Annotated in this window: 55 protein-coding genes, 1 other RNA gene and 4 pseudogenes; 24 read left to right on the top strand and 36 right to left on the bottom strand. The window is 61.0% G+C overall.

Translation table 11 applies throughout. The annotated features are described in order from the left end of the window. Positions 1 to 248 precede the first annotated feature (248 nt). A pseudogene (locus AC1D2R_RS00005) lies at positions 249 to 932 on the top strand (IS110 family RNA-guided transposase); the annotation flags it as partial. 132 nt (positions 933 to 1,064) lie between these two features. Here AC1D2R_RS00005 and AC1D2R_RS00010 read toward each other — a convergent pair. Continuing rightward, positions 1,065 to 1,187: a hypothetical protein gene (locus AC1D2R_RS00010; RefSeq protein ID WP_477963538.1), complete on the bottom strand. Its 123-nt coding sequence runs from the start codon at positions 1,185 to 1,187 to the stop codon at positions 1,065 to 1,067. Between the two features lie 59 nt (positions 1,188 to 1,246). On the opposite strand from AC1D2R_RS00010, the pseudogene AC1D2R_RS00015 reads away from it, so the two are divergent. The 3 genes and pseudogenes from AC1D2R_RS00015 to AC1D2R_RS00025 form a co-directional block, all read left to right on the top strand. Next, positions 1,247 to 2,130 (top strand): annotated as a pseudogene (locus AC1D2R_RS00015) (IS3 family transposase); the annotation flags it as partial. A gap of 226 nt (positions 2,131 to 2,356) precedes the next feature. Continuing rightward, entirely contained in the window at positions 2,357 to 2,923 is a 567-nt protein-coding gene (locus tag AC1D2R_RS00020) for a sigma-70 family RNA polymerase sigma factor (RefSeq protein ID WP_477964597.1), read from the top strand. Further along, on the top strand, positions 2,910 to 3,545 hold the full coding sequence (locus AC1D2R_RS00025) for an NrsF family protein (RefSeq protein WP_477963539.1): 636 nt from the start codon (positions 2,910 to 2,912) through the stop codon (positions 3,543 to 3,545). The genes AC1D2R_RS00020 and AC1D2R_RS00025 overlap by 14 nt, the downstream gene beginning before the upstream one ends. A 148-nt stretch (positions 3,546 to 3,693) precedes the next feature. On the opposite strand, the gene AC1D2R_RS00030 is transcribed toward AC1D2R_RS00025, so the two are convergent. Further along, positions 3,694 to 5,637 (bottom strand): mechanosensitive ion channel family protein, encoded by a 1,944-nt coding sequence (locus AC1D2R_RS00030; RefSeq protein ID WP_477963540.1) that lies wholly within the window; start codon positions 5,635 to 5,637, stop codon positions 3,694 to 3,696. A 302-nt stretch (positions 5,638 to 5,939) separates the two neighbouring features. Here AC1D2R_RS00030 and AC1D2R_RS00035 point away from each other — a divergent pair, with 302 nt between their 5' ends. Continuing rightward, complete coding sequence (locus AC1D2R_RS00035) at positions 5,940 to 6,227, top strand: hypothetical protein (RefSeq protein WP_477963542.1); 288 nt, start codon at positions 5,940 to 5,942, stop codon at positions 6,225 to 6,227. A 140-nt stretch (positions 6,228 to 6,367) separates the two neighbouring features. After that, on the top strand, positions 6,368 to 8,110 hold the full coding sequence (locus AC1D2R_RS00040; RefSeq protein WP_477963544.1) for a tetratricopeptide repeat protein: 1,743 nt from the start codon (positions 6,368 to 6,370) through the stop codon (positions 8,108 to 8,110). A 77-nt stretch (positions 8,111 to 8,187) separates the two neighbouring features. On the opposite strand, the gene AC1D2R_RS00045 is transcribed toward AC1D2R_RS00040, so the two are convergent. Beyond that, positions 8,188 to 8,697 carry a hypothetical protein gene (locus AC1D2R_RS00045; RefSeq protein WP_477963546.1) on the bottom strand — a complete coding sequence of 170 codons (510 nt, stop codon included), beginning with the start codon at positions 8,695 to 8,697 and terminating at the stop codon, positions 8,188 to 8,190. A 138-nt stretch (positions 8,698 to 8,835) separates the two neighbouring features. On the opposite strand from AC1D2R_RS00045, the gene AC1D2R_RS00050 reads away from it, so the two are divergent. Beyond that, complete coding sequence (locus AC1D2R_RS00050; protein ID WP_477963548.1) at positions 8,836 to 9,357, top strand: SH3 domain-containing protein; 522 nt, start codon at positions 8,836 to 8,838, stop codon at positions 9,355 to 9,357. A 121-nt stretch (positions 9,358 to 9,478) separates the two neighbouring features. Here AC1D2R_RS00050 and AC1D2R_RS00055 read toward each other — a convergent pair whose 3' ends face one another. The 15 genes from AC1D2R_RS00055 to AC1D2R_RS00125 form a co-directional block, all read right to left on the bottom strand. Further along, positions 9,479 to 10,492, bottom strand: a complete 1,014-nt coding sequence (locus tag AC1D2R_RS00055; RefSeq protein ID WP_477963550.1) for an HAD family hydrolase — start codon at positions 10,490 to 10,492, stop codon at positions 9,479 to 9,481. Positions 10,493 to 10,535: 43 nt separating this feature from the next. Further along, complete coding sequence (locus AC1D2R_RS00060; protein ID WP_477963552.1) at positions 10,536 to 11,501, bottom strand: formylglycine-generating enzyme family protein; 966 nt, start codon at positions 11,499 to 11,501, stop codon at positions 10,536 to 10,538. A 164-nt stretch (positions 11,502 to 11,665) separates the two neighbouring features. Continuing rightward, positions 11,666 to 12,979, bottom strand: a complete 1,314-nt coding sequence (locus tag AC1D2R_RS00065; RefSeq protein WP_477963554.1) for a BatD family protein — start codon at positions 12,977 to 12,979, stop codon at positions 11,666 to 11,668. Beyond that, a complete protein-coding gene (locus tag AC1D2R_RS00070; RefSeq protein ID WP_477963556.1) occupies positions 12,976 to 14,520 on the bottom strand; it encodes a vWA domain-containing protein in 1,545 nt (514 codons plus the stop codon). Before AC1D2R_RS00070 ends, AC1D2R_RS00065 begins: the two co-directional genes overlap by 4 nt. Then, positions 14,517 to 15,506: a vWA domain-containing protein gene (locus tag AC1D2R_RS00075; RefSeq protein WP_477963558.1), complete on the bottom strand. Its 990-nt coding sequence runs from the start codon at positions 15,504 to 15,506 to the stop codon at positions 14,517 to 14,519. The genes AC1D2R_RS00070 and AC1D2R_RS00075 overlap by 4 nt, the downstream gene beginning before the upstream one ends. Continuing rightward, positions 15,493 to 16,017: a DUF4381 domain-containing protein gene (locus AC1D2R_RS00080; protein WP_477963560.1), complete on the bottom strand. Its 525-nt coding sequence runs from the start codon at positions 16,015 to 16,017 to the stop codon at positions 15,493 to 15,495. Before AC1D2R_RS00080 ends, AC1D2R_RS00075 begins: the two co-directional genes overlap by 14 nt. Continuing rightward, positions 16,017 to 16,967 carry a DUF58 domain-containing protein gene (locus tag AC1D2R_RS00085; RefSeq protein ID WP_477963562.1) on the bottom strand — a complete coding sequence of 317 codons (951 nt, stop codon included), beginning with the start codon at positions 16,965 to 16,967 and terminating at the stop codon, positions 16,017 to 16,019. The genes AC1D2R_RS00080 and AC1D2R_RS00085 overlap by 1 nt, the downstream gene beginning before the upstream one ends. Positions 16,968 to 17,078: 111 nt before the next feature. Next, on the bottom strand, positions 17,079 to 18,056 hold the full coding sequence (locus tag AC1D2R_RS00090) for an AAA family ATPase (protein WP_477963564.1): 978 nt from the start codon (positions 18,054 to 18,056) through the stop codon (positions 17,079 to 17,081). 80 nt (positions 18,057 to 18,136) lie between these two features. Further along, entirely contained in the window at positions 18,137 to 19,741 is a 1,605-nt protein-coding gene (locus tag AC1D2R_RS00095; protein WP_477963567.1) for an arylsulfatase, read from the bottom strand. 191 nt (positions 19,742 to 19,932) lie between these two features. Beyond that, on the bottom strand, positions 19,933 to 21,147 hold the full coding sequence (locus tag AC1D2R_RS00100) for an alpha/beta hydrolase (RefSeq protein ID WP_477963569.1): 1,215 nt from the start codon (positions 21,145 to 21,147) through the stop codon (positions 19,933 to 19,935). Between the two features lie 202 nt (positions 21,148 to 21,349). After that, positions 21,350 to 22,333: an ABC transporter ATP-binding protein gene (locus tag AC1D2R_RS00105; protein WP_477963571.1), complete on the bottom strand. Its 984-nt coding sequence runs from the start codon at positions 22,331 to 22,333 to the stop codon at positions 21,350 to 21,352. After that, a complete protein-coding gene (locus AC1D2R_RS00110) occupies positions 22,326 to 23,333 on the bottom strand; it encodes an ABC transporter ATP-binding protein (RefSeq protein ID WP_477963573.1) in 1,008 nt (335 codons plus the stop codon). The genes AC1D2R_RS00105 and AC1D2R_RS00110 overlap by 8 nt, the downstream gene beginning before the upstream one ends. Before the next feature lies 1 nt (position 23,334). Next, positions 23,335 to 24,252: an ABC transporter permease gene (locus AC1D2R_RS00115; protein WP_477963575.1), complete on the bottom strand. Its 918-nt coding sequence runs from the start codon at positions 24,250 to 24,252 to the stop codon at positions 23,335 to 23,337. Next, positions 24,249 to 25,172 carry an ABC transporter permease subunit gene (locus tag AC1D2R_RS00120; RefSeq protein ID WP_037065386.1) on the bottom strand — a complete coding sequence of 308 codons (924 nt, stop codon included), beginning with the start codon at positions 25,170 to 25,172 and terminating at the stop codon, positions 24,249 to 24,251. The genes AC1D2R_RS00115 and AC1D2R_RS00120 overlap by 4 nt, the downstream gene beginning before the upstream one ends. A gap of 46 nt (positions 25,173 to 25,218) precedes the next feature. Next, the gene (locus AC1D2R_RS00125; RefSeq protein ID WP_477963577.1) at positions 25,219 to 26,799 is read right to left on the bottom strand and encodes a peptide ABC transporter substrate-binding protein; all 1,581 of its coding nucleotides are present in this window, start codon (positions 26,797 to 26,799) and stop codon (positions 25,219 to 25,221) included. 202 nt (positions 26,800 to 27,001) lie between these two features. Here AC1D2R_RS00125 and AC1D2R_RS00130 point away from each other — a divergent pair, with 202 nt between their 5' ends. Next, positions 27,002 to 27,460, top strand: coding sequence for a GFA family protein (locus AC1D2R_RS00130; RefSeq protein WP_477963579.1), 459 nt, complete (start codon positions 27,002 to 27,004; stop codon positions 27,458 to 27,460). On the opposite strand, the gene AC1D2R_RS00135 is transcribed toward AC1D2R_RS00130, so the two are convergent. From AC1D2R_RS00135 to lepA, 3 genes are read right to left on the bottom strand one after another with little or no spacing between them, the layout of a single operon-like run. Beyond that, the gene (locus AC1D2R_RS00135; RefSeq protein ID WP_477963581.1) at positions 27,457 to 27,756 is read right to left on the bottom strand and encodes a CcdB family protein; all 300 of its coding nucleotides are present in this window, start codon (positions 27,754 to 27,756) and stop codon (positions 27,457 to 27,459) included. The genes AC1D2R_RS00130 and AC1D2R_RS00135 overlap by 4 nt on opposite strands. Further along, positions 27,756 to 27,986, bottom strand: coding sequence for a type II toxin-antitoxin system CcdA family antitoxin (locus tag AC1D2R_RS00140; protein ID WP_477963583.1), 231 nt, complete (start codon positions 27,984 to 27,986; stop codon positions 27,756 to 27,758). The genes AC1D2R_RS00135 and AC1D2R_RS00140 overlap by 1 nt, the downstream gene beginning before the upstream one ends. A 57-nt stretch (positions 27,987 to 28,043) precedes the next feature. Then, positions 28,044 to 29,879 carry a translation elongation factor 4 gene (lepA, locus tag AC1D2R_RS00145; protein WP_477963585.1) on the bottom strand — a complete coding sequence of 612 codons (1,836 nt, stop codon included), beginning with the start codon at positions 29,877 to 29,879 and terminating at the stop codon, positions 28,044 to 28,046. A 143-nt stretch (positions 29,880 to 30,022) separates the two neighbouring features. Here lepA and AC1D2R_RS00150 point away from each other — a divergent pair, with 143 nt between their 5' ends. Continuing rightward, positions 30,023 to 30,589 (top strand): helix-turn-helix domain-containing protein, encoded by a 567-nt coding sequence (locus AC1D2R_RS00150; protein ID WP_477963587.1) that lies wholly within the window; start codon positions 30,023 to 30,025, stop codon positions 30,587 to 30,589. A gap of 19 nt (positions 30,590 to 30,608) precedes the next feature. Next, the gene (locus AC1D2R_RS00155; protein WP_477963589.1) at positions 30,609 to 31,127 is read left to right on the top strand and encodes a GNAT family N-acetyltransferase; all 519 of its coding nucleotides are present in this window, start codon (positions 30,609 to 30,611) and stop codon (positions 31,125 to 31,127) included. A 6-nt stretch (positions 31,128 to 31,133) separates the two neighbouring features. Here AC1D2R_RS00155 and AC1D2R_RS00160 read toward each other — a convergent pair whose 3' ends face one another. Further along, on the bottom strand, positions 31,134 to 31,601 hold the full coding sequence (locus AC1D2R_RS00160) for a group III truncated hemoglobin (protein ID WP_477963591.1): 468 nt from the start codon (positions 31,599 to 31,601) through the stop codon (positions 31,134 to 31,136). A gap of 768 nt (positions 31,602 to 32,369) precedes the next feature. Beyond that, entirely contained in the window at positions 32,370 to 33,080 is a 711-nt protein-coding gene (locus AC1D2R_RS00165; RefSeq protein WP_477963593.1) for an LssY C-terminal domain-containing protein, read from the bottom strand. A gap of 172 nt (positions 33,081 to 33,252) precedes the next feature. Between AC1D2R_RS00165 and recF the strand changes: the two genes are divergently transcribed. The 3 genes from recF to AC1D2R_RS00180 are packed head-to-tail and all read left to right on the top strand — an operon-like array spanning position 33,253 to position 35,668. Further along, positions 33,253 to 34,377, top strand: a complete 1,125-nt coding sequence (recF, locus tag AC1D2R_RS00170; protein WP_477963595.1) for a DNA replication/repair protein RecF — start codon at positions 33,253 to 33,255, stop codon at positions 34,375 to 34,377. After that, entirely contained in the window at positions 34,374 to 35,198 is an 825-nt protein-coding gene (locus AC1D2R_RS00175) for a molybdopterin-synthase adenylyltransferase MoeB (protein WP_477963598.1), read from the top strand. Before recF ends, AC1D2R_RS00175 begins: the two co-directional genes overlap by 4 nt. Beyond that, the gene (locus AC1D2R_RS00180) at positions 35,195 to 35,668 is read left to right on the top strand and encodes a GNAT family N-acetyltransferase (protein ID WP_477963600.1); all 474 of its coding nucleotides are present in this window, start codon (positions 35,195 to 35,197) and stop codon (positions 35,666 to 35,668) included. Before AC1D2R_RS00175 ends, AC1D2R_RS00180 begins: the two co-directional genes overlap by 4 nt. A 24-nt stretch (positions 35,669 to 35,692) precedes the next feature. Here AC1D2R_RS00180 and AC1D2R_RS00185 read toward each other — a convergent pair whose 3' ends face one another. Beyond that, positions 35,693 to 36,694, bottom strand: a complete 1,002-nt coding sequence (locus AC1D2R_RS00185) for a 2-hydroxyacid dehydrogenase (protein WP_477963602.1) — start codon at positions 36,692 to 36,694, stop codon at positions 35,693 to 35,695. Between the two features lie 180 nt (positions 36,695 to 36,874). Between AC1D2R_RS00185 and AC1D2R_RS00190 the strand changes: the two genes are divergently transcribed. Then, entirely contained in the window at positions 36,875 to 37,414 is a 540-nt protein-coding gene (locus AC1D2R_RS00190; protein ID WP_477963604.1) for an SH3 domain-containing protein, read from the top strand. Here the strand turns inward: AC1D2R_RS00190 and AC1D2R_RS00195 are convergent. Further along, complete coding sequence (locus tag AC1D2R_RS00195) at positions 37,407 to 38,399, bottom strand: adenosine kinase (RefSeq protein WP_477963606.1); 993 nt, start codon at positions 38,397 to 38,399, stop codon at positions 37,407 to 37,409. The two genes, AC1D2R_RS00190 and AC1D2R_RS00195, sit on opposite strands and share 8 nt — an antisense overlap. Before the next feature lie 417 nt (positions 38,400 to 38,816). Between AC1D2R_RS00195 and AC1D2R_RS00200 the strand changes: the two genes are divergently transcribed. Then, positions 38,817 to 39,764, top strand: coding sequence for an AEC family transporter (locus AC1D2R_RS00200; protein WP_477963608.1), 948 nt, complete (start codon positions 38,817 to 38,819; stop codon positions 39,762 to 39,764). A 38-nt stretch (positions 39,765 to 39,802) separates the two neighbouring features. On the opposite strand, the pseudogene AC1D2R_RS00205 reads toward AC1D2R_RS00200, so the two are convergent. Continuing rightward, positions 39,803 to 40,504: pseudogene (locus AC1D2R_RS00205) on the bottom strand (IS110 family transposase); the annotation flags it as partial. Positions 40,505 to 40,760: 256 nt separating this feature from the next. Then, the gene (locus AC1D2R_RS00210) at positions 40,761 to 41,336 is read right to left on the bottom strand and encodes a c-type cytochrome (protein ID WP_477963610.1); all 576 of its coding nucleotides are present in this window, start codon (positions 41,334 to 41,336) and stop codon (positions 40,761 to 40,763) included. A gap of 154 nt (positions 41,337 to 41,490) precedes the next feature. Here AC1D2R_RS00210 and AC1D2R_RS00215 point away from each other — a divergent pair, with 154 nt between their 5' ends. Next, complete coding sequence (locus AC1D2R_RS00215) at positions 41,491 to 42,246, top strand: 3-deoxy-manno-octulosonate cytidylyltransferase (RefSeq protein WP_477963612.1); 756 nt, start codon at positions 41,491 to 41,493, stop codon at positions 42,244 to 42,246. 10 nt (positions 42,247 to 42,256) lie between these two features. Beyond that, on the top strand, positions 42,257 to 43,120 hold the full coding sequence (locus tag AC1D2R_RS00220) for a prephenate dehydratase (RefSeq protein ID WP_477963614.1): 864 nt from the start codon (positions 42,257 to 42,259) through the stop codon (positions 43,118 to 43,120). Positions 43,121 to 43,157: 37 nt separating this feature from the next. Here AC1D2R_RS00220 and AC1D2R_RS00225 read toward each other — a convergent pair whose 3' ends face one another. From AC1D2R_RS00225 to AC1D2R_RS00245, 5 genes are all read right to left on the bottom strand, one after another. Continuing rightward, positions 43,158 to 43,526 (bottom strand): VOC family protein, encoded by a 369-nt coding sequence (locus AC1D2R_RS00225; RefSeq protein WP_477963616.1) that lies wholly within the window; start codon positions 43,524 to 43,526, stop codon positions 43,158 to 43,160. Positions 43,527 to 43,639: 113 nt separating this feature from the next. Then, on the bottom strand, positions 43,640 to 43,861 hold the full coding sequence (locus tag AC1D2R_RS00230) for a hypothetical protein (RefSeq protein ID WP_477963618.1): 222 nt from the start codon (positions 43,859 to 43,861) through the stop codon (positions 43,640 to 43,642). A 69-nt stretch (positions 43,862 to 43,930) separates the two neighbouring features. Beyond that, a complete protein-coding gene (locus AC1D2R_RS00235) occupies positions 43,931 to 44,620 on the bottom strand; it encodes a helix-turn-helix transcriptional regulator (RefSeq protein ID WP_477963620.1) in 690 nt (229 codons plus the stop codon). Positions 44,621 to 44,629: 9 nt separating this feature from the next. Next, a complete protein-coding gene (nudC, locus tag AC1D2R_RS00240; protein WP_477963622.1) occupies positions 44,630 to 45,592 on the bottom strand; it encodes an NAD(+) diphosphatase in 963 nt (320 codons plus the stop codon). Further along, positions 45,589 to 45,999, bottom strand: coding sequence for an HIT domain-containing protein (locus tag AC1D2R_RS00245; protein WP_477963624.1), 411 nt, complete (start codon positions 45,997 to 45,999; stop codon positions 45,589 to 45,591). The genes nudC and AC1D2R_RS00245 overlap by 4 nt, the downstream gene beginning before the upstream one ends. An 89-nt stretch (positions 46,000 to 46,088) precedes the next feature. On the opposite strand from AC1D2R_RS00245, the gene ffs reads away from it, so the two are divergent. The 4 genes and pseudogenes from ffs to AC1D2R_RS00265 all read left to right on the top strand — a co-directional run bounded on the left by ffs (position 46,089) and on the right by AC1D2R_RS00265 (position 49,130). Next, an RNA gene (gene ffs, locus AC1D2R_RS00250) (signal recognition particle sRNA small type) lies at positions 46,089 to 46,185 on the top strand. A 46-nt stretch (positions 46,186 to 46,231) separates the two neighbouring features. Next, positions 46,232 to 48,103 carry a DNA polymerase III subunit gamma/tau gene (locus AC1D2R_RS00255; RefSeq protein ID WP_477963626.1) on the top strand — a complete coding sequence of 624 codons (1,872 nt, stop codon included), beginning with the start codon at positions 46,232 to 46,234 and terminating at the stop codon, positions 48,101 to 48,103. 22 nt (positions 48,104 to 48,125) lie between these two features. Further along, complete coding sequence (locus AC1D2R_RS00260; RefSeq protein ID WP_477963628.1) at positions 48,126 to 48,449, top strand: YbaB/EbfC family nucleoid-associated protein; 324 nt, start codon at positions 48,126 to 48,128, stop codon at positions 48,447 to 48,449. Between the two features lie 68 nt (positions 48,450 to 48,517). After that, positions 48,518 to 49,130 (top strand): annotated as a pseudogene (locus tag AC1D2R_RS00265) (LysE family translocator). A 23-nt stretch (positions 49,131 to 49,153) separates the two neighbouring features. Here AC1D2R_RS00265 and AC1D2R_RS00270 read toward each other — a convergent pair. Beyond that, on the bottom strand, positions 49,154 to 49,633 hold the full coding sequence (locus AC1D2R_RS00270) for an Lrp/AsnC family transcriptional regulator (RefSeq protein ID WP_477963630.1): 480 nt from the start codon (positions 49,631 to 49,633) through the stop codon (positions 49,154 to 49,156). Between the two features lie 112 nt (positions 49,634 to 49,745). Here AC1D2R_RS00270 and AC1D2R_RS00275 point away from each other — a divergent pair, with 112 nt between their 5' ends. Then, positions 49,746 to 50,282 (top strand): RBBP9/YdeN family alpha/beta hydrolase, encoded by a 537-nt coding sequence (locus tag AC1D2R_RS00275; protein WP_477963632.1) that lies wholly within the window; start codon positions 49,746 to 49,748, stop codon positions 50,280 to 50,282. Here the strand turns inward: AC1D2R_RS00275 and AC1D2R_RS00280 are convergent. Next, positions 50,279 to 50,896: an MOSC domain-containing protein gene (locus tag AC1D2R_RS00280; RefSeq protein ID WP_477964599.1), complete on the bottom strand. Its 618-nt coding sequence runs from the start codon at positions 50,894 to 50,896 to the stop codon at positions 50,279 to 50,281. The two genes, AC1D2R_RS00275 and AC1D2R_RS00280, sit on opposite strands and share 4 nt — an antisense overlap. Before the next feature lie 57 nt (positions 50,897 to 50,953). Between AC1D2R_RS00280 and recR the strand changes: the two genes are divergently transcribed. After that, positions 50,954 to 51,559, top strand: a complete 606-nt coding sequence (recR, locus tag AC1D2R_RS00285; protein WP_477963634.1) for a recombination mediator RecR — start codon at positions 50,954 to 50,956, stop codon at positions 51,557 to 51,559. Between the two features lie 105 nt (positions 51,560 to 51,664). After that, complete coding sequence (locus AC1D2R_RS00290) at positions 51,665 to 52,918, top strand: lytic murein transglycosylase (protein ID WP_477963636.1); 1,254 nt, start codon at positions 51,665 to 51,667, stop codon at positions 52,916 to 52,918. 2 nt (positions 52,919 to 52,920) lie between these two features. Here AC1D2R_RS00290 and AC1D2R_RS00295 read toward each other — a convergent pair whose 3' ends face one another. Together AC1D2R_RS00295 and AC1D2R_RS00300 are read right to left on the bottom strand one after the other, a co-directional pair. Beyond that, the gene (locus tag AC1D2R_RS00295; protein WP_477963638.1) at positions 52,921 to 53,376 is read right to left on the bottom strand and encodes an N-acetyltransferase family protein; all 456 of its coding nucleotides are present in this window, start codon (positions 53,374 to 53,376) and stop codon (positions 52,921 to 52,923) included. Positions 53,377 to 53,384: 8 nt separating this feature from the next. After that, positions 53,385 to 55,043 (bottom strand): MFS transporter, encoded by a 1,659-nt coding sequence (locus AC1D2R_RS00300; protein ID WP_477964601.1) that lies wholly within the window; start codon positions 55,041 to 55,043, stop codon positions 53,385 to 53,387. Positions 55,044 to 55,096: the final 53 nt, after the last annotated feature.

Genomic DNA, 55,096 nt, shown 5'->3' on the forward strand with positions numbered 1-55,096 from the left:
TCCATGCCATGGGCGCGGGCGATTGCAGATACATTCGCACCGGGAGCCAGCGCCTCGTCGAGGATCACCGCCTTTTCCTCCTCGGAGCGATACCTCGGCTTTCGCCGCTTCCGCACCGGCCCTGCCGTCAGAATTTCAAACGTCGGACCATGATTCACATCTTCGCTCATAGAATTCCCCGCATGATTCATGCTGAAAATGAGCGGTTTTCCTTCCCCACGCTACGTGGGGTGACCTAAGCGCTTACAGAGCAACAGAGTGTGCTGATGCTGCATCGGGTCCGCGAGCTTTTGATCCGGCAGCGGACAATGCTTGTGAACGCCTTGCGCGGCCACTTGGCCGAGTTCGGCATCGTGACGCGACAAGGCAGTGCCGGCGTCGGAATGCTTATCGCGTTGGTCGAAGATGGTGATCACGATGTCATCCCGCCGCTTGCGCGGTCTGCACTTCTCTTGCTGGTCGGGCAGTTACGGGAGGTGCACGAGAAAGTCAGCGAGATGGATCGCCAAATTCATGCCTGGCATCGCTCGAACGAACTGAGCCGCCGTCTTGAGACGATCCCTGGAATTGGCCCGATCACTGCCAGCGCAATTGCCGCGACAGTGACAGACGCCTCGCTCTTCAAATCCGGCCGACAATTGGCGGCGTGGATAGGCCTCGTACCGCGGCAGAACTCATCGGGTGGCAAAGACCGTCTCGGAAGGATCAGCAAACAAGGCGATCCCTATCTCCGCCGGCTTCTCGTCGTCGGGGCGCACGCGGTCCTCCGCTTCAGCCGGAACGGCAAAACGGCGCCGACGCGTTGGGCTGCCGAGCTTCTGGCGAAGAAGCCGTACAACATCGTCGCTGTTGCTTTGGCAAACAAGATGGCGCGGATCGTCTGGGCGTTGATGGCGACGGGCAGGCGCTTTGAGGCTGCCCCCGCCCTTTGATAACTCGGGACAATTCAGAAGTTGGTGAGGTGCTGATGGTGTGATGGCGAACGGTCGAGCCGGGATTGGAGAAACCCGATCAGTGGGTGTCGCTTGAAAGCGCGTTGACCTGTCTGGGATCCGATCCGCGGACTACATCAGGGCCAGCGGCATGAACACGCCGCAATCAAAGGCCGAATACATGCCTGCACCCGACCAATCCGCCAGAAACACCAACTTGCCCCTTGCCACGCGGAGGCCGTCCATACATGCCACTGAGAATTTCCTCCAGAATGGATTAAAGTCCGGCCCATCGAGGACGGACGAATGGACGAATGAAGAAGCAGAGATTTACGGAAGAGCAGATCATCGCGGTGCTGAAGGAGCAGGAGGCAGGCGCAAAGGCCGCTGACCTTTGCCGCAAGCACGGGATTTCAGAAGCGACGTTTTATAACTGGAAAGCCAAATATGGCGGCATGGAAGTCTCCGAGGCGAAGCGGCTGAAGGCGCTTGAGGACGAGAACGCGAGGCTGAAGAAGCTGCTGGCCGAACAGATGCTGGATGCAGCCGCACTTCGCGAGCTTGTCCAAAAAAAATGGTAGGGCCCGCCGCCAAGCGTGAAGCCGTCACGCATCTGAAGGCCGTCATGGGTCTTTCGGAGCGTCGGGCCTGCCAGATCATATCCGCCGACCGCAAGATGATCCGCTACCGATCGTGCCGACCGCCGGAGGTGGAATTGCGGACGAAGCTGCGCGACCTCGCCAATGAGCGGCGGCGTTTCGGCTATCGGCGGCTGTTTGTCCTGCTTCGGCGGGACGGAGAACCGTCCGGGGTCAATCGCATCTACCGGCTCTATCGCGAGGAAGGACTTTCCGTTCGCAAGCGGAAAGCCCGGCGGCGTGCCGTGGGCACGCGTGCGCCGATCCTGGTCGAGGCGAAGGTTAACGCTCGCTGGTCCCTGGATTTTGTGCATGACCAGTTCGCCTGTGGCAGGCGCTTCCGTGTTCTCAATGTCGTCGACGATGTGACGCGCGAGTGCCTGGCCGCCATCCCCGACACCTCGATCTCCGGGCGTCGCGTGGCGCGGGAACTGACGACCCTCATCGAGCGCCGTGGCAAACCCGGCATGATCGTTTCTGACCACGGCACGGAGTTCACCTCGAACGCCATCCTAGCCTGGTCGAAGGATCACAAGATCCAATGGCATTACATTGCGCCGAGCGGCTCGCTAGGCTGCAGGAACTTCCCCACAGCAATGTTGGAATACTGGGCGAGATGCGACGGAGGCGGCTTGGTCGGTGCCGGTTTGAATTTTCTAAGCGAGACGCCTGCCGTAATCGAAATTGTGGAAGAAAAGGCTTGCGCACCCCGCATTGTGCGCCCCTTAGAATCAATCGCATAGGGCGGTAACAAAACCGTGTGCCCACGCGTATTGGATGATGTCGGTGAAACACTCGGCGCGTGAACAGATATGGTCGGGCTGGATGCGCAAGGCGATCGACGGCGATGCGCAGGCGTATCACCGCTTCCTTTCAGCCGTTACGCCGTATCTGCGCGCAATGGCGCGTCGGCGCTGCGAGCAATTCGGCGCGCCCGTCAGCGAGGCCGAGGATGTGGTCCAGGAAGTGCTTCTTGCCGTCCACTTGAAGCGCGGGACTTGGGATCCGACGCGCCCGATCGGGCCGTGGCTGTCGACGATTGTGCGGAACAAACTGGTGGACAGCCTGCGGCGGCGCGGTCGTCATACGAACGTGCCGATCGAGGATGTAATGGCAACGTTGGAGGCGGAGGAGAAGGCCGATGGCTTGGATCGGCTTGATGTCGAACGTATGTTGGAGCGACTGAAGGATCCCGGGCGCGATATCGTGCGCTCCATCTCAGTCCAAGGGGCGGGCGTGCGCGAGACCGCCGCGCGGCTAAACATGAGCGAGGGAGCGGTTCGCGTCGCTCTTCATCGGGCGCTGAGGTCGCTGGCCACTCACTATCGGAGAGACGAACGTGAAAACCGATGAGCTGATCAACCTTCTTGCGGAAGACGCTCCGGTACGCATGCGGCATGGTCGCACGATGTCTTTGGCGCTGCTGGTGGGTACGGCCATCTCCATTGCTTACATGGTTGTTTTCATCGGCGTCCGGCCCGACATACACGCCCTCGTCGATACGCCCCGTGTCTTCTTCAAAATCTGCCAGACGCTGATACTGGCGGTCGCCGCCGCCGCTCTTGTCATTCCGATAGGCCGTCCGGGCTTTTCGCTGAGGGCCGGCGCGCTGGTGCTTGGCTTGCCCGCATTGCTGCTGGTTGTCGGCATTGCGACCGAACTCCTCGTGGTGCCGGAACAGTATTGGATGGCAAGCATGACCGGCAATTATGCCGATTACTGCCTATTCTATGTTCCGATCCTGTCCCTTGCGCCGCTTGCCACATTGCTTTTGGCTCTGCGAGAGGCGGCACCCGATAAACCGGCTCTTGCCGGCGCCGCGGCGGGCCTCGCCGCCGGCGGAATTGCCGCAGCCATCTATGCCTGGCACTGCCCTGACGACAGCCCGCTTTTCCTTGCGGTCTGGTATACGGTCGCGATCATGATCGTGACTGTTACTGGCTTCCTGATTGGCGGGCGTTTTTTGCGATGGTGAGTCGTTCGCGTCGCGCACCGCGGTTTCTTGCAAGGCAGGGGGCGGGCGTCTGGCGGCGAAACCGATTGTCGTGAGTAAGGTCTTTCGCTGTTGCAAGGCGCGCTGACACATCGCCGCAACGCCCGAGACCTCTCCGGGAGAAAGCCCGTCACTCGCCTTCGGCAGCCTGCTGCTTCAGTTGGGTCGCGCGCACTGCAGTCGCAGCAGCTGCACCGCCACCCTTGTCGTCTCCACCGACCTGTACCGTCGGCTGCGCGAATTCGATCCCGTTCGCCTGAAAGGCATCTCGGATCATCGCATATGCCTTGCGACGAATGTAAGTCTGCTGCCCCGGTACGGTGGTCATCGCGAAACTCAGGACGATGCCGTAGTCGCCGAACTCCTCTACACCCTTCATCTTTAGCGGCTCGATGAACAGCGGACCGACCTCGGGATCCGCCTGCAACTCGGCACCGATTGCCTTTGTGATCTTGCGCGCCTTGGCGATGTCGGTGTTATAGCCGACGGAAATTCTGAACTTGTCGATGACCCAGTCGCGGCTCATGTTCTCGACCGCCCCCAGTTCACCAAAGGGAATGGTAAACACCGGGCCGCGATGATGCCGCAAGCGCACGGACCGCAGGCTGAACCCCTCTACCGTTCCTTTGTAGTTCTTTGCCTGAATGTACTCGCCAACCCGGAATGCGTCGTCCAGCATATAAAAGATGCCGCTGATGACGTCCTTCACCAAGGTCTGCGACCCGAAACCAATCGCGACACCGAAGATACCGGCGCCAGCGATCAGCGGTCCGATCTCGACGCCGAGTTCCGACAGCACGATCAGTCCGGCCATGACGGCCACCATCGCTGCGAGCCCGTTGCGGATGATCGGCAACAACGTCCGAAGCCGGCTGCGGCGCGCCATGTCGGCCGGCGACAGTCCGGTCGTATCAGCTGATGTCGCGAGTGTGCGATCGATGTGGGCGCGTGCCAGATGCCACACGAGGTCGGCGAGGAGAAGGACGACGACGCTTTTCAGCGATCCGTACAGGATCCTGGTCACGGTCGGATTCTGGTGCGCCAGCGAGTCCGTATTCACATGCCAGATGACGGCGATCCACGCCGCCGCAAGTGCGACCACGACGGCACGGCTGCCCCGAACGAGCAGCACGCTTCGGCGACTGTCCGGCGGCGACGGAATTGCCGCCTCCACGCTGCGTCCGACGCTTCGAAGTATTCCCGGCAACACCAGTGCATAGATGCCCACCCAGAACAGCCCGCGAAGATCGAGACACCAGAGAACCCAAATTGCGACGAGAAAAGCCGTCAGGCCGAGCTTGGCCGTGCGCGCCTTTCGGGATGTCCGCCAGAGTATTTCGATTGCCAGCAGAAGCAGCACGACGGAGAAGAAGTAGGAGATCGCGGTCGCTACTGCCGGATCGAGCCCGACAGGCTCTCCCAGGCTGGCGGAGGCGACCGAAAAGACGGCGATCCCCAGGAAGAGCCGGACGCGCCGCAGTAGATCCTTGCGGCCGTGGCACGCGAGATCTGCAAACGCCGATGCGAACCGATAGACGACAAATGCGATCAGGTAGGTGAGCAGGACGATGCGAGCAAGCGGCGGCCACTCTACTGCAAAGAATATGACCGCCATGGCGGCTGCGAAAACGGCGAGCGGCAGAAGCTCGGAGAAGGCGCGCGGCGGGCCCCCGTGGATGGCCGGATTCGGCCTCATGCGTCTGAACAGTTTCTCGGCAAGAGCTCCGACAACAACCAGGCCTGCGAAGATAAGCATTACCGGCGCATAGCCATGCGAGATCGCATCCTGTCTTACGCGCAGTGAGGCGGACCCGACCTCGCTCGGAATGCGAGGCACGGCCGAAACGATTGCGTTGATCCGCTGGCGTGTCGCCAGCTCCCACGCGGGCAGACCGCTGGCCGCGGCTGGTTGGGCCGCCGGAACGGCTGGCTTCTGGCTCTCGAGCCACGTTCGAACCTCGGGATCCTGCAGAAGGCGGACAAGGTCGTCGATTTTGCTCTGGGCCGGCTGCGTCTGTGCGCCTGCGTCAAAGGTCATCAGCAACATGAAAACGAGAGCGACCAGCCACTTCATCGTTTTGGCTTCCTGGTGGCATAACCGGAAATTCGTGCGCGTAAGAGCCTGCCGACGCGGGCGGCCCCACAAAGCATTGATATTCTCACGCTCACCCTCCAGCTCAGTTTAGATTGAGATCACGAAACTGATTTTGATGCGAGTACGCAACGGTAAATACGAGCGTAAATCTCCCCGGTGAAAACGTAAATACCGATAGCCTCGCGCGTAAATGCGCGCAGCTTTTACCGTTGCGTACTTTCCCCGCGTCTCCGTCGGCGTAAAGTTTTCCGGAGGGAAGCTTCGCAAGGCCGGATAGGCTGATGACCGGGAGACGCACGACGGGAAAATCGCCGCATGGCGCTGCACAGCGGGGTCTTTGGAGGCTCATGCTGAAACTCCCTGCGCTGCGCGGGAGCCTGCAAATTCTCGCTCAAAAGTCGGCTTCCCTTGAAAATCTCTGTGAAGCATACGAGGATGCCTGCACCACGCTCGATCAGTTCCGAAATCGTCTTGCCATCTCGGGCGACACGCTGGTCGAAGAGTACGAGACCATATGCCGGGAGATCGAGTCCGATGTCATCCAGCTCTGTCTTCACAATTCGTCATGAGTGTTGGAATGGCGCGCATCTCGTTTCAATATTCGGCGTGTTTTGGTTTTGTTAGTCTTTGTTATTGCAACCTGTTGTAATGCACTAGATAACGTCCCTTGTTCTACTCAAGCGTCAATCTTTGCGTGCAAGAGGCAGCCATGAGTGTGGAAGAACAGTACGACAAATCCGGCGCGGTCACGATATGCGAGGCCAGAGCTGAGCTCGAACGGCTGCTGTCAGACAGCAGATTTCATGCGACCGATCGCGCAGTGAGCATCCTGCGCTATCTCGCCGACCACCTGTTTCAAGGCCAACAGGACGGCGTCAAGGCTTACGCCATCGCGGTGGACGTCCTCGGGCGGCCCAGCAATTTCGATCCGGCGATCGATCCGATCGTGCGCATCGAAGTCAGCCGCCTGCGCTCCGCGCTCAATCAGTACTATGAGGCTTATGGCGCGGAGACCAGCGTCGAGCTGCAGCTCCCCAAAGGCAAGTATCTGGCGGTTTTCCTGCATTCGAATGTGATACCGCGCCAAATCCCCGACGACGCCAAGGCAATTGTCGAAATGCCTCGGGCGCGGTTGCAGCCGGCGGCGGCTGAAGAGGCTCGTGCTGCCAAGCGACAGGAAGCCCTGCAGTCCAATGGCTGGAAGCTGCCACTCGCTGCCGCGACGGCGGCCATCGCCGCTGTTTCAGTTGGATTGATTTTTTACGGGATGCGACCCTCCTACACGGAAAAACCCACGGTATCGGTGACGATGACTGCGGCGGAAGCCAGATGGGCAGGGGACGCGAGCGTAACCAGGGACATGCTGTTGACCGCGCTGGCACAGTTCCAGACCTTGCGCTTGGCCACCGCGACAACCGGCGGAAGACGGCTTGCGGACAGCCTCCGCGAGCCGAAGGGCAGTGTCTACGACATAGCGATGAAATACTATGGTGACGGCGACGACCGTAGCGTCTGGTGGCAGATCGTCGATACCCGCACGGGCGACCTGCTGAACTCCGGCCTGGAGCACATCGATACGCAAGGGAAGGCCGAGGCGACGGTGAGGGACGAGCTTGTCACGACGCTTTCGCGCAAGTTTGCCGCTGCGCGCGGTGCGATCAACAACATCGAAACCCACAACAGCGCTGCCAATTCGCTCGGAAATGCATGCGTCCTGAGAGCGGAATACGCCCTCGACGACGGCGGTCCTGCGGCTATTGCCGAATCCGGAGCCTGCCTTGAAAAAACGCTCCTTGCCGATCCGAACAATGCCGATGCCAGCGCCACCCTGTCGCGTGTTCTGATTGCTGGGCAGAGCGGCGGCGTGAACGGCGAGACGGTTGGCCGGTCCATCAATCTTGCAAATCGAGCGGTATCGCTTGCGCCTCTCTCCGATCGGGCACAGATCGCCCTGATGCTGGCGCAATTCGACAGAGGACGAACGGATGCTGCGATCAGCGCAGGAAACCGTGCGCTTGTGCTCAATCCGAACAATCCGGAGGTCAGCGCCAAACTCGCCAAGGTGCTGTTCAGTGAAGGCTATTGGGACGCAGGCGTATCCCTGGCGCAGGATGCCGGCCGGTCGGTGGACGCCGTCCCGCGCGATGCGGTTCTGGTGCTTGCCCTCGACGCATATCGCCGCGGCGATTGGGCCGAGGCGTCGCTGCTGGCCGAACAGGTGAATGGAAGCGACTTCGTGACCCGAGTGCTTCGCGCCGCGGCACTCGGCCAGCTTGGTTCCGATCAAGCGGCCGGACGGCTCGATGACGCCGGACACCGGGCTCCGGAATTCGAGACGACGTTCCGCGAGGAGATGGCGCGGCGTCACTTCAATCCAGCGTTATCAGCCTCCATCAAAGAGGGCTTGGTAAAGGCCAGCCTCAAGACCAGCGCGCTCGCAAGCGCCCTGTAGCATGTCCATGTAGGGTGAGATGCTACCTCACCTGCTTGAGGGCCGGTTCTGCTTTATCAGGTCCGGAATACGCTCACTCAACGCCCGCGAGGCGGCCTCGCGATCAGAGGAAGTGCCATGGCCGCAAATCCTGCAGCGCGTCCAAGCATTCGTGCGCCAATGAACGTCGCCGCCATCGTGCATGCGAGCTTCGCCCATGGATACGGCCCGAGTTGTGCATGAGCACTGGCGTCGGCCCATTCGACGTTTGACCTAATGACGGTTGCCGCCTGGTGCTGAATGATCGAAAGGCGTGCGCGGAGATTATCGATCTCGTGGCGCAGTTGATCGACGTCGTCACCGACTGCCTGGAAACGTCGCCGTTCGGTCAGAACGTAGTCCACCGGAGGGGGGAATTCGTCCTCGGCCGGGGCTTCTTCCTTTAGTTCGGTGAGATGGGCCCGGATCTCGGCTTCCGTATTCAGCCCTTGCGGCTTCTCGGTGCTTGCACTGCCCATTCCCTCACCCCCAAAAAGCGATGCCTCGTCATCGACGAATTCCGGGAGGGGGCCTTGGGCAACTATATCGGGCATTGTACGCTTGGACATGTGACCTCCTCCGCTGTTGTGGCCGTGACAGTTGAACGCGCGAAAAATGGGAAGGTTGCATGTCGACGGCCAACGGCCGAAGATCGTAAATTTACGTCAGCGTGGACGGTCGCATCGACAGTTTCGGCATCTCCGGCAGTGACGACAGCGACGGTCAACTTCCGTTCGGGACCGGGGACAGGGTATGCCAGCTTCGGAAGTATCGACGAGGGAAGTCAGCTTGTGGTTTCCGAGTGTCATGCCAGCGGCGCCTGGTGTGCGGTGAAATTCTCCGGCAAGGACGGGTTCATCAACGGCAGCCGTCCTGGCCACGTAGCTTCACACAGACAGCGGCGCCACATTGACGCTTTTCCAACCTATGGCATTGGCGCCTTCTACAATCCCGCCTACGGCACATTCGGTCGCTATGGATACGCCTACGGCCCCTATCGAGGGTTCGCGGGCGGTGCAGCCTACAATCCCCGGACCAGAATCTATGTTCGCGGTGGTGCTGTCACCGTGCTGAACCGGTCACGGGGCGTCGCCGCCGCCTACAACCCCCGAGCCGGCAACGCTGCCTTGGCCCACGGCGGCTCCAACGTCTACGGCTCCTGGGGCACGCCGGCGTCAGGCATCCGGCGTCAGGTATGGTTCGGACTTCGCCCGCATCTCCGGCGGTAGTACCGCCAACGGCGGCGCGATGAACTGGCACACCGGTCCGGCGGTTTCCGTAGACGATAATGGCCGGCGAAGCTCACGACCACCCCATGCGGCCAACGACTCAACGATAGTTCGCCGGCGCCTATTGCTCGAAGGGATAGATCTTCTTCCAGTCGTCCTTCATATCGACAACCAGCCAGTTCCGTTGCCTAGCTTCGTCGAGTGCCTTGTCGAGCTTGCCGAACGCGGACTTGCGATCGTAGGCGTATTCCCGCGTGCCATCGGTGTGGTGGACGATCATCGCGAATGACGGACCTTTGCCCGCCGTCACCCAACGCAGCATCTCGTAGTCGCCGTCTGAATTCCCCGCCGCGAAGATAGGTCGGCGGCCGATGACCTTGTTGATACCGGATGGCTTGCCGGGACCGTCGTCGATGAAGTCGATCTTGGGAAGACGCCTTAGAACCGGCACATCGTCGACGAGGTCGTATTGGGTAACGATTGTGCTGCCGATGACCTGCGCCGGAGGGATCCCGTACGCCTTCTCCGTAATCGGGCGCATGAACTCCACGCCGCCGCCCGAGACGATATAGGTCTTGAAGCCGTGGGCGCGCAGATAGTCGAGCAGTTCCCGCATCGGCACGAAGGTCATATCGGTGTACGGCTTGCCGGTCTTTGGATGCTTTGCCGTCGCGAACCAGTCGGTGACGATCTTGGTGAATTCGTCGGTGGTCACGCCCGAATGGGTGGCCATGCCGAGCTCGACAATGCCTTTTTCGCCACTCTTGGCAAGGCTCGCGAGATCACCGGCGAGGATCGATTTGAACGGTTCCTTCGCTTTCCACTCGGGGTGTTGCGGCGCAAGCACCTTGACGCGGTCGAGCATGAAGCCGAGTTGAAAGTAAAACGGCTGCTCGGACCAGAGGGTACCGTCGTTGTCGAACACGGCAATGCGGTCATCCGGTGCAACATATCGATCGCTTCCCTCCGTCGTGGTCGCCTTCACGAACTCCATGATTCGGGTTTTCGCCGCGTCGTCGTTCCACGATGGCAAGGCGTCCTGGGCGGCAACGGCACTTGCTGCGGTGACAAGGAGGAGGAAAGTCAAAACGAGTGAGGCAAGTAGCGTATCGGAACGGTGCGCGTGCATTCGCATCGATGTCTCCAGTGGGCTCGTCAATTCTTGAGGGGGCAATTCTTCAAACAGTGGATCGCTTCACGCAACGAAAGCCGACATGGCTTGTCGATGTATCCTCGGGCTCGGCATGGCGCGCGGCGGGACGGTAGCGACGGCAGTAGTTCGGCGCGCAGAGATGCGAGCCGCCCTTGAGAACGCGACGCGGGATGCGGATCTCCGGTTGGCGAGGATCATAGCTTGCATCGATGTCGCCGCCTCGCGGGTTCTGAGGAATGCAGCACGATTTCGCGGCCGGCTCGGGATGGCGCATCGACCAGTAGTCGGAGGTCCACTCCCAGACGTTGCCGATCATGTCGAAGGCTCCATAGCCGTTCGGCGGAAACGAGCGAACGGCCGATGTTCGTTCCTTGCCTGCCGGCTTTGTCGAACGCGTCGGGAAGGTGCCTTGCCACGTATTCGCCATCGCAACCCCGCCCGGCATGAGTTCGCCGCCCCAGGCGTATTCCGTGTCGTCGAGGCCGCCGCGCGCAGCAAGCTCCCACTCCGCTTCGGTGGGAAGATCGAGCCCGGTCCAATCGGCATAGGCCAGCGCATCGCAATAGGCCACGTGTACCACTGGATGATCGAGCTTGCCGCGAATATCGCTCAGACCTCCCAGCGGACGCCGCCAGTTTGCGCCGAATTTGAACGCCCACCATTGGGAAATATCCGGGCCACTAACTTTCTTGGGCTGGGTGAAGACCAGCGAACCTGCCTTCAGCATCTCGGGCAGCGCGCCGGGATAGTGCTTCGGATCGGGTGTCTTTTCGGCAAAGGTCACATAGTTTGTCGCCTTCACGAATTCCATGAACTTGCGATTGGTGACCGGAGTTTCATCGATCCAGAACCCCTCGACCGTGACTGGATGAGCCGGAGCCTCTTCCGGATAGTGATCGTTCGATCCCATGCTGAAGGTACGGCCGGGAATCCACACCATGCCGTCGGGCGTTGCCGATGAACCATGTTCGGTTTCGAAAGCCAAAGTCATCGCGACCTCCAAGGTTGGCGGGAAGTTTGACGAATGAGCGCGTAAACAGGAAGTACGCAACGGTAAACAACACGCGCGCTTAACGTAAACTACCACATCGACGAGCCATATATGGCGCGGGTGAGATTTGTCGCCAGCGCCGATCGCGGCACCAAGAGGGGGCGCTAAGTGGGATTGAGTGGTGGCAGCGCCATAGAATGTGAGAGGACCTTCACGCGGGCGGCATGCCGGCGTCTACGGACAGCATCGCACAGGGCTGATCGATCACAGGCCGAAGTGCATGCCTTAGCCCCGAACAGCTGCCTCTCGAGGGCCCCCACCTGAAGCATCAGAATCGGATCGGCAGATTCCCGGGTCCACTCGGAGAGCGATTCATATCCCTTGAAACGCGACCAGGAGGCGAGTGCGTTGTATGCCGCCTTGTCGTCGCCCGTCGTGATCGTTTTTTCAAGCAGTCGGAATTCGGACCATTCCGAATGGGCAAGCGAAAGCCTCCAGTTGCGGAAACGGGGCCCGCACCATGACAGAAGACGCGTCGTCGCCCAGTAGAGCGGCACGACCGCCAAAAGACATGCTGCGTCTTCAAGCAAGGTCCGCGCCGACAGTCGGCTGCGTTCAGGCGGTCTCGCGGGTTGAAGCTGCGGTTCAATGACATTGTCCGACGTCACCGCGACCGCCACCGTAACCGTGGAAGCAGGCAGCGTCGCGGCCTCTTGCTGATGCGCATCGGTATTGAACCAGGAATAGGACACGGCAGGGATGTCGAACGTACCGGCCGTCTCTGCTGTATAGGTAATTTTGTCAGTGTGAGCGCTTCCGGTGGTTGTTCGGTCTTGCGAGATGTTGTCGGCGATGGTCGAAGGCCCCTGGTATTGCTTCAGGCCGATTGCCTGGCCGACGTCGACCGGCGGGATCATCATCGCCTGCGTATCCTCGGCAAACACAGTCACCGTTCGAACAATGGCGTCGCCGACCTTGAGGCTTGAAGGCTCGCGATCGAAGGACTGCGTCAGGGTCAGGCCACGCGCTGCAAAGGCGAGCCTGTTGCCGCTGGCTGCCGGAGCCTCGCCGACGGTGAAGCTGACGGACGCGAGTTTGGCTTCGCCTCTCAAAGGCCTGCCATTGTCCGAATAGCCCAGTGCGATTGCGATCGGCGGAACCGTGAACGCGCCCGAGACTTCAGGAACTATGGCGTAGGTACGCCGGATGACCGAGTACTGCACGCCGTCGATGGTCTGCACCGAGTTCATCGCACGCTCGGCGGGAAGCGTTACGACAGCATTCGGCAGATCGAAGAGCGGGAATTGCGGCGGCGACGTGAAGAAATCCGGCACAAAGACATCGACGCTGAGCTGTACCTGCTGGCCGGGAACGATCGTCCCCTTATTGGTGACGACGGCCCGCGCAAACGGTTCCGCAGCCAGCGCGGCAGTTGTCGATAATAGCCAGACGACGGTGGCAAATCGGGCGCGCCTCACGGTTTCTTCTCCTGCGCCTCGATGGCGAACTTGCGTGCCATCAGGTCTGTGGGGCTGACCTGGATGTTCTTCATCCACATCTCGGAGGTTTGTTCGGCGATGGCAATCTCGCCTCTCTTGCCCTGTTTGCCCTTGTCGTCGAACTGAACGCTATCCGGTCTCTCGTTCGGTTCCTGCTCTTCCTCCTTCTTCAGAGCGATCAGTTTTTCGGCGACGGCAAGGTTGGCTTGCGCCGCCGCCCAGTCCTTGCGCTTCTCCAGCGCCTTTTTGTAGGCACCGGCTGCCTCTTCGAGCTTCGAAAGATGCATCAGGGCATTACCCTGATTGTACCAGCTCTCGGCGGTGTCGACTTTCGCAAAGGCATCGACCGCATCGGCGAATTTTTCCGAGCGATAGAGCGCGACGCCCTTCCACATCGGGTCGGTGAAACGGGCCGCGGCCCCCGGCGCGTCGCCACGCTGATAAGCGATGCGGCCCTGCTGATCCGGCGTCAGCCACATGTCGGCGAAGCCGCCGGCTTGGGCTCCGGCCGGCATCATGATCCGCGCCACGATGATGAAGCCGCTGATCCGTACCACCCACCCCTTCCTGAAAGACAGGGCAAACAACGCGACAACGGGAACGACGATCCACCAGCCCATGTCGCGCCAGCGGTCTCCCTCGGTCGCCTTCCTCTGCGCAAAGTTCGTGCGGATGCGCTGGGCGATCCAGCGGACGTCGGTGTCGTCGTCGGTGACCGTCGCGACATCCGCGCCACTTGAGGCATGCAGCGCCTTCAGCCCGTCGAGATCGAGCTTCGCAAACACTCTGGCGCCGCTCGCGTCCGTCAGAAAGCTGCCGTTTGCCGTCTTGACGGGGCCGCCCGCCGTCGTGCCGATGCCAAGCACGACAACGCTGGTCCGGGAATTGCGTTTGAACGCCTCGAAAGCGCTCTGCTCGACCTCGTCGGTCAGGAACAGGATCGTGCCCGGGACGTTTTCCTTGGCCAGAAAATTTTCTGCAAATCGGAGCGCCTTGGCCGTGTCCTTGCCTGCGATAGGCATGATGCTGGTAGCCAGCGCATCGGTATAGGTCTCGATCAACGCGATGTCGTCAGTGAAGGGGAGGACCAGATGCGTCGATCCTGCATAGACGACGACGGCGGTGCGGGCACCGCCGCGCGTCCTCATGACATCGCGTATCTTGAGCTTGGCGCGTTCAAGGCGAGACGGCGTGGTGTCGATAGCATCCATGGTCTGAGACAGATCAACGGCAATCACCAGCGATGCGGTGTCTTCGACGAAGGGCGGTGTTTCCCGCTCGAAAGTTGGCCCCGCGGCCGCGATGACGGCGGTCAGAAGCGTGGCGGCCAGTAGCCAGGACGGCCGGATGCGGGAACGACCGGTCCCCTCGATGACAAGCCTGTCGAGCAGGGGCGGCGCAATCATGCCTTTCCATTGGCTGCGGACGTCGGTCGAGCGAGAAGCCAGCCACAGGATCGCGAAAGGGACGACGATGGCGACCAGCCACCAGGGACGCAGAAAGTGAAAGTCGCCGATCATGCCGGTGCTCCTCTGCTGAAAAGGCTGCGAATGCCGTTTGCGGCGTAGTAGAGCGCCATGAGGATGATCGCCGCGCCGAGCGGCCAATGAAAGAGCTCGATGCGCGGGCGCCAGGACAGCGTCTTCTGGTTTTCCGGTGTGATCTTGTCCAGCTGGTCATAGATAGCCTCGAGCTGCGATTGGTCTCCCCCGAAGAAATATCGGCCTCCCGTGTCGGCCGCGACCTTCTCAAGTGTCGCTGAATCGAGTTTGTCTTCGCCGGTTGCACTTGGATCTCCGATGCCGACAGTATGCACGACGATGCCTTTTGTCCGGGCTATCGCGGCAGCCTTGGCCGGGGGCATCTTGCTTGCCGTGTCGTTACCGTCGGTGAGAACGACGAGGACCTTTTCCGGTACGGATGCCTTCTCGAACATCTTTATCGCCAGTCCGATCGCGTCGCCGAGTGAGGTGCGCGGCCCGGCAATGCCCGGAAGCGTTCCGGCGATCATGGTCTGGACGGTAGCGTGGTCCATTGTGAAGGGAACGAGCGGGTAGGGCGCATCCCCGAATGCAATCAGCCCGATCCTGTCGCCGGGCCGCTTGCTCACGAAATCGGCCACCACCATTCGAACGGCGTCAACACGTGCCACTGCCTTTCCGTCATGTCCCGGGAAATCTTTGGTGTCCATCGACTGCGACAGGTCGAGCGCCAGCATCAGGTCGCGCTGCGGCTCGAGCTTTTCGATCGGCGGCTCCACGAACTGTGGACGGGCGAGCGCTACCACCATCAGGCTCCACGCCAAGGTCTCGACGATGACCTGCGGCCATGTGCGGCGCGGAATGAGAGATCCTTCCGTCGGACGAACGCCTGCGGCCTGCGCAACCTGCCGGAAGAAAGGGAGACGCACGGATGCCGACGTCTCCCGGTGCGCCGGCAGCAGCCAAAAGACCAGCAAGGGCACGGGAAGCAGCAGAAGCAGCCATGGATGGTCAAGTTGGTACATGATGCTGCTCGATCCATTGCCGCGCGGCAGCGGTGAGGTCGCCGTCGGCATTTTCGGGTAGGGCGCCAAGGCTGTCGCCGCCATGATACTCGAGATCGTCGAGCAGGCATTGCAGACGGCGCGCCACCTCATCGCCGCCATGCGCGCCGAGGAAACGGACCCAGTCACCGCCCGAAAGCGGAGCGATCCCTCTTCTTTCCCAGCCGGCGATAGCAACCCTTTTCAGGAGCTCCGCCAAATCGTGGACGCCGTTTTGGCGGGTGGCGGGATTGCGGAACGACTCTTCGATGCCGCCAAGTATCGCAAGCGCCTCGCGGCGGTAGGCGTTCGCCCGATGCCGTTTGCGCCAACTCAGAACGATCAACAGCAGTTGGAGAAGAAGGATGCTTGCGACCATTGCCCAGCCCCACGTCTGCGGCATCCACGAGACCGGTGCCGGCTCGGCGATATCCCTGAGCGACCGCAAGGCGATAGCGGTCATCGGATCGGGCGGTGCGGCTTGCGGCCCCATCATCGCCTCCGTTGCCGCCACGCGGGCTGTTCAAGCAGGCGGTGGAGTTGTGGCGCTGTTTCTTCGGCTGCCGACACCGGAAGCATCGGAAGGCCGAGTTCGCGTTGCCACGCCCGCAATTCGCGGCCCCGGTTGCGTGCGAAGTCGTCGATCGCGCCGCGCACCGTCGCTTGACGCAGCGATAGCTCGGCTTGGAGCGCGCCGCCGCTGACGACGATATCTCCCGTCTTCGGCAATTCGAGGAGAAAGGGATCGTAGACGAGGATGCAGACGACATCGTTTCGGCTCGATAACCGCAAGAGCATATCGCGTGTCCTGGCCGTGTGGCCGTCGAAGTCGGAGACGACGACCACGAGGTGGTCGTGATGGGCAATGCTCGCAACGTTGGCCAGGACATTGTCGAGCTGGCCAGGCGCAGGCGCAGAGGCGGAAGCTGCCGCCAGCGCCCGGTTCTGGCTTGCAATCTTGTCGGCAAAGGCGATCAGGGCGTTTCGGCTTCGATGCGGCTTGACCTCCTGCGTCGTCGTGTCGTTGAAGACGAAGCCGCCGACGCGGTCACCCGAACCGAGGATGCGCCAGGCACACAGCATTGCAGCCTCGGCAGCGGTCACCGACTTCATCGAGCGCCGGCTACCGAAGAACATATTGATGCGCTGGTCGACAACGAGGATTGCGGGACGCTCCTTCTCCTCGCTGTAGACGCGGACGACGGGCTTGCTGGTCCGTGCCGTGACGCGCCAGTCGATTGAACGGATGTCGTCGCCTAGCAGGTAGTTTCGAAGCTCCTCGAAGGTCAGGCCGCGGCCGCGCATCGACGATTGCATGCGGCCGGCAAGTTGCTGATGACTGGGTGCCTTCTGCACGAAACGGAGATCGCGCGCATGCGCCTCGAGCGCAACGAGCCCGTCGGTCGAAACATAGACGCCTTCGATGTCGTCGGTCGCCGTCATCCGGCTCTCCCTAGAGCAATTCCAACAAAAGTGCGTAGCGGCTTTGCGTCCGGAATTGCGTAGAAACAAAAAGATAGAGCGTTTTCGCGCTTCAAGGAAAAGCGGAAATGCTCAGGAGACCGCGACGAGTTCGGTGATGCGGTCGATCACTTGATCGGCGGTCGTATTGGCTGCATGAGCCTCGTAAGAGAGGATCAGGCGATGACGGAAGACGTCGTGGACGATCGCCGTGACGTCGTCGGGCGTGACGTAGTCCCGCCCCTTCAGCCAGGCATGGGAGCGCGACACCTTGTCAAGCCCGATGGCGCCGCGCGGGCTGACGCCGACCTGCAGCAGCTTCGCCAGATCCTTGTCATACCGGTCCGGATAGCGTGTCGCAAACACCAGTGCCACGATGTATTTCTCGATGGGATCCGACACCGTCACCGCGCCGATTTCCTTGCGAGCGTCAAAGACGGCCTGAGGATTGAGCTTTTTTTGCGGAGCGGACTTGGTGTCCCCATGCACTTCATTTTCCTCGGCCCGATTGAGCCGCATGATGGCGGCTTCCGATGCCTCGTCGGGATAGCCGACTTCGACATGCATCAGAAAGCGGTCGAGCTGGGCCTCGGGTAGAGGATAAGTTCCTTCCTGCTCGATGGGGTTCTGCGTTGCCATGACCATGAAGAGATCGGGCAGCGGATAGTTTTTGCCGCCGACCGTGATCTGTCGTTCTTCCATCGCCTCGAGGAGCGCTGATTGTACCTTCGCGGGCGCACGGTTGATCTCGTCGGCCAGGATGAGGTTGGCGAAGATCGGTCCCTGCTGGAACCTGAACTCGCCTTTGCCGGCTTCGCTGAAGTAGATTTCCGAACCGGTGATATCGGCTGGCAGCAGGTCCGGCGTGAACTGAACGCGCGAAAGTTCGGAATCGAGATTTTTCGCCAGGATCTTGATCGCTCTCGTCTTTGCGAGCCCGGGCAGCCCCTCGACCAGAAGGTGGCCGTCGGCAAGAAGGCCCAGCATCAGCCGCTCGACCATGGTCTCCTGGCCGATGATCGACTGCCCGATCCGCTGGCCCAATGCGATGATGTCGTCTCGTGCCGTCATGCTGACCCCGTGTGTGATCTGGACGGACGCATCGGTGGCTGCCGATGCGTCCCCCCTGTGCTTTTCAAGCCTGATGCTCGCTATTTCTCGATGCCGCGGTCCTTGAACGACTGGTCTATCGCCTTGTTGACCTGATCGCGGACACCTTCAATATTGAAGCTGGCGACGCGCTGGCTGGGCGGATACCTCACGAAGGTTTCCAGGAAGGCGGCACCCTTGAGCTGGCCCTTTACGAGGAGGTAGTCGTTTCGGACGAGCCAATCATTGTATTGGTCGGAGACCGTGTCCGCCCGCTCATAGGGATCCATTCGCAGGTTGAACAGCTTGGGAAGACGCAGGGTCACCAAAGGCTCTTGCCAGACGCCAAAGCCGCCGGGTACCCGCTGTTCGTGAAAGACGACCTTCCAGTCGTCGTAGCGAATCGAAACGAGATTGCCGTCGTCGTCAAAATAGTAGAAGTCGCTGCGCGTGCTCTTCGGCGATTTTCCGGTGATGTAGTCGAGCTGATTGTAACCGTCGAGATGGTTCTTGAACGTGGTGGCGCTTCCCTCCGGCTTCCATCCGTTGAGCAGGCGGTCCTTCACGCCGGTATCTCCGGCTGCCGCAAGCAGGGTGGGGAACCAGTCGAGACCCGATACCATGCCGTTGGAGACCTGTCCCGGCTGGATATGGCCCGGCCAGCGAACCATCGCAGGCACGCGGAACGCGCCTTCCCAGTTTGTATCCTTTTCGCTGCGGAATGGTGTCGTGGCGGCGTCGGGCCAAGAGAACTGATTGGGACCGTTGTCGGTGGTATAGACGACGATGGTGTTTTCAGTGATGCCGAGGTCGTCGAGAGCCTTCAGGAGCTTTCCGACGTCGCCGTCATGCTCGATCATGCCGTCGCCATACTCGTTGCCGGGCATGCCGCTCTGGCCGCGCATGGATTCGCGCACATGGGTGAACAGGTGCATGCGGGTCGTGTTCATCCAGGTGAAGAACGGCTTCTTGGCCTTGGCCTGACGATCCATGAAATCGATGGCCGCGGCCGTCGTTTCGTCGTCGATCGTTTCCATGCGCTTCTTGGTCAGCGGACCTGTGTCCTCGACCTTGCCGTCGGCCGAAGCCTTAATGACGCCGCGTGGAGAATATGCCTTCAGGAACTCCTGATCGTCTTTCGGCCAATAAGGAGCTTCCGGCTCTTCCTCGGCGTTGAGGTGGTAGAGGTTGCCGAAGAATTCGTCGAAGCCGTGGTTGGTCGGCAGATACTCGTCCTTGTCGCCGAGGTGGTTCTTGCCGAACTGCCCGGTGGCGTAGCCGAGCGGCTTGAGTGCCTGGGCGATCGTCATGTCGCCGGCCTGCAGGCCCACTGGGGCGCCGGGAGCGCCGACCTTGCAAAGTCCTGTGCGCAGGCACACCTGCCCGGTGATGAAGGTTGAGCGTCCCGCTGTGCAGCTGTTCTCGGCGTAATAATCCGTAAACTTCATGCCTTCCTTGGCGATACGGTCGATATTCGGTGTACGGTACCCCATCAGGCCGTCGGAATAGGCGCTGATATTGGTCTGCCCTATATCGTCGCCGAAGATAACGAGGATGTTCGGCTTTGCCGCCTCTTGCGCATGCGCAGATGAAACGCCGAGCGAAGTGGAGGCAAGCGCCACGGCGAAAAATGCGCCGGCGCTAAGCTTTGAGAAAGAGGCGCTCATGACGGTCTCCCTCGGTGTTTCAGGTCGTTCAACACTACGCTCTCCTTCTTATCAGGCAGGCTGTAGCGCTGCCGGAATGGATCGTCGCTTTTCGACCTGGACAGAGTTCTTCAGAAGGGCGGTGGCTTGTAAGTACGTTACGGTAAATGCGCGGCCCCGCAACGTTGCAGGCAACGTAAATTCCTCCTGATTTACTGGGTCAGCGGTTGCGGCGTGAAGTCGCCCTGAAGCGTCGCGTCGGCGCCGGGCGCCTTTTTCGTGGTGGTTATCGGTTGCTCGAGGATCGTCGCTGGCGCGGCCACCGCCGTTGCGGCGACCGCGCCGATATTGGTGACCGTCCCGCCAACCACGGCCGTGATCCCTTGCCCGAGCGACATGTTGGAATCGGTCAGCGTCTGACCGGTTATCAGCCTTTGCCCGATCAGCTGCACGATCTCCGGACTTTCGGCGAACTTGCCGTGGTTCAGGCTATCGTCACTCTTTACCTTTGTCAGATCGATTGCCGTAATACCTGCCTGTTCGAGGCGGGATCGGTAGGGCTCTGCGGCAGGATTGATGGCACCAAGTCGCGACACCCGTCCGGTGATGAAACTGGAGGCCGCCAGCGCGCGGTCGTCCTGAGACACGAAGATCGTGAACTTCGGCTTCGGCGATCCCATCTCGGCGAATTGCTTGGCAAACACCTGGATGTCGATGTCAGGCGAGGCAAGAATGACATTGTGGATCTTGGAGTTCACGTGGCCGTCGCGAATCCCCATCTGCCTAAGAGACTCCATCGCCAGCCACGTACCCATGGAATGCGCAAGGACCGTAATGTCCTTTACCGACGGGTCCTCTGCAAGCGTGCGAAGCGCCTGCTCCAGCGCCGTGCGGGAGTAGTTCGTGCTTTCCTTGTCGTACTCATAGGCGGTGAGCTGGGCGCGCGAGGGCCACGTAAAGAGGATCGGCGTCGCATGCATGTCGCTGTCGTGAACGATCTGGGCAAGCCGGAAGACGGAATCCTCGTACTTGTTGTTGAAGCCGTGGATAAAGACCAACGCATGCCCGCCCTGGATATGCTGCCGGAACCACGTCCGACCTTCCGGAACGGAGTTGATCTCCTTCACGCGCGTCACGGCAAAGTCTGTCGCCGGGTTGGGCGGAAGCCGTTGGGGCCATTGCACGGTACCCGATTCGCGTTTGGGCGGGATTGAGACAGCGACGGCGGTGAGATAGGGTTTGGGGCTGCGCTCGCCGTTGAAGAGTGTTGCTGGATCGCCTGACGGCTGGCGGGTCGTTGCAACCAGCATATCGACCTGCGTTGTCACCCTCGTGTTCGCGTTCATTACGATAGGCGTCATCACGCCGCTTGGATGGCCACAACCTGACAAAATGAGCAGGGCTGCGAGAAGACTCTTCCTAAGCATGGGCACTCCGTCAAACCAATCGGGAGCACACTACGAATCCTTTTCATCCGGGGAAGTACTTTACAGTAAAACCCGCAGATTTTACGCAACAGGATGCTGTTGCGTGGCCGCCAAAGCACGATTCACAGGAAGAGCCCGCCAAATGGCGGGCTCTTCCTGTGAAATGCCGGGCATCAGCTGTCCCCAGGGCGCGACATCGTCGCTATCGGTCCATATGATAGCAGGCAGCCTTCTGGTCGGGGCGCACCTGCTCGGTCGGCGGCATCTCCGTGCGACAGATGTCTGTCGCCTTCCAGCAACGCGGCGAGAAGACGCAGCCCTTTGGCGGGTTGAGCGGCGAGGGAGGATCGCCCTGAAGGCGGATGCGCTGACGGTTGCGGGCGAGTTTCGGATCGGGGATTGGGGCTGCCGAAAACAGCGCTTGCGTATAGGGATGCGCCGGATTGTCGAACACGGTGGCGCAGTCGCCGGCTTCGACGACCTTGCCGAGATAGAGCACCAGCACGTCGTCCGAGATCAGCCGCACGACCGATAGATCGTGGCTGATGAAGATCAGCGTCAGGCCGAACTCCTTCCTGAGCTTGCGCAGCAGGGTGATCACCTGGCCCTGGATCGACACGTCGAGGGCCGAGACTGGCTCGTCGCAGATAATCAGCTTTGGCCGCGTTACCACTGCGCGGGCAATTCCGATACGCTGCGCCTGGCCGCCCGAGAATTCGTGCGGATAGCGGTTTATCATCTCCGGCACGAGGCCGACGGCCGTCATGATCTCGCGCACGCGTTCGGTGCGCTGTGCCCTGGTGAGCTTCGGCTCGAAGACGGTCAGCGGCTCGGCGATGATGTCGCCCACCGTCATGCGCGGGTTGAGGGAGGCGATCGGATCCTGGAAGATGATCTGCATGTCGCGACGCGCGGCTCGCATGTCCTCGTCCGACAGGTCGAGCAGATTGCGTCCCTGCCAGAGGATCCGGCCTTTCTGCGATTTCAGGAGACGCAGGATCGACCGCCCCAGCGTTGACTTGCCACAACCGGATTCGCCGACGATTCCGAGCGTACGGCCCTCGCTGAGATCGAAGCTGACATCATTGACGGCCGTTAGCACGAGCGGCGGCTTGAAGAAGCTCTTCGATGGCAGTTCGAACTGAGTCGTCAGGTTCTCGACCCTCAGAAGTGAACGCTCAGCCATGGTTCAGCACCTCCTCTAGGCGCGGGAAGGGATGGAAGCATGCCGTCGCATGCCGCGATGCTACCTCAGCGAGCTGTGGCGACGCATCGATGCAGTCGTTCTGGACCATGGGACAGCGCGGCGAGAAACTGCAGCCCTTCGGCAAATGCTGCAGGTTCGGCGGTCGGCCAGGAATGACGGCCAGCCGGTCCACGTCCTGATCGGGCCGCGGGATCGAGGCATGCAGTGCCGCGGTGTAAGGGTGTGCAGGATTGTCGAACAGCTCGTCGACAGGGGCCTCCTCGACGATGCGTCCCGCGTACATGACCGCCACGCGATCGGCGAGCCCGGCGACGACGCCGAGATCGTGGGTGATCATGACAAGCGCGGTGTTCATCTCGGCCGTCAGATCGTTGAAGAGATCAAGGATCTGCGCTTGGATCGTCACGTCGAGCGCCGTCGTCGGCTCATCGGCGATCAGGAGCTTCGGTTTGGTAAGCAGCGCCATGGCAATGACGATGCGCTGGCGCATGCCGCCCGAAAGCTCATGCGGGTAGAGATTGAAGCGCCTAGTCGGATCGGGAATGCCAACACGTTTCAGCATGTCGAGCGCCTCGGTGGATGCCGCACGCGCGGTAAAGCCGCGGTGCACCTCCAGCTGTTCCGTCAACTGACGCGAGATCTTCAGCGATGGGTTGAGCGCGGTCATCGGGTCCTGGAACACCATGGCCATGTCCTTGCCACGCACTTGGTCGAGCTCGCGCGATTTCAGCGAGAGCACGTCCCTGCCCTCCAGCAGCGCTTGGCCACTGGTCTTACCGTTCTTGGCCAAAAGGCCCATGACGCCGAGGAATGTCTGGCTCTTGCCGGAGCCGGATTCCCCGACGATGGCGATCCTCTCGCCGCGCCTGACCGAGAGGTTCATGTTGGAGACTGCCTTCACTTCGCCATCCGGCGTTCTAAAGGTGATCGAATAGTCCTTGAGTTCCAGAAGGGTGTCGTTCGTTGTGTCTGGGTGCATCTTAGCGATCCTTCGGGTCGAACGCATCGCGCAGGCCATCGCCGATGAACAGAAGGCTCATCAGCAGGGCAACGAGGAAGCAGGCAGGAAAGATCAGCAGCCAGGGCATGCTTTCCATAGCATCGGTGCCCTCGGCGATCAGCGTGCCGAGTGAGGTCAGCGGTTCCTGAACGCCGAAGCCGAGGTAGGAGAGAAAGCTCTCGGTTGCGATGATCTCGGGGACGGTCAACGCCGCAAAGATCACCACCGGACCGATAAGGTTCGGTATGATGTGCTTGAGAATGATCTTGAACGGCCTCTGACCGGACGCGCGGGCCGCTTCGATGAATTCCCGTTGCTTGATCGACAGCGTCTGTCCGCGCACGATGCGCGCCATCGTCAGCCATTCGAGTGCGCCGATTGCTGCGAACAGCAGGTAGACGTTGCGGCCGAAGACGACCATCAGCAGGATAACGAAGAGGATGTAGGGAAGCGCGTACATGATGTCGACGAAGCGCATCATGATGGCATCGAGCCTGCCGCCGATATAGCCCGAGATCGCCCCGTAGAGCACGCCGATGACGACGGAAACGAGTGTCGCCGTCGCTGCCACCGCCAGTGACACCCGGGTGCCGTAGAGGACGCGGGCAAGCAGGTCTCGGCCGTTCGGATCCGTTCCGAAATAGTGGCCGCTTGCGAAGTCCGGCGCTGTTCGGAAGGCCTCCCAATCCGGTTCCTCGTAGTCGAAGGGAATCAGATAGGGGCCGATGAAGGCGACGAGGATGAGAAGTGTCAGCACCACGATAGCAACCACCGCTGCCTTGTTGCGCGACAGGCGGCGCAGCGCATCGCCTGTTAGCGACCGGCTCTTCTGGGACAGGCCTTCCGCTTCGAGAAGCTCGGCCGCGAGCAGTTCGCGCTTTGCAGGATTGAGGATCATCGACTTCTCACTTTCGGGTCGAGCCACGCATAGGCGATGTCGACGATGAGGTTCAGAACGACGATCAGCACCATGTAGAAGATGACCGTTCCGAGAACCATGCCGTAGTCGCGGTTGAGTGCAGCGTTGATGAAATAGCGGCCGATGCCGGGCAGTCCGAAGATGCTTTCGACAACCAGCGAGCCGGTGAGAAGGTAGCTTGCCGCCGGCCCGAGATATGAGACGACGGGCATCATGGCGGGCTTCAGTGCGTGACGCATCACGGTGAGCCGCGGGCCGATGCCCTTGGCTTTCGCGGTGCGGATATAGTTCTGGTTCATGACCTCGATCATCGATCCGCGGGTCATGCGCGAGATGCGGCCCGCATGCGGCAAGGCCAGAACCAGCACCGGCAGGATCAGATATCGGATCGAACCGTTACCCCAGCCGCCAACGGGCAGCCAGCCGAGATGGATGCCGAAGACCAGCTGCAGGATGGGCGCAATCAGGAAGTTTGGAAGAACCAGTCCGATGAGGATAAGCAAGCCAAGCAGGTAATCGGGCGCTTTGTTCTGATAAAGCGCCCCGAGACAGCCGACCGCCACGCCGATGACGATTGCCAGGACGAACGCCGCCCCGCCGATCGTGAATGTGTAGGGCAGGCCGAGCATAAGCTGCTGCGTGACGTTGAAATCCTGGTTCGCGAACGAGGGACCGAGGTCGCCCTTCAGCACATCGAACATATAGATCAGGTACTGTTCGATCAGCGGCTTGTCCAGATTGTAATGGGCCGCGAGGTTCTTGAGGATCACCGGCGGCAATGGCCGTTCGCCATCGAAGGGGCCGCCGGGGGCAAGGCGCAGGACGAAAAAGCTCAGCGTGACGGCGATCCACAGGACAGGGATCGTCGAAAGCAGACGACGGAGTGCGTATTTGATCATGATCGTGGACCGGCCCTTCGCTCAGGCGAGGGAAGGGCCGATATCCCTATTCTTTGACAGACAGCCAGCGCGTGCGATGGATGTCCTGAATATTGTCTTCGAAGCCCTGGACCTTCGGTGATACCACGTTTTTCGAGACGTAGTAGTAGAGCGGAATGGCGGCGCTGTCGTCGAGTGCCAGCTGTTCGGCCTGCTTGAATATCTCAGCGCGCTTCTTGAGGTCCGTCTGGGCGTTCGCTTCCTTGACGAGCTTGTCATAGTCCGCGTTGCTCCAGCGGCCGTAGTTCATGGATACGCCCGAGACCAGGAGGCCCAGGAAGTTGTCCGGGTCGTTGTAATCGGCGATCCAGCCAGCACGGCCGATTTCCACCTGGCCGCGTTGCATCTCGTCGTAGTGCACTTTGGTTTCGGTGTTGTAGAGTTCAACCTGGACACCGAGCGGCTTCCACATCGAGGCGATCGCGACCGCGACCCGCTTGTGGTTGTCGTTGGTGTTGTAGCGAAGCTGCGCCTTCAGCGGGTGGTCAGGACCGAAGCCGGCTTCCTTTAGGAGCTTCTTGGCCTCTTCGAGCCTTTCCTTGTAAGGCATGTCCTTCCAGCTGACATAGGCGGGCTCGCTGTAGTTCGCGGTGCCCGGAGGAACCCAGGAATAGGCCGGCAGTTCGCCGGTGCCGAGAATCTTCGGACCGATAACCTCACGGTTTACGGCCATGGAGAGCGCCTGGCGTACGCGCTTGTCGCTGAACGGCGGCTTCTGGGCGTTCAGCACGTAGTAGTAGCTGGCAAGGAACGGTGCGACATGCGCCTGGCCCGGCAGGTTCGTCTTCATCCATTCGTACTGGTCGGTCGGGAAGTCCGTCATGATGTCGAACTCGCCGGCACGGTAGCGCTTCAGTGCGGCTTCCTGGTCTTCCAGCGTGAAGAACTTGACGCCGTCAATCTTCAGATCTTTTACGTCATAATACTGGTCGTTCTTCACCGTGGTCACGGATGCGCCCGGGATCCATTCTGTCGGCTTGTAGGGGCCGTTGGTGACGATGTTGCCGATCTTGACCCAATCTTCGCCCTTGGCATCGACCACATGCTTCGGCAGCGGATAGGCGGTGTAATGCATCAGCGAATTGATGAAATAGGGGGTCGCGTTTTCAAGCGTGATCTCGAGTGTCTTGTTGTCGATCGCCTTGACGCCGAGCTGGCTGAAATCGGTGATCTCGCCCTTGTTGATCTTCTCCGCGTTCTTGATGGTGAATTGCAGGTAGGCGTATTCGGCGGCGTTCTTCGGATCAAGGAGGCGCTGGAAGGAGAAGACGAAGTCTTCTGCCGTCACCGGCTGCCCGTCGGACCACTTGATGCCGTCGCGAAGCTTGAAGGTATAGACCTTGCCGTCAGGCGAAACCGTCCAGCTCTCAGCCTGCGCCGGGATGGGATCGTCCTTCGGATCTTCCGTTACGAGGCCCTCGAAGATGTCACCCGCGATCCGGTTCTCGTAGTCGCTGGAGAGTTTCTGCGGATCGAGGGACTGGGGGTCGCCGCCATTGTGGATATTCAGTGTCGCCGCATGGGCCGAAACAGCCAGCAGTGAGCCAAATACTGCGGAGGCTAGAATTTTTTTCGTAAGAAAGCTCATGATGGAGGCCACCTTTCTAGGATTTTCGCCTTTTTTAGTCGTTTTTGTTCCCGTGTTTGACCTGTTACGTTCAGGTCAGAGCGCAAATTAACGGAAAGAAATGCCGTTGCAACCCCCTTCCATGTCGCGATTTGACACCAGCCTGTCGACTGGCAGATATTGGGTTGGAACTGGATATTGGGATTGAACGAGGGAAGGCGACATGAGTGAGCAAAACCTGCCTTGGGAGGGCGGGTGCCGGTGCGGCCAGGTGCGGCTGAAGATCACCGCCAAACCGTTGCTGACGATGGCCTGCCATTGCACGGGCTGCCAGAAGATGTCGTCCAGCGCTTATTCGCTGAGCGCTGCCATCCCTGCCGAAGGCTTTGAGGTGACGCACGGCGAGCCTGTCGTCGGCGGTCTGCATGGCCGCTCGCGCCACTATTTCTGCCCCTATTGCATGACCTGGATGTTCACCCGTCCGGAAGGCATGGATTGGTTCGTCAACCTGCGTCCGACGATGCTGGACGACCCCCGCTGGTTCACGCCCTTCATCGAGACCTGGACGAATGAGAAGCTGCCGTGCGCGCAAACCGGCGCCGTGCACAGCTACGAGGCGCTGCCGGAGCTGGACGCCTACGAGGGCTTGGTGAAGGCATACATGGCGCGGGCTTCGGGCTAGAAACCCTGAAACAGGAAATCCAGGGCTGCGGTGATCTCGTCGCTTCGCGGGGACAGGTCGGCGACGGCATCGCCGATTTCCCGGATCTGGACTGCTGCCATGCGTTGGGTCGCCATTGCATAAAGCCTCCCGTTAATGATGAAGCGCGGATTGAGGCGCAAGATCGACCACGACATATCTTCGGCGGCATAGAGCGGCGCCATCATGCGGGACGGCAGATCGCCAAGCAGATCCGCCTGGATATCCATCGCTAGAGTGTCGCCGGACTTCAATCGGTAGACCTGGAATCGGCCCATCAAAATTGCCGATATTTGGCAAACGGAAGGCCATTCTTCTCGACATACTCGTTTTCCAGCCTGATCGCCTCTGCGTTCTCCAGAAGCCACAAGCGTTCGCGCTCGCTCTTGATGGCGCGCTCGATGCCGTCTTCGGCGGCCCGGGAGATGTTGATGTTCAGTTCGCGCGCCTGCGACACGAGTGCGCTGTCGAGCGACAGGTTGGCGGCCTTGCGGGGGGAATGCGACATTGTCGATCTCCTGTTATGCGCAAATCATATGCGCATAACAGGAGAAAGAAAACGGGCTTACTCGTCGCTCATCTTCAGCGCTGCGATAAACGCTTCCTGCGGTATCTCCACCTTGCCGAACTGGCGCATGCGCTTCTTGCCGGCCTTCTGCTTGTCGAGCAGCTTGCGTTTGCGGCTGGCGTCGCCGCCGTAGCACTTCGCAGTCACGTCCTTGCGCATCGCCGAGATCGTTTCGCGGGCAATCACGTTACCGCCGATCGCCGCCTGGATCGGGATCTTGAACATATGCCGCGGGATCAGGTCCTTCAGCTTTTCGCACATGTCGCGGCCGCGCTTTTCGGCAGCCGAGCGGTGCACCAGCATCGACAGCGCATCGACCGGCTCGCCGTTGACCATGATCGACATCTTGACGAGGTTCCCCTCGCGATAGGTGTCGAGATGGTAGTCGAACGAGGCATAGCCCTTCGAGATGGACTTCAGGCGGTCATAGAAGTCGAATACAACTTCGTTGAGCGGCAGCTCGTAGGTCAGCATCGCGCGCTTGCCGACATAAGTGAGTTCCGTCTGGATGCCGCGGCGGTCCTGGCAGAGCTTGAGGATGCCGCCGAGATAATCGTCCGGCGTCAGAATCGTCGCCTTGATCCACGGTTCGTGGATTTCCGAGATCCGCACGACGTCAGGCATGTCGGCCGGATTGTGCAGCTCGCGCTCGGTACCGTCGGTCATGTGAAGCTTGTAGACGACCGAAGGCGCGGTCGCGATGAGGTCGAGGTCGAATTCGCGCTCGAGGCGCTCTTGGATGATTTCCAGATGCAGCAGGCCGAGGAAGCCGCAGCGGAAGCCGAAGCCGAGGGCGGCGGATGATTCCATTTCGAAGGAAAACGACGCGTCGTTGAGGCGCAGCTTGCCCATCGCGGCGCGCAGATCCTCGAAGTCGGCCGCATCGACCGGGAAGAGCCCGCAGAATACGACAGGCTGAGCCGGCTTGAATCCCGGCAACGCCTGCGCCGTCGGCTTCTTGTCTTCGGTGATCGTGTCGCCGACGCGGGTATCGGCCACTTCCTTAATCGAGCCGGTGAAGAAGCCGATCTCGCCCGGACCGAGGCTGTCGACAGCAAGCATCTTCGGCGTCAGCACGCCGACCCGCTCGACCTGATATTTTGCGTCTGTGCCCATCATGCGGATAGTCTGGCCCTTGGTCAGCACGCCGTCGATGATGCGCACGAGAACCATGACGCCGAGATAAGTGTCGTACCAGCTATCAACGAGTAGCGCTTTCAGCGGCCCGTTCTCGCCGGCGGGGCTTTTCGGCGACGGCAGCTGGTGCACGATCGCTTCGAGAACGTCGGGAATGCCGAGCCCGGTCTTGGCCGAGATCAGCACTGCCTGGGAAGCGTCGATGCCGATCACTTCCTCGATCTGTTCCTTGATTCTGTCCGGCTCGGCCGCCGGCAGGTCGATCTTGTTGAGAACTGTGACGATCTCATGGTTGTTGTCGATCGCCTGATAGACGTTGGCGAGCGTCTGCGCTTCCACGCCCTGGGAGGCGTCGACGACCAGCAGCGAGCCTTCGCAGGCCGACAGCGAGCGAGAGACTTCATAGGCGAAGTCAACGTGGCCGGGCGTGTCGATCAGGTTGAGGATGTAGGTCTCGCCGTTGTTGGCCTTGTAGTGCAGGCGAACGGTCTGCGCCTTGATCGTGATGCCGCGCTCGCGTTCGATATCCATCGAATCGAGCACCTGTTCCGACATGTCGCGCTCGGCAAGGCCGCCGGTCGACTGGATCAGACGGTCGGCAAGCGTCGATTTGCCGTGGTCGATATGGGCCACGATCGAGAAGTTGCGGATATGGTCAAGGGCGGTGCGGTTCGGATTGGTGCTCATGCGCGCCATATAGCAGCGCATCCCCTTGCCGCAAAGCGGAAAAGCAGGGTTTCGTTTACGATAAGCGGCTGCTCAGGCGGAGCACGAATTACGCTTGATTCCATTATAAGATCATGTATTTCTCTTATAATAGAATAGCGGCGGATCGAAAGATGGAACAGGAACTCGAGACGGGGATCGGCGCCCGCATCCGAAAACTCAGGATCGCAAAGAGCCTGACGCTGGACGACCTCGCCACGGCCTCCGGAGTTAGCCGGGCAATGATCTCGCGGATCGAACGCGGCGAGGCGAGCCCTACGGCCTCTCTGCTGGCGCGGGTCTGTGCGGCCCTCGGCCTTTCCCTTTCGGCCTTCTTTGCCGAAGAGGGAGAAGCCTCGCCGCTCTGCCGCCGTCAGGAACAGCAGGTTTGGCGCGACCCGGAAACCGGCTACCTCAGGCGCTCCGTCTCGCCCCCCGGCACCGCGTCGGATGTCGATATCGTTGATGTGGAATTCCCGGCCGGCGCCCGCATCGGCTTCCCGCCGCACGCGGCAAGCAGCGGCATGGCCCAGCATATCTGGCTCTTCGACGGCGAACTGGAGATGACGACAGGCGAAACGGTCTACCGGCTGCATCCCGGCGATTGCCTTTTCATGCCGGTTGCCGAGGGCCACGTTTTCCACAATCCCGGCAACAAACCGGCCCGCTACTGTGTCGTCCTCGACCGGCGCGGGCGCTAGCGCAATTCAGGAGAATCCCATGACGACCATCCGCCTTCTCGGTGCGGCAGAAGCCCGCGCGGCCATTCCCGATCTGTCCGACGTGCTGGCCGATTGCGTCAATGGCGGCGCGTCCGTCGGCTTCATGCAGCCCTTTGGCCTGGACGATGCCGAACCCTACTGGCATGGCGTTGCCGACGCCGTCAATGCGGGCGCGACCCTGCTTCTCGTGGCCGAGGTGGATGGAAACGTCGTCGGTACAGTGCAGGTCGGCGCCACGCAGATGCCCAACCAGCCGCATCGCGCCGACTTGAAGAAGCTTCTGGTCCATCGTTCCGCCCGTGGCAAGGGCCTCGCACGTCTGTTGATGGATGCAGCCGAGCGCGAGGCCGCCAGCCTCGGCAAGAGCATCCTGGTGCTCGACACTGCAACCGGCAGCGATGCCGAAATCATCTATCCGCGTCTCGGTTGGGAACGCGTCGGCGTCATTCCGGATTATGCGCTCTGGCCCGAAGGCGGCTTCTGCGCCTCCACCTTCTTCTACAAGCGCATCGCCTGAGTGGCCTCAGGCCGGCTTGCGTTGCGGGTCGTCGAGCGCGGGATTGTAGAAGAGCGACAGCGTCAGGCTCTTGGCGATCCGCTCCGCGGTTGCCATGAACCAGGCCTTAGCCTCAGCATTCGGCGCGATATCGTCGAGCGTCTGCGAAAACAGCGCCAGCCATTGCGGAAAGAGCGCCGGCGTCAAGTCGGCGACGCCGGTATGCGCCTGCACCGGCTTGCCGCCATAGGCGCCGCTTCGAAAGGCGACGGCCGACCAGAAGCTTTTCATTTTCGTCATGTGCTCCGGCCAGCGGCCGGAAAGCTTGGCGTCGAACACCGGACCGAGGGCAGGGTGCTTCAGCACCCGGCCGTAAAAAGTCTCGACCAGCCTGTCGATGAATGCCTCATCGACGCCCATCACCTTCATTTCGGCTTCGGCGCGTTCGCGAATGGCAGCCACATGCGCCGCCCGACCCTGTATCTCCGTATTCATCGTCCACTCCGGTATGCCGCTCATCGCGACCGCCTCACATATAGGCAGTCGATGCCGCTGGGTGAAGGCCGAAGCGACTGCTGAGACAACCGCAGAATGCGTCATTGCGTCGCCCGCAGCAGAACTTGCGTCATGTCGTTCCCTGCTCTTGTTGCGGGTTGGGGTCGACGACGCCGGGGGCCAACCGGCAAATCAGCGGCCGGAGAGCCTGACTGGCCGGAGTTTTCCTCGACGGCGCAGGCCCCACCTCCCTCAGTCTGGGACAAGGACTGAGGGAGGTGAATGTTCCGGAACGAGGGGATGATGACGCGGTGGCGGTTGTGCAAAATCAGCCACTTACGCGAAATCCCATCCCCGTTTTCCCCACTCCCCGAAGCTGTCCCTAAAATCTCCATGTCCCGTCGTCGGATACACTGCAAGGCGTCGCGGCGAGTCGGGATCGGCGCTGGGTGTGAGGAAACCACGCATGCTCTCCCATCCGGGGTTCGCATAAATTGGTCTCCCTCTGGAAATGGAGGCAAGCGCGAAGGCTCAGCTTCGCTCCGGGCGTGCCTGTGTGGCACACAAACCCCTTCGTCAATGAGGAGAGGACGCACGGGGCGCTGGCAGCGCGATATACTATATTCCTACGCGGCAGTTTCCAGCGCCCGTCCGCGAGTGAGCAGGCATGGTCAAACCACGGGTGTGTGCCGCGTGACGGTCATGGCGCGTCTGTCGAAAGTCCGGACACGAAACCGACCTTCGACGCATTGCTGGTCAGTCCTTCCGCTATCGATCCGCGCCGCGAAGCACGCCGACCAACGCCCTCCCATCGGTAAAATAGGGATCGCCTCCACCGTTGCGGCCGGTTTTCGTGGCGCCGATACCCGCGATCTCGTAGGTCGACGAGAGCTGCCCGGCCTTGAGAAGGTCGCCTATCGTCAAATCCCGCTCCGCATCGACATCGGGTCCGATGTGATGTGTGATCTGGCCGGTATCGTGGCTGAATCCCACCCCGCGGTCAAAGCTCGCTGAGCCGAGCCACAGCGGACGCCCGTCCGTACCGGCCTTTGGGGTCAGCCAGAAACGCACGTGGTTACGCTCGTCGGCGCTTTTGCCGACGGGCTTTTCAAATGCCAGATCCTGCTTGCGACCCTCAAACAGCAGCGGGCTCACCGGCGCGTCGAGGTCGGGCCGGTCAAGCACGACGCTCAATCCGATTTCGACCGATGTGCGCATGGTGATTTTATCGGCCGGATCCCACCCCGCTGCCGCAAATGCCCGGATCACTTCTTCCTTAGAGCCGACGAGACCGACATTGATCGGGTCTCCGGGAATGCCCTGCTCGGTGAGCGTGACCATTTTGCCAAAGTCGGCAACGCGGCTGGCGTCCCGAAGAATCCATATTTCCGGAACGATGAAATAGGCGGCAAACAGATAGGCAACCAGCAGTGCCGCCATGCCGCTTATCGCCATCCGCGTTTTCGTGCGGTGTCTCATCCAGGTTCGAGTCGCCTCCCGTCTCATGGGCGCTTATATCACACTCTCTCCGGTTGATCGTCCAAATTACAAAGAGAGGCACCCCGCCAACGTCCGCATCGGCAAGGGTGCCGGCCCTTGCCATCGTAGCCCGTTGCGCTTAGCTCTCAGCCGTCACGAATCCGGATATCGCATGCCGCACAAGGTTACCATTTCCCGCCTCAAGCTCACCGATTTCCGCAACTATGCGGCCGCGGCATTGTCTCTTGATGGCCGGCATCTCGTGCTGACCGGTGACAATGGCGCCGGCAAGACCAATCTCATGGAAGCGGTCTCGTTCCTGTCGCCCGGTCGCGGCATGCGGCGTGCCACCTACGGCGATGTCACCCGCGTCGGTGCGACCGCCGGCTTCTCAATCTTTGCAGACCTCGATGGCATGGAGGGGGAAGTCGAGATCGGCACCGGGGTCGACACAAGCGACCACACGGCCTCGCGCCGGCTGCGCATCAACGGGACGCCTGCCAGGACCGCCGACGAACTCACCGATCACCTGCGCCTGCTCTGGCTGACGCCTTCAATGGACGGGCTCTTTACCGGCGGCTCGTCCGAGCGGCGTCGCTTTCTCGATCGCCTCGTGCTGTCGCTAGATCCAGCCCACGGCCGCCGCGCCAGCGATTTCGAACGTGCTATGCGCAGTCGCAACAAGCTTCTCGACGAGCGCCGGTTCGATCCGTCCTGGCTCTCCGGCATCGAGGAGCAGATGGCAAGCCTTGGCATCGCCATGGCGCTGGCGCGCCAGGAAATGCTGGGACTTCTGAGCCGCCTTATCGAGGGAACGCGCGAAACCTCGCCCTTTCCCTCGGCATCGCTCGAGCTTGCCGGCTTCATGGACGGGCAGTTCAGCCGCCCGGCCGTCGATCTCGAAGACGACTATGCCGCGATGCTCGCCGAAAGCCGCCATCGCGACGCCGCCGCCGGCCGCACGCTCGACGGTCCGCACCGCGCCGACCTCCTGGTGCGCCACCGCGACAAGCAGATGGAAGCTGCGCGCTGTTCGACCGGCGAACAGAAGGCGTTGCTCGTCGGGCTGATCCTTGCGCATGCCCGGCTGGTCGGCAATCTCACAGGCCACGCGCCCATACTTCTGCTCGATGAGATCGCAGCCCATCTCGACGAAGGGCGGCGCGCGGCGCTGTTCGACCTGATCGATGCCTTGGGTGGCCAGGCCTTCATGACCGGGACGGACCGGTCGATGTTTTCGGCGCTCGGGGACCGGGCGCGGTTCTTGACCGTTGCCAATGGAAGGGTTTTCGAATGACGGTTGACGCTTTCCCCCCTGGCGGAGGCCATGGTAGCATCAAGCCCATGGAACCCTTGAGCCCGGAAGAAATCGCCAGATACCAGCGACATATCCTGCTTCCCGAAATCGGCGGGGCGGGGCAGCAGAAACTGAAGGCGGCGCGCGTCCTGGTTATCGGCGCGGGCGGTATCGGCGCGCCGATCCTGCAATATCTTGCAGCCGTGGGCGTCGGCACGCTTGGTATTGCCGACGACGACCTTGTGTCGCTTTCCAATCTGCAGCGTCAGGTCATCCATGATTCCGGCACGATAGGCGAGCTGAAGACTGAGAGCGCTGCCTTCGCGATTGCAAGGCTCAATCCGCATGTGAAGGTGATCCGTTTCGAGGAGCGCTTCACTGCGGAGTCGGCGCGGCGTCATCTCTCCGGTTTCGACCTTCTGATTGACGGGTCCGACAATTTCGACACGCGCTACACGGCGGCCGATGCAGCGGAAACCGCGCGAATCCCGCTTGTCACGGGCGCAGTCGGCCGCTTTGATGGTTCCGTAACGGTTCTGAAGCCATACGAGACCGGCACCGATGGTGCCGAGAACCCCACCTACCGCGATCTCTTTCCCGAAAAGCCGCCTGCCGGCCTCATTCCGGTCTGCGCCGAAACCGGCATCATTGGCGCGCTGACCGGCGTCATCGGTACGTTGATGGCGATGGAGGCGATCAAGCTGGTCACCGGCACCGGCGAGCCCCTCGTAGGTCGGCTGCTGCTCTATGACGCCTTGTCGGCCCGCTTCGATACGATCCGCTACAAGAGGCGGCGCCCGAGGCAGAGCCAGGCATCATGAAAATTAGTCGCTTGGATAAGGGCTTCGACCGTTGGCAGGAGCTGCTTACGCTGATCCGGTCCTCCTTCGCTTATATGAACGGCCGGATCGATCCGCCGTCCTCCGCACTCGACCTGACGGCGGCCTCGCTTGCCCGGAGAGCGGAAGCGGAGATCATCCATATTGTCCTTGAAGGCGAAGCGCTGGTGGGTTGCGTCTTCCTGCGGCCGGAAACCGATTGTCTCTATATCGGCAAACTGGCGATTGCGCGGGACGCTCAGGGTAGAGGTATCGGCCGAGAACTGCTGGCGGTCGCGGAAGAGACGGCGCGATCACTCGCCTTGCCTGCTCTCAGGCTGGAAACGCGCATCGAGCTCATTGAAAACCACGCCGTTTTTTCCCGGTGGGGCTTTTCGAAGACTGCGGAAAATGCGCATCTGGGCTTCGTCAGGACGACATCGATCGAGATGCGCAAATCGCTGGCGGCATAGGCCAATTCCAGCAAAGTGCGTACTCTAGCGACCCGGCAGCACCCGGTTTGGCGGACGGTGACCGTCAATGAAGGTGCGGATATTGATGATCACCTTGTCGCCCATGTCGATGCGGCCCTCGATCGTCGCCGAGCTCATATGCGGCAGAAGCACCACCTTGCCCTCGTTCGCGAGCTTGATCAGCTTCGGATTGACGGCCGGCTCGTTCTCGAACACATCGAGGCCTGCGCCGGCCAGCTTGCCTTCCCTGAGACTTTTGATAAGCGCCGCCTCATCGATCACGTCTCCGCGCGCCGTATTCACCAGATAGGCCGTCGGCTGCAGCAGCGCGAGGCGCCGGGCGGACAGCAGATGAAAAGTGGCCGGCGTTGAAGGGCAGTTCACCGAGACGATGTCGACGCGGGCGAGCATCTGGTCGAGGCTCTCCCAATAGGTCGCTTCCAGTTGGTCTTCCGTCGCCGGGCTGACCCGTTTGCGATTGTGGTAGTGGATCGCCAGCCCGAACGCCTTGGCGCGCCGCGCAACCGCCGTGCCGATACGCCCCATGCCCACGATGCCTATCCGCTTGCCGTGAATGCGGCGCCCGAGCATCCAGGTCGGTGACCATCCGGCCCATTCACCGGGTTTGTCCGTCAGCACCCGCGCACCTTCGCCAAGCCGGCGCGGCACCGCGAGTATGAGCGCCATGGTCATGTCCGCGGTATCCTCGGTCAGCACGTTCGGCGTGTTGGTGACCGTTATTCCCTTGCGGGCGGCGGCCTCGACATCGATGTGGTCGGTGCCGTTCGAGAAACTGGCGATCAGCTTCAGCTGCGATCCGGCTTGCTCGATCAGCGTTGCGTCGATGCGGTCGGTGACGGTGGGAACCAACACGTCGGCCGATTTCATCGCCGCGACAAGTTCCGCGGCCGTGCGCGGTGTGTCATCGATGTTAAGCTCCGCATCGAAGAGTTCGCGCATGCGTGTTTCGACCGCATCCGGCAGTTTGCGTGTGATGTAGACCTTCGGTTTTTTCTTCGTCGTCATGTCCGCCGGAGCTGCCTTGTTTAGAGGTCCTTAACCAAGACGCGGGATAATTTCCCCGTTCCGGGCAATTTCTACCAGACCCGCGCGCGAAGACAAACAAAACTCGTTGAGCGTGCGGACGAATCCAGGTCCGAACATCAGGCAGCAGAAATGCCTTGAATTTGAGCGAACGGAAGTCCCATGCGCAGCACAGTCCTGAAATCATGCCTCGCTCTTGCGATCGGTTTCGTGCTTTCGGCGGGTACCGCCGAATTGAGTTTCGCTCAGGCCGCAAAGGGGCCGAGCGGCCTCCCGTTGCCGCGCTTCGTCACGTTGAAGTCCAAGCGCGTGAACCTTCGCATCGGTCCAGGCACGGACTTTGCGGCATCCTGGATGTACCTGAAGGCGGGCCTGCCGGTCGAAATCATTCAGGAATACGACAACTGGCGGCAGATCCGCGATGCCGATGGAACCTCGGGTTGGGTCAACCAGTCGCTGCTGTCCGGTTCGCGCGCAGCCATTGCCGCGCCATGGATGAAGGGCAAGGGCAAGGGCGTCTTCGTCAACATGCGGCGCGAGGCCCTGCCGTCTTCGACGGTGGTCGCCAAGCTGGAACCGGGCGTCATGATGAACATTGGCGAGTGCAACGGTGACTGGTGTTTTGCCAAGACCGACGGCGCCGAAGGTTGGGTGGCCCAGTCGGAAGTCTGGGGTGCCTATCCCGGCGAGGCCTTCAAGTAAGGCTCGCCTGTTTCCCGGCATCGGCCAGCGACTTCATAGGCCGTGGTCCGATCTGCTGGATGACGATACCGGCGGCGAGGCAGCCGAGCTTGCCGCAATCCTCCAGTGTCCGGCCCTGCGTATAGCCATAGAGGAAGCCGGCGGCGAACAGGTCGCCCGCCCCTGTCGTATCGACCAGTTCCCTGATTTCGATGGCATCGACGTAGAAGCGCTCCGTCCCCTTGATAATCACTGCACCGTCTTCGCTCATTGTCACGGCCGCGATCTTGCAGTCCTTGGCGATCCTGGTGAGGGCTTCCTCGAAATCGTCGGTTTCATAGAGCGCCAGCGCTTCCTGCCGGTTGGCAAAGACGATATCGACGGTACCTGACCGCATCAGGTCCAGAAACTCGCCGCGGTAACGGCCGACGCAGAAGCTGTCCGAAAGCGTCATGGACATCTCGCGGCCATTCTCATGGGCGATGCGGGCGCAGTCGCGAATGGCTTCCTTGGCGCGCGGCGGATCCCAGAGGTAGCCCTCGAAATATGTAACCTTGGACTGCGCCACGACATCCGGCTCGACATCTTCCGGGCCGAGTTCGACGCAGGCGCCGAGATAGGTGTTCATCGAGCGTTCGCCGTCTTCCGTGACAAAGATCATAGAGCGCGCGGTCGGCGGAATGGTGCCCTTGGCCCGGGTCTGGTAGTGAACGCCCTGAGCCCGGATGTCGTGCGCAAAGATCTCGCCCAGCTGATCCTCGGCCACCTTGCCGAAATAAGCCGCCTTGCCGCCGAAGCTCGCAATCCCGGCTGCGGTGTTGCCGGCGCTGCCGCCGGATGCTTCAAGCGCCGGACCCATATGCGCGTAAAGAAGCTCCGCGCGCTCGGCATCGATGAGGTTCATTGCCGCCTTGGTGATCTTGTGATCAATGAGGAACTGGTCGTCGCAACGCGCAATGATATCGACGATGGCGTTGCCGACAGTCAGAACATCGAATTTGGTCATGAAAGGGGAGGTCCCGATTATTGGTGATAGCCGGTAGTCGGTCTTAGTGGATTTTCGTCGGATGGAAAGAAGAAATCCCACTCCTGCCGCTCATCCTTTCGCAAAAATGCCCGGACGACGTCATTCCCCTGTCATTTTCTCTGACTATAAGCAGCGTCAACGAGATTGGCATGAGCGGCTTACGAACTGCTGCCAATACTGAAGGGAATGATTCCCTTCGACGATACCGGAGCGACGCTGACCACGGATGAACTGGCAGCATTGCCGACCGGCTATCCGGCAGGACCCGGATGCGGAAAAGCGGGCATGGCCCGCTTTTTTTGTCGTCGCCACAAGGCGTTGCGCCATTCACGTTTGTCACCGTCGCCGATTTGCTGCTAGACCTTTGCCATCCGCATGCAAAGGCAGCCCTTCCTGATGTCAGCCATCATTTTCGACGTCCTCCCCATCTTCGTCATGATCCTGATCGGCTGGCTGATCGTCAAGGCGGGACTGATGAAGGCAGAGATCGGCGACGCGCTTAGCGAATTCGTCTTCAAGGTTGCTGTTCCCCTGCTGCTTTTCCGGACGATCGCGGAGGCCGATTTTCACGGCGCATCGCCGTTTCGTTTGTGGATCGCCTATTTCTCCGGGGTAGCCGTGACCTGGTCTGCGGCACATGTCGCCGCAACCCGGATCTTTCGCCGTGACGATCGCATCGGCGTTCTGGCCGGCGTATCGTCGGCTTTCGCCAACACCATCTTCATCGGCCTTCCGCTGGTGCAGCGCACCGTGGGCGACAAGGGACTTGTGCCGCTTTCCATTCTGATCGCGGTTCATCTGCCTGTCATGATGATCGTCGGCACGATCCTGATGGAGCGCGCCGAGCACAAGATCGCTGGCGGACAGGAGCGCAGTGTCGTCAGGTTGATTCGCCAGATCGCCCAGAATCTCATCCACAATCCGCTGGTGATCGGCCTTGCGGGAGGTGCCGTCATGCATCTCTTGGGCCTCCAAATGCCGGGACCGGTCGAGATGATCGTCGATCAGATCGCCGGCGTGGCCGGTCCCGTCGCGCTCATTTCTCTTGGCATGGCGCTCCAGAAGTATGGCATCTCGGGCAATGTCGGCATTGCCAGCGTCACATCCGCGTTCAAGCTTCTGCTGCTGCCGGCTTGCGTCTGGACCGCCAGTCATCTGGTTGGGCTCGCGAGCGACTGGACGGCGGCGCTGGTGTTGATCTCGGCGGTGCCGACCGGCGTCAACGCCTGGCTCATTGCCAATCGCTTCGGTGTCGGACACAGCCTGGCAGCCTCGACGATAACGGTGACCACAGCGCTTGGCGCCATCTCGGTGTCGTTCTGGGCCTACCTTCTCGGCGCATAGCCAAACAAAAAAGCAACGGTGTTACGGGTCAAGCACTGTTTTCCGTTTGCTCTGAGTTTTGTGTAGAAAGCCTTGATATTGGGGTCGAAGCGAATGGCTGGCAGAGCGGCGATATACAGCGCGTCTCGAACCGGCTGTCGTCCTCCCGCGATCATGCGCTTGCCTCGCATCAGCCCACTGTCTCAGTTGAGTGGCGCGACACCGACCAGTTCGGCTTTGGCTGACAAGGTTGCATCCGATGCAAGACAGGCCGTCATAGCGTCGACCACGGCCTGCCGTTGGCTGAGCAAGAACTGCAGCGTCTGCTCGATCCAATTCCTCGTCCGATCGTTAAGCTTTTCCCTGCGGTTCTTCCTGGACGATCATGTGCGACAATTGCTTGTAGCGTGTCACCAGCTCGGTCAGTTCGACTTGCTCGACGCTGGGCCGGCAAAGCAGGCGTGTCTCCATGCGCCGGCCATAGTCGGCCAGAATGAAGGCGTCGATCCTGTCGGTCTTGGAAAGCTGGCCGCCGGCGCGCGCGAACTGCCTGATTTGCTTGGCGTTGACGCCCGCGACGGGCAGGCCCGCCGCCTGCAGCGCTTCCACGACGCGACGTTTGTAGCCACCGGTCGGCTCCAGAACGAGGCGGTTGATATCGTCGGAAGCCGCAAGAAAGGCGATCATTTCGGCAACGCCCGGCAGATGTCAAAAGATGATTTCGATATGTCGATGCCGACAAAACGGCTAGTATAAGTCATGAGGCTGGTCTCCCTTATACGCGAGCGTCACGCTCTCTCAACGGTTCGGCGAAGCCTCGAAATGCGCAGAGGGTTCTGCTTATTTACGAACGAAAGTTCGGGGCCGGAAGGCCCAACCGCGTAGCGCAACGCCATTGGGGTGTTGCAACCACACCAATGACAAACGAGGCCGGAACATCATTACAATGTTCCGGCCTCAAATGTTTAAGCCCGGCTTGCTGCCGGGCTTCGATCGTCATCAGGAGACTGTGAGCCGTTACTGCGTTGCCGAATCAGGCGCGTTCGGGTCTGGCAGCGGAACAGGCGAATCGGCCAGCGTGTGCAGATACAGGATGACGTTGGCGCGATCGGTATCCTTCGGCAGACCGGCAAAGCCCATCGCCGTGCCGGCAACGTACTTCTTCGGCGCTGCCAGGAAATGGTTCAGGTGGTCGAATGTCCACTTCTCGCTGCCGCCTTTGGAGAAGTCCTTCATGGCGGAGGAATAGGCGAAGCCCTCATGCGTGGCGATCGGGCGGTCGACGGCACCAAAGAGGTTCGGGCCAACCTTGTTGGGCCCTCCCTTGGTGGCGTCATGACAGGCCTGACACTTCTTGAATACGGTCTCGCCAGCCTTGGCGTCGGCCTTGGCAAGCAATTGTGCGATCGGAACAGCGGCAGCGGGTGCTGCCTCGCTGCCACCGGCAGCGGATGCCTCTTCGGCAACGATTGCGAAACCTTCCTTCTCCGGCGACTCGGAATGAAAGATTCCCTCCGACGCGATGGAGACCGACATCAGAACGAAAATCGTTCCGAGCAGCGCCCCCACTGCCGTATTCACGTAAGAATTCATCTGCAATGCTCCCCTCGCAGCCGGCAGACATAAAACCGGACCATCTTGAAATCGCGCGGAACCTATGTCTTTTGGCTTTTTGTTGCAACAGTCTAAATGGTCTACTGCGTGAGACTTTTTGACACTTTTCCGCCCGGATTTGAAGGCCCGAACAATGACCAGTCCAAATTTAGACAACGTGCTCGTCCTCATTCCGGCGCGCATGGCCTCGACCCGACTTCCGGGCAAGCCGCTCGCCGATATCTGCGGCCTGCCGATGATTGTCCAGGTCGCGCTGAGGGCCAGAGATGCGGCTCTCGGACGCGTGGTCGTGGCAGTGGACGACCAGCAGGTCTTCGACGTGGTGTCGCAAGCCGGCTTCGAAGTCGTCATGACCCGCAAGGATCATCAGTCCGGGTCGGACCGAATCTACGAAGCGCTTCAGAAAGTGGATCCCGAGGGCCGCGCGAAGTTCATCGTCAATGTTCAGGGCGATCTGCCGACGATCGAGCCCGAAACAGTCCGCGCGGCGTTGCGTCCCCTGGAAGACGAGACGGTCGATATCGCGACGCTGACCATCGAAATCGAGGACGAAGCGGACAAGACCGCCCCCCAGATCGTCAAGGTTATCGGCTCGCCGCTCTCCGAAACCCGTCTGCGGGCGCTGTATTTCACCAGAGCGACGGCACCCTGGGGCAATGGCCCGCTCTACCACCATATCGGCCTCTACGCCTACCGTCGGTCCGCCCTCGAGCGCTTCGTCTCGCTCGGTCCGTCCGCTCTCGAAATGCGCGAATCGCTGGAACAGCTGCGGGCGCTGGAGGCCGGCATGCGGATCGATGTTGAGATCGTTGACACGGTTCCGCTCGGTGTCGATACTCCGGCCGACCTTGAAAAGGCGCGGCGCATTCTTTCCGCACAATCGAACTGACGGATCTCCTATGAACATCAAGACCAACAGGATCGCCTTCCAGGGCGAGTTCGGCGCGAATTCGGACATGGCATGCCGCGACATGTTTCCGACCATGGAGCCGCTGCCCTGCCAGACGTTCGAAGATGCATTCGTGGCCGTCGAGAACGGCGAGACCGACCTTGGCATGATCCCGATCGAGAACACCATCGCCGGCCGCGTCGCAGACATTCATCACCTGCTGCCCGAATCGCGCCTGCACATCATTGGCGAGTATTTCATGCCGATCCGCTTCCAGTTGATGGTGCTGCCGGGCGTCACGACGGACGAGATCCGCACGGTCCACAGCCACATCCACGCGCTTGGCCAATGCCGCAAGATCGTTCGCGCCAACGGCTGGAAGGCCGTCGTTGCCGGCGACACGGCAGGCGCCGCAAAGCTCGTCAAGGAAACCGGCGACCGCACGATGGCAGCGCTTGCTCCGCGCCTTGCCGCCGAACTTTATGGCCTCGATATCGTCGCCGAGAATGTCGAAGATACGGAGAACAACGTGACCCGCTTCGTGGTCCTGTCGCAGGACGAGGAGTGGGCGCACCGTGATTCCGAAGAGGAAAAGCTCGTCACCACCTTCGTCTTCAACGTCCGAAATATCCCGGCCGCCCTCTACAAGGCGCTTGGGGGCTTCGCGACCAACGGCATCAACATGACAAAGCTGGAGAGCTACCAGCTTGGCGGAAAATTCGTAGCCACGCAGTTTTATGCCGACATTGAAGGTCATCCGAACGATGCCAACGTCCGGCGCGCGCTGGAAGAACTGCGGTTCTTCTCGGAGAAGGTCCGCATCCTGGGCGTCTACAAGGGCCATCCGATGCGCGGCCATCTGCAGAAGTCATGAAAAAGGGCGCCACGATCGGCGCCCTTTTTGCTGCGGCTTACTTGTCCGGCTCGCAGACGCGCAGCCGGTGGCCGTCCGGATCGAGGACGACGAAGGTCGGACCAAAGTCCATGACCGTCAAATCCTGCGCGATGGGCAGTCGCCGCTGGCGCCAATCGTCGTAGACCGCAGCCACGCCCTTTTCTCCGGGAACCATGAAGGCGATTTCCGCCCGGCTTCCAATGGCGGAGGGCTGTGGCTCGACCTTGCTCAGGCGCCAAAGCCCGAGCGTGAAGCCACCGTCCAGCGCGAAGGCCACGAAATTAGGAGCGGCAGCCACGGGTTCACGGCCCAGCAGGTTCTGGTAGAAGGCGGCGCTTTCGGCCGGATCCTTGACGTAGAGGATTATCAGGTTTGGGCTGTTCATTTCGTGGTCCCTCGGTCTTTTGGATGATGTGCGCGCCACCGGCCGACCTGCCAATCTATGGCAGTATCGTTAGCGCTTGGCCGTTTTTTGAAGTGGTGGGTCTATCCGCGAGGCTATTGCTCGCAGTGCGGGTTTCTGCAATCAGCGAACCCGAGGTCGCGCTTCATGTAGTCGGACATGGAGTCGAGATTGAGCCGCGGATAGCCGGTCCGTACCATTCGGCGGGATGCGTCAAGCATCATGCGCAACATCAGAGACTGCGGCCCCGCATAGCCCTGGTTTTCCTCGACAAGTCGGTTGTCGCACGTCGATTGGGAGACGTTTAGGCGTGCCATGATCGGGTCCTCCTGTTTGGGTTGGTCCCGATAATAGCGAAGGCTGCTGTCAGTTTATGGCAGTAGCCTCTAGGTCTCGGATGGAATGTCTTGCTGGTCGCGCCATTCCTTGAGAAGCACAGCGCGCCGGCGCGGATAGCGTACCTCCTGAGATGCCATTTCAACGATACGGTCGGTGCGAAAATGGCGGTAGTCCTGCCGAAGTTCGCACCAGGCCACCATCACGCGCACATGCTCGAAATAGCTGAGCGCGAATGGCCAGACCTTGCGGACGGACGCACGACCGCGCTCGTCCGTGTAGGTCAGTTTGAGAATGCGCTCGGTGCGAATCGCCTTGCGAATGACCTCGAGATCCGCCCTGTCGGGGACCGGCGGGCGCAGGTGCACGAGGAGCGTCGAGGTTTCGATTTCGTCGCGCATGTCGCGCGGCAGCACATCCGCAATCTTGGCCAATGCATCGGCACCGGCCGCCGCAAGCCGCGGATCGGCAGCTCTCGCCACCCAGCGCGACCCAAGGACCAGGGCCTCGAGCTCGTCTTGCGAAAACATCATCGGTGGCAGCATGAAGCCGGGCCTCAGGATGTAGCCGAGGCCTGCCTCGCCTTCGATCTGAGCGCCTTGCGCCTGAAGGCTCGCAATGTCCCGGTAGAGCGTGCGGATGCTGACGCCTGTTTCTTCCGCCAGAACGGCGCCGCTGACCGGACGGCGGTAGCGCCGCAATGTCTGCAACAATGTCAGCAGGCGTTCAGAGCGTGCCATGGCACGGACCTATCGTTCTTTCCACTCCACCCAGTCGCGCATCAGGCGATGGGCGATCGCTCCCTTGGGTGGCGGTGCCTGACCGTTGGTGCCCGGGCGCTGGAGCATCTCTATCGTTTCCTCGCGCGAGAACCAGCGGCAGTCTTCCAGCTCCTGCTCGTCGCGCTTGATGTTGGTCGACTTGGCTTCCGCGAAGCACCCGATCATCAATGTATGCGGCATCGGCCAGGGCTGCGATGCGTGGTAGCGGATGCGCCCCGTGCGAATGCCCGATTCTTCCAGTGTCTCGCGGCGAACGGCGTTCTCGATCGTCTCACCCGGCTCGACGAAACCGGCGAGACAGGAATACATCCCCGGTGCGAAATGCGGGCTTCGTCCAAGCAGGCAGAGATCGCGCTCCTCATCGATCGTCAGCATGATGACGACGGGGTCGGTGCGCGGAAAGATGGTGTGTTCGCAGGCGGTGCAGATGCGCTTATAGCCGCCAATATGAATGTCCATCGTCGAGCCGCAACGGCCGCAAAACTTGTTGTCCCGGTTCCAGCGAATGAGGCTGGCACCCTGCGCGAATTCTCCGAGCAGGACTTCATCCACCAGCATCTCGCGAAATAGAGATCGGCCGTCGGCGGGCTTGTACTGGCTTGCGAGTTCCTCCTCGGAAACGCCGACCGGAACGGCAAGGCGCGGTTCGCCGGTCTTGCGATAACCGAGTAGAATCGTTTCGTCCCAATTCGGACGCAGATCCTTCAACTCGTAGCGCGCAAACAGTGGATCGAGCACCTGGCCATCGTGCTTCAGCACCAGCTTGTCGCCGGCAAAGGCAAAGATATGGGTGCCTTCCTTGGCGAGTGCGTTGTCCACGGAACTCTCGTCGCGGTGCTCGGAATCGCGGATCAGGTCATTGGCGGCAAAGGCTGTCAGATTGCTGGGTTCCGGATGTGGTACATCCGAATCGAAAAGCGAACGGCTCATGATGAAAGGGTTTCCCGCAACTTCTCTATAAATTCATCTTTCTTTCCGTCTTCGTAGGCTTCCGCCTTGCCGAATCCCCAGACGGGTCCTGGCCAATTGGCATCGCCTTCGAAGCGGGCAATGATATGAACATGAAGCTGGCGGACGACGTTGCCAAGAGCCCCGATGTTGATTTTTGTAGCGCCGGTGATCGTTTTGAGGGCTGACGCGACCAACTCGGTCTCGAACGTCAGAAGCACCTGATCAAGCGGCGTGAGCTCGAATATTTCGGTGATATCGGCTCGCCGTGGGACGAGAATCAGCCAGGGCCAGCGGGCATCCGCCGACAGCCTGAGGTCGCAGAGGCCGGTCTGCATGACACTCGCACTGTCGCTTTGAAGCCGATGGTCGAGCGTGAAGGCGTCCAACAGGTTTTCCTCCAGGGTTTTCCAAAGGCTAGCAGTTTTTTTTGTGCTTGGCTTGCTTTTGATGGCGATATTGCCGATATGTGCATTCGGGAGGTTGGTGGTGGACGAGCCACTCGCCAACCGGGTCAGGTCCGGAAGGAAGCAGCCCTAACGAGCCCGGCACGGGTCATCGTGCCAGCCTCCCACCCTTCTCTCCATCCTTGCCCGGGTAGTCCGGGCGCTAAGCAGGGCGATGAGCGACACCGAGCGACAATCAAAAGATGCCGCCTCGACGGGCACCGGATACCGGGTGCTGGCACGCAAATACCGCCCCAAGGATTTCACGGATCTGATGGTCGGCCAGGAGCCGATGGTTCAGACGCTGACCAACGCCTTCGACACTGGTCGTATAGCCCAGGCCTACATGCTGACCGGCGTTCGCGGGGTCGGAAAGACGACAACGGCTCGCATTCTGGCGCGTGCCCTGAACTACAAGACCGCAGAGATCAACAAGCCGACGATCGACCTGCGCATCCCCGGCGAACATTGCCAGGCAATCATGGAAGGCCGCCATGTCGATGTCATCGAGATGGACGCCGCCTCGCATACCGGTATCGACGATATCAGGGAGATCATCGAGCAGGTGCGCTACCGTCCGGTTTCGGCGCGCTACAAGGTCTACATCATCGATGAAGTCCACATGCTCTCGACGCAGGCCTTCAACGGCCTCTTGAAGACGCTTGAGGAGCCGCCGGAGCATGTGAAGTTCATCTTTGCGACCACCGAAATCCGCAAGGTTCCAATCACGGTGCTGTCGAGATGCCAGCGTTTCGACCTGCGCCGCATCAGCGCGTCCGATCTGGTCGGACTGTTCACCACCATCGCGTCGAAGGAAGGCATCGAAGCCGAATCGGATGCGCTGGCGATGATCGCCCGTGCAGCCGAAGGCTCTGCGCGTGACGGCCTCTCGCTGCTCGATCAGGCGATTGCTCACGGCGGCGGCGCAGTGCTGACTGAAGCCGTACGTGGAATGCTCGGCCTTGCCGATCGCGCCCGCATCGTCGATCTCTTCCATCACGTCGTCAAAGGCGATGTTGCCGCAGCGCTGGGCGAATTCCAGAGCCAATACGAGGCCGGCGCGAACCCGGTTGCCGTTCTCACCGATCTGGCCGACTTCACGCATCTGGTGACGCGGCTGAAATACGTGCCTGACGCCGCGAACGATCCTTCGCTGAGCGAAATCGAGCGCACCAAGGCGGCGGAGTTCGCGACAGGCATTGCGGTGACGACGCTGTCGCGCATCTGGCAGATGCTGTTGAAGGGCATTCCGGAGGCGGAGGCTTCCTCTCGTCCCGCCGGTGCCGCTGAAATGGTGCTGATCCGGCTCGCCCATGCCGCGCATCTCCCTGCGCCGGAAGATGCTGCGCGCCGTCTGGCCGAATTTTCCGAAAACAGCAGCGGTGCCCGGCCGGCCGTACCGTCGGGCAATGGCGGCGGCAATGGCACGACGGTGAATTATCAAGGAAGCGTTGCGGCCAGGGCAAGCGATGCCACGCCGCGCCCGCAGCCCGGCGGCTCGACTGCCGTGCTGCGCTCTGTCCCTAATTCCGATCCGCAGAACATGCCCATCGGCCGCGTCGAGACCAGGCCGACCGAAGTGCCGACGCCGCTGGTTTCGATCAATTCCATCGGCGATATCGTCATTCTGGCTTCCGAAAAGCGCGATGCGAAGATCAAGGCGCTGGTGCGCACATTCGTTCGCCCTGTCCGCGTCGAGCCCGGCCGCCTCGACGTGAACCTGACGGATGGCGCGCCGCCGACCTTGCTCAACGAGCTGGCGGTCAAGCTCAAGGACTGGACAGGTATCCACTGGATCATCAGCCTCAGCCGCGACGCTGGCCAGCCAACCATGGTCGAGGCTGAAGCTCGCGCCAAGGAACAGCAGGTGAGCGACGCGCGGCAGGATCCCGATGTCGCAGCGATCCTCGCACAGTTTCCCGGCGCCAAGATCATCGACGTGCGTGTGAGAGCGCCGGAGCCGGAGGAAGAGGAGGTCCAGGCACCTCCTGCCGCTGCCGAATCCGAAGACGGCGATATCCTGCCCGGCGACGACATACAATTCTGAGTGACGAAGAAGGAGCGAGACGATGCGCGACATCATGGGCATGATGGGCAAAGTCAAGGAAATGCAGGCGAAGATGGAGAAGATGCAGGCGGAAATCGCCGAGCTCCATGCTGAAGGCAAGTCCGGCGGCGGTCTGGTGACCGTCATCCTCAACGGCAAGGGCGAAATGCAGAGCTTGAAGGTCGATCCGTCGCTGTTCAAGGAGGAGGATGTCGAGATCCTCGAAGACCTGATCGTTGCTGCCCATAAGGACGCCAAGGACAAAGCGGAAGCCGCCGCAGCCGAAAAAACCAAGGCGTTGACCGCGGGACTGCCGATCCCGCCCGGCTTCAAGATGCCGTTCTGATCCGCTCCAAGAGGATTAGGGGTGTCTCGAATGGCATCTCTTCCCTATTCGCAAAGGGAGGATTGCAGATGACGCTGACCACCTTGTTCGTTTTTGCCTGCGCGCTGTTCGTGGGCGCCGGCACTCCGGGTCCGAGCGTCGCTGCGCTTGTCGCCCGCGTAATCTCCAAGGGTGCACGTGATGTCCTTCCGTTTCTCGCGGCCATGTGGCTCGGCGAGGCAATTTGGCTGACCAGTGCCGTCGCCGGTCTTGCCGCGCTTGCCGAGACCTTTCACTACGGCTTCGTCGCCCTAAAATGGCTGGGCGTCTGCTACCTTCTCTATCTTGCCTGGAAAATGTGGTTTGCCTCGCCGGGGGACAGCCATGAAACGCTGCCTGAGGCGAACTCCGCGCGGAAGCTTTTCTTAGCCGGCATGACGGTGACGCTCGGCAATCCAAAGATCATGATGTTTCTATATGGCGCTGTTGCCGTCGATCGTCGACATCGGCGCAGTGACGATCCTCGGCTGGGCCGAACTCGTCGCAACAATGTTGCTGGTGTTGATTGCGATCGATTTCGGTTGGGCGCTGCTTGCTTCAAAGGCGAGAGCGGTCCTGAAGAGTCGCCGCGCCGTCCGCATCGCCAATCGCGTGAGCGCCGGCACGATGGCCGGCGCAGCCGTTGCCATCGCGATGCGCTAGTGCACGGCTCAAGGGGGGGGGCGTCAGCGCCCCCGCGCGAGCCGCAAAAGGTCTCGTCCTATCGGCTTCGGCGGCTCGCTGCGCAGCACGAGAGAGGTTGTCACTGCGCCATAGCGGGCAATGCTGTCGACGATGACTTCAAGCATCGACGGCGTCGGGACCAGCACCTTCAAAACAAAGCAGTCCTCGCCCGTCAACCGCAATACCTCGATCACCTGCGGCATCTCCGAAAACTGCTTCAGGCAGGCACGGATATGTTCGTGGGTCGTCCGTAACCGGATGACCGCCATCATGCCGAGGCCGAGCGCTGCGGCACTGACGCGAGCTCCGTAACCCTCTATGATCCCACGCTCTTCCAGCCGTTTCAACCGCTCGGAGGCAGCCGGTTGAGACAGGCCGACCTTGCGCCCTAGCTCCGAAACGGAAATGCGGCCATCGGCCTGCATGATCTCGACGATGAGCATATCGGTCGGATCCAGCTGTCGCTCAATGATATCGGCCATGGATCTTCACCTTTAATCTATCGGCAGATGGCTTGCCTATCCGATGACTTCCTATGTCGTTTGCCGACTATCTCATGCAGTTTGCGGCCGAGGCAACAGCAAAGGAACTGCCATGAGAGAGGTGATCATCATGCCGGGAATCGGCGGTTCGGGCGAGGCGCATTGGCAATCGCGATGGGAAAAGGCCGAGCCGCGCATGCGACGGTTTGCACCGTCGAGTTGGGAGCGGCCGGCGTTGGACGATTGGATCATAGCGCTGGATCGTGAGATGGCCAAATCGGCCGAATCGCCGCTCATCGTCGCCCATAGCCTCTCTTGCCTGCTGGTCGCATACTGGGCGCAGCGTACGCGGCATACCGCGGCCGGTGCTTTGCTGGTCGCTGTTCCCGATCCGGCTTCGCCGGTTTTTCCGGTGGAGGCTGCAAGTTTCGGCCATCCACCTGCCCTTGCGCTACCGTTTTCCTCGCTGGTCGTCGCAAGCAGCAACGACCCCTTTGGTTCCCTTGCCTATTCCCGCGCCAGGGCGGCGCAATGGCGCAGCGTGTTCATCGATGCCGGCGCCCACGGCCACCTCAACGACAGCAGCGGTCTCGGCGATTGGCCGGAGGGAAGGGCAGCTCTGGCGGCATTCGAGGCCAGTCTCGGCTAGGTCTGGGCTTCCAGAATTATGCGCAGCTTTTGGTGAATCGGTGCGGAAAGAAATCGTGCCCGATCCTTCATCGACAGCCGTTTGCCGAAGGTAGCGATCATCTCAGGCATCGTCACTCTTGCACCTTCGAACGGGCGAAACTCGACAGGCTCTCCGGCGGTTGCCGAGCCGCCATGGATGACGCGGCAATAGACACCCGGCCGCGCTGCATGCGTATAGCGCTTGATGAAGTGGCGGTCGCCCATTCTCGCGGCAAACGTCGCGCAAGGGATGCGCGCCGCCGTTGCCTCAAGCACAAGATCGCCGGCTATGAATCTGTCGCCAACGGCAACGACCCTGTTGTCGAGACCTTCGATCACGAGATTTTCGCCGAAGGTGCCCGGGGCGATCGCGGAGCCTAGTTGCCCGGACCACCAGTCGAGCGTGATCGAGCCCTCGAGATAGACGGCCTGGTCAACACCGCCATGGTGCTTTCTGTTGCAGATCGCGTCGCCCACCAGCCCTTCGCGATCGACAAGCACGCTGCCGCCGATCGCATGCTTGTTGATCCCGGTCCTGTAGCTCTTGCCGGTCAGCCTTTCGGGATTGCCGATGCAGACGGCGAGGATTTTCATGCGATCCACGGCCCTTGGATGTTTCCGTTTTACCAACATATGGGCTAATAACCGCTCATGGCAAAGCGAGTCACCGGTCCAGAGATAGAAAAACTGATCCAGCTCCTGGCGAAGGTGCCGGGCCTCGGCCCGCGCTCCGCGCGCCGTGCTGCCCTGCATCTGATCAAGAAGAAAGACCAGTTGCTGGGGCCGCTGTCGAATGCGATGGGCGAGGCCTACGACAAGGTCAAGATCTGCTCTTGTTGCGGGAATGTCGATACGGTCGATCCCTGCACGGTCTGCACCGACGAGCGGCGCGATCGATCCGTCATCATCGTCGTCGAAGATGTCTCCGACCTCTGGGCGCTTGAGCGTGCCGCGGCCCTCAATGCGGCCTATCATGTGCTCGGCGGCACGCTTTCGCCGCTCGATGGCGTCGGGCCGGACGATTTGAACATTCGCGGCCTGATCGAGCGGGTGAGTGCGGGCGGCATCCGGGAGCTGATCATCGCGGTCAACGCCACCGTCGAGGGCCAGACGACAGCACACTATATAACCGATCAGCTCACTGGACTGGATGTGAAGATTACGCGGTTGGCGCATGGCGTTCCGGTCGGTGGCGAACTTGATTATCTCGATGAAGGCACGCTGACGGCGGCACTGAGAGCACGAACGGCAATCTAGAGCATTCCAGCAAAAGTGCGCAGCGGTTTTGCTGGTTGCTTACAAAACAAAGAGACAGAGCGTTTTCGCGATTCGAAGAAAGCGGAAATGCTCAAGGGGGGAAGCATGGGCAAGCGCATTTTCAGCCGCCTTTTTGTTGTGAGTGCGGCGTTTCTGACGCTTTCGTGCTTGCCCGCCCTGTCTGCGACGAAAGCCGACATCGAAGCGCAATTCGAAAAGTGGGTGCGGGCCGATCTCTGGCCGCAAGCGCAGAAGAACGGCATTTCCGAGCAGGCGTTTCAGGCGGCGTTCGCCGGCGTCGAGCTCAACTGGAACCTGACCGACCTTGCCCCTCCCGGCTTCCCGCCGTCGAAGCAGCAGAAACAGACGCAGGCCGAATTTTCCTCGCCGGCACCCTATTTCAACGACGACCGCCTGAAGAGGCTGGCGGTGACAGGACGCGGCTTCGCCTCGCAGTACGCATCGACCCTGAAGAAGATCGAGAAGACCTACGGCGTGCCGGGCTCGATCGTGCTTGCGATATGGGGGCGCGAGACGGGCTTCGGCGCGGCGAAAATCCCGAACTCGGCGATCGAGGTGCTGGCCACCAAGGCCTTCATGTCGACCCGCAAGGACATGTTCCGCACCGAGCTGATCGCTGCACTTCACATCATCGATCGCGGCGACGTGACGCCTGCAGGGTTCAAGGGTTCGTCTGCGGGCGCGCTCGGCCAGCCGCAGTTCATGCCGACCAGCTACCTCAAGTATGCCGTCGATTTCGATGGAGACGGGCATCGCAATATCTGGACATCGGTTCCCGACACTCTGGCGTCGATCGCCAATTTCCTCGTCAACAAGGGTTGGCAGCGGGGTCGCGGCTGGGGCTACGAAGTGACCCTCCCCGGACAGGTCTCCTGCGCGCAGGAAGGACCCGATCTCGCCAAGCCGATTTCGCACTGGGCGTCACTTGGGATCGATCGCGTGAACGGCGAGGCTTTTCCGTCCGATGAGAGGAACGCAAGCGGAATGATGCTGGTCCCGGCCGGCCGCGACGGGCCGCAATTCATCGTCACCCCGAATTTCTACGTGATCAAGGAATACAACAACTCCGACCTCTACGCCCTCTACATCGGCAATCTCGCCGATCGGATCGCCAGTGGTTCCGGCGCTTTCGAGGGGGCGTGGGGCGATGTCGGCAAAATGCTGCGCTCTGATGTCGCAGCCATGCAGAAGGCGTTGGAGAAGAAGGGGTATGACGTCGGCGGTACCGACGGTCTGCCTGGCTATAAGACACGCCGCTCGATCGGCCAATGGCAGGAAAAGGCCGGCATGAAACCCACCTGCTATCCCGAAGCGTCGATGATCGGCAAGCTGAAGTAAGCTCACAGATTGCGCTTCAGGCCTTCGTGGCTCGCAATGAAGCCGAGCTTCTCGTAGAAGCGGATCGAATCCGGGCGCGCCTTGTCGGAGGTGAGTTGCACCAGCGCACAGCCGCGCTCGGCTGATCGCTCGACGGCCCACTCGATGAAACGCGATCCGAGACCAGAGCCGCGGACGCTGTTGGCGATACGCACGCTCTCGATCTGGCCGCGCCACATTCCCGTCCGGGATAGGCCGGGGAGAAAAGTCAGCTGCAGACAGCCGAGAACGCGGTCGCCGTCATCCGTGGCAACAGCCAGCAATTGGTTGGGATCGGCATCGATGGCGGCAAATGCCGCGATGTAGCGCGGATCCGGTGGATCGGATGCGATCTCTCGCGTCTTGCCGAGATCGTCGTCGGCAAGCAGCTCTATGATGGCAAGGAGGTCGCAAGATCGGGCGGCCCGGAAGAGATGCATGATTTGCCTCAGTGATGCAGATCGATCGGCGCCTTGTAGAAGACGTCGTCATTTGGTGGAATTGCCTGCCGCTCGATCAGGCGGTGCACGGATGGCGTGGTCTCCCCACGGTGAAGCGCTCGAAGGCGGTCGGTGTTTTCGGCATCCGACTGGGTTCGGCGCTGGTTGTGCCTGATATATTCGACCCAGGTGGGCGTATGGTAGGTTTCGGTCCAGCTGCCTGGTTTTTCCAGGTCGCGCATAAGCGCCCAGTTCCTGGCGCCGTCGCGGATGCGGATCCGCCGGCGCTCGCCCATCAGTATCAGGAATTCGGGAAGATCGTCGTCGCCGATTTCATAGTCGACCTGAATGACGATCGGGCCGCTGCGGGGGGTGATGTCCAACCCCAGCTCCGGCTCGGTGAAGCGGTTCAGCGGATCGAGATTGAGCGAAGCAAAAGCCGGCATGGAAAAGCGCATTCCGACGAGGATGCCTGATAGCATGACGACGGTCGAGAGCAGGAGCGCATCGGCAACGCCGTAGCGATCGGCCGCGATGCCCCAGAGCCAGCTTCCACCGGCAATCCCGCCGAACGTGACCGTCTGGTAGAGCGATAGCGCCCTGCCGACCACCCAACGGGGCGTAGACAACTGCACGATCGTGTTGAAGAGCGACAATGCAAGCACCCAGCATGCGCCTGAAACGACGAGACCGGCGCAGGTCAATGCCGCCACCGGGCTCAAGGCAGCGACGGCCGCGCTCAGCGCAAAGCCGGCAAAGGAGAAGCGCACGATCGTCTCGCTTGAGAACTGCTCGCGCAGCCGAGCGTTCAGCACCGCGCCTCCGATCGCGCCGATGCCGAAGGAACCGAGCATCAGGCCGTAGGTCAGCGGCCCGCCGATAACGAGCTCCAACGCCACGATCGGCAATAACGCCAGAACCGAGCTGGCTCCGATGCCGAAGATGAAGCCTCGCAGCAGCACCTTCTGCAGATTGGGCGACATCGAAACGTAGCGAAGGCCGGCGAAGATGGCGCTTCCGAGTGCCTCGCGCGGCAACGTCGAGGCGGGAATGACGGGTTTCCATCGCACCAAGGCATAAATCAAAGCGAAATAACTCAGGGTGTTGACCGCAAAAGCGGCAGCGGCCCCGGCGGCGGCCACAATGACACCGCCGAGCGCCGGGCCGACGCTTCGGGTAATGTTGAACCCCACGCTATTGAGCGTCACGGCTGCTGGTAGGTCAGCGCGTGGCACCATGTCCCCGACCGATGCTTGCCAGGAGGGATTGTTCAGCGCCGTGCCGCAGCCGATCAGAAAGGTGAAGGAAAGCAGCAGCCAGGGCGAAAGCCAGCCGAGATAAGCGCCGATACTGAGAAATGCCGAGACCGCCAGCATGAAGCATTGCGCCGCCAGCATCACCCGGCGGCGGTCGAAGCTGTCGGCAAGTGCACCCGATACGAGCGAAAACAGCATGATCGGCAGCGCGATCGAAGTTTGAACGAGCGCAACCATGTCGCCTGACGAGGTGATCGTCGTCATCATCCAGGCGGCACCCACAGCCTGGATGAGGCCGCCGAAGTTGGACGCGATGCTGGCAAACCAGATGGTTCGGTAGGTCTCGTGCCGCAGTGGCGCCAATGTTGTGGAACTGTACGCCACGATCCCTCCCGTGCGGTTGCTCTGCATCTTCGAAATCAATATATGCGGAATGGTCATGCTGGCTACACATTCGGTCGCTC

The organism is Rhizobium sp. P1_C7, from assembly GCF_056406295.1.

Coding starts and splice junctions, on each gene's coding strand:
- AC1D2R_RS00030 (WP_477963540.1), bottom strand. CDS start 5,637: ATGAAGTGGCTGGTCGCTCTCGTTTTCATGTTGCTGATGACCTTTGAC.
- AC1D2R_RS00035 (WP_477963542.1), top strand. CDS start 5,940: ATGACCGGGAGACGCACGACGGGAAAATCGCCGCATGGCGCTGCACAG.
- AC1D2R_RS00040 (WP_477963544.1), top strand. CDS start 6,368: ATGAGTGTGGAAGAACAGTACGACAAATCCGGCGCGGTCACGATATGC.
- AC1D2R_RS00045 (WP_477963546.1), bottom strand. CDS start 8,697: ATGTCCAAGCGTACAATGCCCGATATAGTTGCCCAAGGCCCCCTCCCG.
- AC1D2R_RS00055 (WP_477963550.1), bottom strand. CDS start 10,492: ATGCGAATGCACGCGCACCGTTCCGATACGCTACTTGCCTCACTCGTT.
- AC1D2R_RS00060 (WP_477963552.1), bottom strand. CDS start 11,501: ATGACTTTGGCTTTCGAAACCGAACATGGTTCATCGGCAACGCCCGAC.
- AC1D2R_RS00070 (WP_477963556.1), bottom strand. CDS start 14,520: ATGATCGGCGACTTTCACTTTCTGCGTCCCTGGTGGCTGGTCGCCATC.
- AC1D2R_RS00075 (WP_477963558.1), bottom strand. CDS start 15,506: ATGTACCAACTTGACCATCCATGGCTGCTTCTGCTGCTTCCCGTGCCC.
- AC1D2R_RS00080 (WP_477963560.1), bottom strand. CDS start 16,017: ATGGGGCCGCAAGCCGCACCGCCCGATCCGATGACCGCTATCGCCTTG.
- AC1D2R_RS00085 (WP_477963562.1), bottom strand. CDS start 16,967: ATGACGGCGACCGACGACATCGAAGGCGTCTATGTTTCGACCGACGGG.
- AC1D2R_RS00090 (WP_477963564.1), bottom strand. CDS start 18,056: ATGACGGCACGAGACGACATCATCGCATTGGGCCAGCGGATCGGGCAG.
- AC1D2R_RS00095 (WP_477963567.1), bottom strand. CDS start 19,741: ATGAGCGCCTCTTTCTCAAAGCTTAGCGCCGGCGCATTTTTCGCCGTG.
- AC1D2R_RS00100 (WP_477963569.1), bottom strand. CDS start 21,147: ATGCTTAGGAAGAGTCTTCTCGCAGCCCTGCTCATTTTGTCAGGTTGT.
- AC1D2R_RS00105 (WP_477963571.1), bottom strand. CDS start 22,333: ATGGCTGAGCGTTCACTTCTGAGGGTCGAGAACCTGACGACTCAGTTC.
- AC1D2R_RS00110 (WP_477963573.1), bottom strand. CDS start 23,333: ATGCACCCAGACACAACGAACGACACCCTTCTGGAACTCAAGGACTAT.
- AC1D2R_RS00115 (WP_477963575.1), bottom strand. CDS start 24,252: ATGATCCTCAATCCTGCAAAGCGCGAACTGCTCGCGGCCGAGCTTCTC.
- AC1D2R_RS00120 (WP_037065386.1), bottom strand. CDS start 25,172: ATGATCAAATACGCACTCCGTCGTCTGCTTTCGACGATCCCTGTCCTG.
- AC1D2R_RS00125 (WP_477963577.1), bottom strand. CDS start 26,799: ATGAGCTTTCTTACGAAAAAAATTCTAGCCTCCGCAGTATTTGGCTCA.
- AC1D2R_RS00130 (WP_477963579.1), top strand. CDS start 27,002: ATGAGTGAGCAAAACCTGCCTTGGGAGGGCGGGTGCCGGTGCGGCCAG.
- AC1D2R_RS00135 (WP_477963581.1), bottom strand. CDS start 27,756: ATGGGCCGATTCCAGGTCTACCGATTGAAGTCCGGCGACACTCTAGCG.
- AC1D2R_RS00140 (WP_477963583.1), bottom strand. CDS start 27,986: ATGTCGCATTCCCCCCGCAAGGCCGCCAACCTGTCGCTCGACAGCGCA.
- lepA (WP_477963585.1), bottom strand. CDS start 29,879: ATGGCGCGCATGAGCACCAATCCGAACCGCACCGCCCTTGACCATATC.
- AC1D2R_RS00150 (WP_477963587.1), top strand. CDS start 30,023: ATGGAACAGGAACTCGAGACGGGGATCGGCGCCCGCATCCGAAAACTC.
- AC1D2R_RS00155 (WP_477963589.1), top strand. CDS start 30,609: ATGACGACCATCCGCCTTCTCGGTGCGGCAGAAGCCCGCGCGGCCATT.
- AC1D2R_RS00160 (WP_477963591.1), bottom strand. CDS start 31,601: ATGAATACGGAGATACAGGGTCGGGCGGCGCATGTGGCTGCCATTCGC.
- AC1D2R_RS00165 (WP_477963593.1), bottom strand. CDS start 33,080: ATGAGACACCGCACGAAAACGCGGATGGCGATAAGCGGCATGGCGGCA.
- recF (WP_477963595.1), top strand. CDS start 33,253: ATGCCGCACAAGGTTACCATTTCCCGCCTCAAGCTCACCGATTTCCGC.
- AC1D2R_RS00175 (WP_477963598.1), top strand. CDS start 34,374: ATGACGGTTGACGCTTTCCCCCCTGGCGGAGGCCATGGTAGCATCAAG.
- AC1D2R_RS00180 (WP_477963600.1), top strand. CDS start 35,195: ATGAAAATTAGTCGCTTGGATAAGGGCTTCGACCGTTGGCAGGAGCTG.
- AC1D2R_RS00185 (WP_477963602.1), bottom strand. CDS start 36,694: ATGACGACGAAGAAAAAACCGAAGGTCTACATCACACGCAAACTGCCG.
- AC1D2R_RS00190 (WP_477963604.1), top strand. CDS start 36,875: ATGCGCAGCACAGTCCTGAAATCATGCCTCGCTCTTGCGATCGGTTTC.
- AC1D2R_RS00195 (WP_477963606.1), bottom strand. CDS start 38,399: ATGACCAAATTCGATGTTCTGACTGTCGGCAACGCCATCGTCGATATC.
- AC1D2R_RS00200 (WP_477963608.1), top strand. CDS start 38,817: ATGTCAGCCATCATTTTCGACGTCCTCCCCATCTTCGTCATGATCCTG.
- AC1D2R_RS00210 (WP_477963610.1), bottom strand. CDS start 41,336: ATGAATTCTTACGTGAATACGGCAGTGGGGGCGCTGCTCGGAACGATT.
- AC1D2R_RS00215 (WP_477963612.1), top strand. CDS start 41,491: ATGACCAGTCCAAATTTAGACAACGTGCTCGTCCTCATTCCGGCGCGC.
- AC1D2R_RS00220 (WP_477963614.1), top strand. CDS start 42,257: ATGAACATCAAGACCAACAGGATCGCCTTCCAGGGCGAGTTCGGCGCG.
- AC1D2R_RS00225 (WP_477963616.1), bottom strand. CDS start 43,526: ATGAACAGCCCAAACCTGATAATCCTCTACGTCAAGGATCCGGCCGAA.
- AC1D2R_RS00230 (WP_477963618.1), bottom strand. CDS start 43,861: ATGGCACGCCTAAACGTCTCCCAATCGACGTGCGACAACCGACTTGTC.
- AC1D2R_RS00235 (WP_477963620.1), bottom strand. CDS start 44,620: ATGGCACGCTCTGAACGCCTGCTGACATTGTTGCAGACATTGCGGCGC.
- nudC (WP_477963622.1), bottom strand. CDS start 45,592: ATGAGCCGTTCGCTTTTCGATTCGGATGTACCACATCCGGAACCCAGC.
- AC1D2R_RS00255 (WP_477963626.1), top strand. CDS start 46,232: ATGAGCGACACCGAGCGACAATCAAAAGATGCCGCCTCGACGGGCACC.
- AC1D2R_RS00260 (WP_477963628.1), top strand. CDS start 48,126: ATGCGCGACATCATGGGCATGATGGGCAAAGTCAAGGAAATGCAGGCG.
- AC1D2R_RS00270 (WP_477963630.1), bottom strand. CDS start 49,633: ATGGCCGATATCATTGAGCGACAGCTGGATCCGACCGATATGCTCATC.
- AC1D2R_RS00275 (WP_477963632.1), top strand. CDS start 49,746: ATGAGAGAGGTGATCATCATGCCGGGAATCGGCGGTTCGGGCGAGGCG.
- AC1D2R_RS00280 (WP_477964599.1), bottom strand. CDS start 50,896: ATGAAAATCCTCGCCGTCTGCATCGGCAATCCCGAAAGGCTGACCGGC.
- recR (WP_477963634.1), top strand. CDS start 50,954: ATGGCAAAGCGAGTCACCGGTCCAGAGATAGAAAAACTGATCCAGCTC.
- AC1D2R_RS00290 (WP_477963636.1), top strand. CDS start 51,665: ATGGGCAAGCGCATTTTCAGCCGCCTTTTTGTTGTGAGTGCGGCGTTT.
- AC1D2R_RS00295 (WP_477963638.1), bottom strand. CDS start 53,376: ATGCATCTCTTCCGGGCCGCCCGATCTTGCGACCTCCTTGCCATCATA.
- AC1D2R_RS00300 (WP_477964601.1), bottom strand. CDS start 55,043: ATGCAGAGCAACCGCACGGGAGGGATCGTGGCGTACAGTTCCACAACA.